General features: G+C 65.1%; 45 protein-coding genes and 1 pseudogene (2 of these 46 only partly in view). 24 read left to right on the top strand and 22 right to left on the bottom strand.

The window, feature by feature from the left end; all coding sequences use genetic code 11:
• From ACFFDA_RS02495 to ACFFDA_RS02475, 5 genes are all read right to left on the bottom strand, one after another.
• A protein-coding gene (locus ACFFDA_RS02495; protein WP_404478015.1) for a Zn-ribbon domain-containing OB-fold protein crosses the window boundary here: on the bottom strand, positions 1 to 282 show its 5' portion. The gene continues 150 nt to the left of window position 1, outside the view; only the first 282 of its 432 coding nucleotides appear in the window; its start codon is at positions 280 to 282; its stop codon lies off the left edge, out of view.
• 5 nt (positions 283 to 287) lie between these two features.
• Positions 288 to 1,478 (bottom strand): thiolase C-terminal domain-containing protein, encoded by a 1,191-nt coding sequence (locus ACFFDA_RS02490; RefSeq protein WP_404478014.1) that lies wholly within the window; start codon positions 1,476 to 1,478, stop codon positions 288 to 290.
• Between the two features lie 53 nt (positions 1,479 to 1,531).
• On the bottom strand, positions 1,532 to 2,881 hold the full coding sequence (locus ACFFDA_RS02485; protein ID WP_404478013.1) for a phenylacetate--CoA ligase family protein: 1,350 nt from the start codon (positions 2,879 to 2,881) through the stop codon (positions 1,532 to 1,534).
• A 109-nt stretch (positions 2,882 to 2,990) separates the two neighbouring features.
• Positions 2,991 to 3,902, bottom strand: a complete 912-nt coding sequence (locus ACFFDA_RS02480; RefSeq protein WP_404478012.1) for an alpha/beta fold hydrolase — start codon at positions 3,900 to 3,902, stop codon at positions 2,991 to 2,993.
• On the bottom strand, positions 3,887 to 4,681 hold the full coding sequence (locus tag ACFFDA_RS02475; protein WP_404478011.1) for an enoyl-CoA hydratase-related protein: 795 nt from the start codon (positions 4,679 to 4,681) through the stop codon (positions 3,887 to 3,889). Before ACFFDA_RS02475 ends, ACFFDA_RS02480 begins: the two co-directional genes overlap by 16 nt.
• 113 nt (positions 4,682 to 4,794) lie before the next feature.
• Between ACFFDA_RS02475 and ACFFDA_RS02470 the strand changes: the two genes are divergently transcribed.
• Together ACFFDA_RS02470 and ACFFDA_RS02465 are read left to right on the top strand one after the other, a co-directional pair.
• Positions 4,795 to 5,967, top strand: coding sequence for a CaiB/BaiF CoA transferase family protein (locus ACFFDA_RS02470; RefSeq protein ID WP_404478288.1), 1,173 nt, complete (start codon positions 4,795 to 4,797; stop codon positions 5,965 to 5,967).
• The gene (locus ACFFDA_RS02465) at positions 5,964 to 6,509 is read left to right on the top strand and encodes a 2,4'-dihydroxyacetophenone dioxygenase family protein (RefSeq protein ID WP_404478010.1); all 546 of its coding nucleotides are present in this window, start codon (positions 5,964 to 5,966) and stop codon (positions 6,507 to 6,509) included. Before ACFFDA_RS02470 ends, ACFFDA_RS02465 begins: the two co-directional genes overlap by 4 nt.
• A 114-nt stretch (positions 6,510 to 6,623) precedes the next feature.
• Here ACFFDA_RS02465 and ACFFDA_RS02460 read toward each other — a convergent pair whose 3' ends face one another.
• Positions 6,624 to 7,445 carry a hypothetical protein gene (locus ACFFDA_RS02460; protein WP_404478009.1) on the bottom strand — a complete coding sequence of 274 codons (822 nt, stop codon included), beginning with the start codon at positions 7,443 to 7,445 and terminating at the stop codon, positions 6,624 to 6,626.
• Between the two features lie 135 nt (positions 7,446 to 7,580).
• On the opposite strand from ACFFDA_RS02460, the gene ACFFDA_RS02455 reads away from it, so the two are divergent.
• Together ACFFDA_RS02455 and ACFFDA_RS02450 are read left to right on the top strand one after the other, a co-directional pair.
• Positions 7,581 to 8,903, top strand: a complete 1,323-nt coding sequence (locus ACFFDA_RS02455) for an MFS transporter (RefSeq protein WP_404478008.1) — start codon at positions 7,581 to 7,583, stop codon at positions 8,901 to 8,903.
• A gap of 91 nt (positions 8,904 to 8,994) precedes the next feature.
• Positions 8,995 to 9,774: an SDR family oxidoreductase gene (locus tag ACFFDA_RS02450; RefSeq protein WP_404478007.1), complete on the top strand. Its 780-nt coding sequence runs from the start codon at positions 8,995 to 8,997 to the stop codon at positions 9,772 to 9,774.
• A gap of 105 nt (positions 9,775 to 9,879) precedes the next feature.
• Here ACFFDA_RS02450 and ACFFDA_RS02445 read toward each other — a convergent pair whose 3' ends face one another.
• Positions 9,880 to 11,055, bottom strand: a complete 1,176-nt coding sequence (locus tag ACFFDA_RS02445) for an acetyl-CoA C-acetyltransferase (RefSeq protein ID WP_404478006.1) — start codon at positions 11,053 to 11,055, stop codon at positions 9,880 to 9,882.
• Positions 11,056 to 11,110: 55 nt separating this feature from the next.
• Complete coding sequence (locus ACFFDA_RS02440; protein WP_404478005.1) at positions 11,111 to 11,929, bottom strand: SDR family NAD(P)-dependent oxidoreductase; 819 nt, start codon at positions 11,927 to 11,929, stop codon at positions 11,111 to 11,113.
• A 130-nt stretch (positions 11,930 to 12,059) separates the two neighbouring features.
• On the opposite strand from ACFFDA_RS02440, the gene ACFFDA_RS02435 reads away from it, so the two are divergent.
• The 5 genes from ACFFDA_RS02435 (at position 12,060) to ACFFDA_RS02415 (ending at position 17,476) form a co-directional block, all read left to right on the top strand.
• Positions 12,060 to 13,175: an amidohydrolase family protein gene (locus ACFFDA_RS02435; RefSeq protein WP_404478004.1), complete on the top strand. Its 1,116-nt coding sequence runs from the start codon at positions 12,060 to 12,062 to the stop codon at positions 13,173 to 13,175.
• Between the two features lie 108 nt (positions 13,176 to 13,283).
• On the top strand, positions 13,284 to 14,045 hold the full coding sequence (locus tag ACFFDA_RS02430; RefSeq protein WP_404478003.1) for an SDR family NAD(P)-dependent oxidoreductase: 762 nt from the start codon (positions 13,284 to 13,286) through the stop codon (positions 14,043 to 14,045).
• A complete protein-coding gene (locus tag ACFFDA_RS02425) occupies positions 14,042 to 15,229 on the top strand; it encodes an acyl-CoA dehydrogenase family protein (protein WP_404478002.1) in 1,188 nt (395 codons plus the stop codon). Before ACFFDA_RS02430 ends, ACFFDA_RS02425 begins: the two co-directional genes overlap by 4 nt.
• Positions 15,226 to 16,299 carry a phosphotransferase gene (locus ACFFDA_RS02420; protein WP_404478001.1) on the top strand — a complete coding sequence of 358 codons (1,074 nt, stop codon included), beginning with the start codon at positions 15,226 to 15,228 and terminating at the stop codon, positions 16,297 to 16,299. The genes ACFFDA_RS02425 and ACFFDA_RS02420 overlap by 4 nt, the downstream gene beginning before the upstream one ends.
• A 139-nt stretch (positions 16,300 to 16,438) precedes the next feature.
• Positions 16,439 to 17,476, top strand: a complete 1,038-nt coding sequence (locus ACFFDA_RS02415; RefSeq protein ID WP_404478000.1) for an NAD(P)H-dependent flavin oxidoreductase — start codon at positions 16,439 to 16,441, stop codon at positions 17,474 to 17,476.
• Between the two features lie 196 nt (positions 17,477 to 17,672).
• Here the strand turns inward: ACFFDA_RS02415 and ACFFDA_RS02410 are convergent, their stop codons facing one another.
• Positions 17,673 to 18,317 carry a helix-turn-helix domain-containing protein gene (locus tag ACFFDA_RS02410; RefSeq protein ID WP_404477999.1) on the bottom strand — a complete coding sequence of 215 codons (645 nt, stop codon included), beginning with the start codon at positions 18,315 to 18,317 and terminating at the stop codon, positions 17,673 to 17,675.
• Between the two features lie 86 nt (positions 18,318 to 18,403).
• Here ACFFDA_RS02410 and ACFFDA_RS02405 point away from each other — a divergent pair, with 86 nt between their 5' ends.
• From ACFFDA_RS02405 to ACFFDA_RS02395, 3 genes are all read left to right on the top strand, one after another.
• Positions 18,404 to 20,824 carry a TonB-dependent receptor gene (locus tag ACFFDA_RS02405; RefSeq protein ID WP_404477998.1) on the top strand — a complete coding sequence of 807 codons (2,421 nt, stop codon included), beginning with the start codon at positions 18,404 to 18,406 and terminating at the stop codon, positions 20,822 to 20,824.
• Positions 20,825 to 20,838: 14 nt separating this feature from the next.
• Positions 20,839 to 22,521 carry an arylsulfatase gene (locus tag ACFFDA_RS02400; protein WP_404477997.1) on the top strand — a complete coding sequence of 561 codons (1,683 nt, stop codon included), beginning with the start codon at positions 20,839 to 20,841 and terminating at the stop codon, positions 22,519 to 22,521.
• Positions 22,522 to 22,840: 319 nt separating this feature from the next.
• Positions 22,841 to 23,884, top strand: coding sequence for an LLM class flavin-dependent oxidoreductase (locus tag ACFFDA_RS02395; protein WP_404477996.1), 1,044 nt, complete (start codon positions 22,841 to 22,843; stop codon positions 23,882 to 23,884).
• A gap of 559 nt (positions 23,885 to 24,443) precedes the next feature.
• Here ACFFDA_RS02395 and ACFFDA_RS02390 read toward each other — a convergent pair.
• The 6 genes from ACFFDA_RS02390 to ACFFDA_RS02365 form a co-directional block, all read right to left on the bottom strand.
• Positions 24,444 to 26,414 carry a glycoside hydrolase family 97 catalytic domain-containing protein gene (locus tag ACFFDA_RS02390; protein ID WP_404477995.1) on the bottom strand — a complete coding sequence of 657 codons (1,971 nt, stop codon included), beginning with the start codon at positions 26,412 to 26,414 and terminating at the stop codon, positions 24,444 to 24,446.
• An 85-nt stretch (positions 26,415 to 26,499) separates the two neighbouring features.
• The gene (locus ACFFDA_RS02385) at positions 26,500 to 27,522 is read right to left on the bottom strand and encodes a sugar kinase (RefSeq protein WP_404477994.1); all 1,023 of its coding nucleotides are present in this window, start codon (positions 27,520 to 27,522) and stop codon (positions 26,500 to 26,502) included.
• Between the two features lie 7 nt (positions 27,523 to 27,529).
• Entirely contained in the window at positions 27,530 to 28,288 is a 759-nt protein-coding gene (kduD, locus tag ACFFDA_RS02380; protein ID WP_404477993.1) for a 2-dehydro-3-deoxy-D-gluconate 5-dehydrogenase KduD, read from the bottom strand.
• Positions 28,289 to 28,419: 131 nt separating this feature from the next.
• Positions 28,420 to 29,256 carry a 5-dehydro-4-deoxy-D-glucuronate isomerase gene (gene kduI, locus ACFFDA_RS02375; RefSeq protein ID WP_404477913.1) on the bottom strand — a complete coding sequence of 279 codons (837 nt, stop codon included), beginning with the start codon at positions 29,254 to 29,256 and terminating at the stop codon, positions 28,420 to 28,422.
• Between the two features lie 47 nt (positions 29,257 to 29,303).
• A complete protein-coding gene (locus ACFFDA_RS02370) occupies positions 29,304 to 30,479 on the bottom strand; it encodes a glycoside hydrolase family 88 protein (protein ID WP_404477992.1) in 1,176 nt (391 codons plus the stop codon).
• Positions 30,479 to 31,780, bottom strand: coding sequence for an oligosaccharide MFS transporter (locus tag ACFFDA_RS02365; protein ID WP_404477991.1), 1,302 nt, complete (start codon positions 31,778 to 31,780; stop codon positions 30,479 to 30,481). Before ACFFDA_RS02365 ends, ACFFDA_RS02370 begins: the two co-directional genes overlap by 1 nt.
• Positions 31,781 to 31,975: 195 nt before the next feature.
• Here ACFFDA_RS02365 and ACFFDA_RS02360 point away from each other — a divergent pair, with 195 nt between their 5' ends.
• The 6 genes from ACFFDA_RS02360 (at position 31,976) to ACFFDA_RS02335 (ending at position 42,185) form a co-directional block, all read left to right on the top strand.
• Positions 31,976 to 33,043, top strand: a complete 1,068-nt coding sequence (locus ACFFDA_RS02360; protein WP_404477989.1) for a LacI family DNA-binding transcriptional regulator — start codon at positions 31,976 to 31,978, stop codon at positions 33,041 to 33,043.
• Between the two features lie 37 nt (positions 33,044 to 33,080).
• Entirely contained in the window at positions 33,081 to 33,968 is an 888-nt protein-coding gene (locus ACFFDA_RS02355; RefSeq protein ID WP_404477988.1) for an ROK family protein, read from the top strand.
• 97 nt (positions 33,969 to 34,065) lie between these two features.
• Positions 34,066 to 35,688, top strand: coding sequence for a glycoside hydrolase 43 family protein (locus tag ACFFDA_RS02350; protein WP_404477987.1), 1,623 nt, complete (start codon positions 34,066 to 34,068; stop codon positions 35,686 to 35,688).
• The gene (locus ACFFDA_RS02345) at positions 35,685 to 37,106 is read left to right on the top strand and encodes a glycosyl hydrolase family 28 protein (protein WP_404477986.1); all 1,422 of its coding nucleotides are present in this window, start codon (positions 35,685 to 35,687) and stop codon (positions 37,104 to 37,106) included. Before ACFFDA_RS02350 ends, ACFFDA_RS02345 begins: the two co-directional genes overlap by 4 nt.
• A gap of 374 nt (positions 37,107 to 37,480) precedes the next feature.
• Positions 37,481 to 40,105 (top strand): TonB-dependent receptor, encoded by a 2,625-nt coding sequence (locus ACFFDA_RS02340; protein ID WP_404477985.1) that lies wholly within the window; start codon positions 37,481 to 37,483, stop codon positions 40,103 to 40,105.
• Between the two features lie 52 nt (positions 40,106 to 40,157).
• Complete coding sequence (locus ACFFDA_RS02335; protein ID WP_404477984.1) at positions 40,158 to 42,185, top strand: alpha/beta fold hydrolase; 2,028 nt, start codon at positions 40,158 to 40,160, stop codon at positions 42,183 to 42,185.
• Positions 42,186 to 42,221: 36 nt separating this feature from the next.
• Here ACFFDA_RS02335 and ACFFDA_RS02330 read toward each other — a convergent pair whose 3' ends face one another.
• The 3 genes from ACFFDA_RS02330 to ACFFDA_RS02320 form a co-directional block, all read right to left on the bottom strand.
• Entirely contained in the window at positions 42,222 to 43,700 is a 1,479-nt protein-coding gene (locus tag ACFFDA_RS02330; protein ID WP_404477983.1) for a glycosyl hydrolase family 28 protein, read from the bottom strand.
• Between the two features lie 20 nt (positions 43,701 to 43,720).
• Entirely contained in the window at positions 43,721 to 46,087 is a 2,367-nt protein-coding gene (locus ACFFDA_RS02325) for a hypothetical protein (RefSeq protein WP_404477982.1), read from the bottom strand.
• Between the two features lie 104 nt (positions 46,088 to 46,191).
• Positions 46,192 to 48,114 (bottom strand): heparinase II/III family protein, encoded by a 1,923-nt coding sequence (locus ACFFDA_RS02320; protein ID WP_404477981.1) that lies wholly within the window; start codon positions 48,112 to 48,114, stop codon positions 46,192 to 46,194.
• A 211-nt stretch (positions 48,115 to 48,325) separates the two neighbouring features.
• On the opposite strand from ACFFDA_RS02320, the gene ACFFDA_RS02315 reads away from it, so the two are divergent.
• Positions 48,326 to 51,184 carry a TonB-dependent receptor gene (locus ACFFDA_RS02315; RefSeq protein ID WP_404477980.1) on the top strand — a complete coding sequence of 953 codons (2,859 nt, stop codon included), beginning with the start codon at positions 48,326 to 48,328 and terminating at the stop codon, positions 51,182 to 51,184.
• Positions 51,185 to 51,445: 261 nt separating this feature from the next.
• Here ACFFDA_RS02315 and ACFFDA_RS02310 read toward each other — a convergent pair whose 3' ends face one another.
• From ACFFDA_RS02310 to ACFFDA_RS02295, 4 genes and pseudogenes are all read right to left on the bottom strand, one after another.
• Positions 51,446 to 51,598 carry a hypothetical protein gene (locus tag ACFFDA_RS02310; protein ID WP_404478327.1) on the bottom strand — a complete coding sequence of 51 codons (153 nt, stop codon included), beginning with the start codon at positions 51,596 to 51,598 and terminating at the stop codon, positions 51,446 to 51,448.
• Positions 51,599 to 51,720: 122 nt separating this feature from the next.
• Positions 51,721 to 51,945, bottom strand: a pseudogene (locus ACFFDA_RS02305) (transposase); the annotation flags it as partial.
• A 113-nt stretch (positions 51,946 to 52,058) separates the two neighbouring features.
• Positions 52,059 to 53,111: a Rieske 2Fe-2S domain-containing protein gene (locus ACFFDA_RS02300; protein WP_404477979.1), complete on the bottom strand. Its 1,053-nt coding sequence runs from the start codon at positions 53,109 to 53,111 to the stop codon at positions 52,059 to 52,061.
• Between the two features lie 85 nt (positions 53,112 to 53,196).
• The gene (locus ACFFDA_RS02295; RefSeq protein ID WP_404477978.1) at positions 53,197 to 53,856 is read right to left on the bottom strand and encodes a TetR/AcrR family transcriptional regulator C-terminal domain-containing protein; all 660 of its coding nucleotides are present in this window, start codon (positions 53,854 to 53,856) and stop codon (positions 53,197 to 53,199) included.
• Positions 53,857 to 54,043: 187 nt separating this feature from the next.
• Here ACFFDA_RS02295 and ACFFDA_RS02290 point away from each other — a divergent pair, with 187 nt between their 5' ends.
• The 5 genes in view from ACFFDA_RS02290 to ACFFDA_RS02270 are tightly spaced (at most 42 nt apart) and all read left to right on the top strand, a layout consistent with a single transcriptional unit that may run on beyond the window.
• Entirely contained in the window at positions 54,044 to 55,264 is a 1,221-nt protein-coding gene (locus ACFFDA_RS02290; RefSeq protein WP_404477977.1) for an MFS transporter, read from the top strand.
• Positions 55,257 to 55,970, top strand: a complete 714-nt coding sequence (locus ACFFDA_RS02285) for an SDR family NAD(P)-dependent oxidoreductase (RefSeq protein ID WP_404477976.1) — start codon at positions 55,257 to 55,259, stop codon at positions 55,968 to 55,970. Before ACFFDA_RS02290 ends, ACFFDA_RS02285 begins: the two co-directional genes overlap by 8 nt.
• Before the next feature lie 22 nt (positions 55,971 to 55,992).
• On the top strand, positions 55,993 to 56,292 hold the full coding sequence (locus ACFFDA_RS02280) for an antibiotic biosynthesis monooxygenase family protein (protein ID WP_404477975.1): 300 nt from the start codon (positions 55,993 to 55,995) through the stop codon (positions 56,290 to 56,292).
• 42 nt (positions 56,293 to 56,334) lie between these two features.
• Positions 56,335 to 57,666, top strand: coding sequence for a histidinol dehydrogenase (gene hisD / locus ACFFDA_RS02275; RefSeq protein ID WP_404477974.1), 1,332 nt, complete (start codon positions 56,335 to 56,337; stop codon positions 57,664 to 57,666).
• Between the two features lie 2 nt (positions 57,667 to 57,668).
• Positions 57,669 to 57,671, top strand: partial view of an SDR family NAD(P)-dependent oxidoreductase gene (locus tag ACFFDA_RS02270; protein ID WP_404477973.1) — the beginning only. Its footprint extends 765 nt past the window's final position; the window shows 3 of its 768 coding nt (coding positions 1-3); it begins with the start codon at positions 57,669 to 57,671; the stop codon falls past the right edge of the window.

Below are 57,671 nucleotides of genomic sequence, written 5' to 3'. Positions count from 1 at the left end.
GATCGCGGGGGCGAGCATGGTCGGATCGTCCGCCGACTCCCGCTGCGGGTGAGGGTAGAAGGTAAAGCTGTAGAGCGTGCCGGGTCCGGTCAGTTCCACCCATTCCACCTCTTGCTCATTGCACTTCGGGCAGAATGGCAGGAACGGCACGCGAAAGTGCGCGCAGTGGGTGCACTTGGCCGCCACCAGCCGGCGTTCGCGCGTGGCCTGCCAGTAGGGTTCGGTCATCGGGCTGACGGTGACGGCGATGCCGTCGCCGGTCAGGGCCTTGGTCTGTGCCATATCCGTTATCTCCGAAGGATCATGCCGCTGACGGGCAGGTTGGCGGGGCCGCCGGTGACGAGCGCGATCTCGGCGTCTGCGACCTGGTTGGTCGCCTCGCCCCGCAACTGTTCGACCGCCTCGCGGATGTGGGTCATGCCGATGATGTAGGCTTCCGAAAGCTGGCCGCCGTGGGTGTTCACCGGCAGCGAGCCGCCGTCGAAGCGGATCGCCCCGCTTTCGACGAAAGCGCCGCCTTCGCCCTTCGCGCAGAACCCGTAGTCCTCGAGCTGCATCAGCACCATTGGCGAGAAGTGATCGTAGATCAGCGCTACGTCGATGTCGCCCGGGCCGACGCCGGCCTTGTCGTACAAGCGCCGGGCGATCGGGCTGTGGCCCGAGGATGCGAAGTATTCGTCGCTCATCTGCATGCCCATGAAGGCACGGCCCCAGTCCTTCGAGCCGCCGTGAGTCGAGCCCATGACGTAGACGGGCTTGCTCCTGCCGTCCTTGGCGCGGTCGGCGGTGGTGGTGATGACGGCGATGCAGCCGTCGGTCTCGAGGCAGAAGTCGAACAGGCACAGGGGGTCCGACACCATGCGCGCGTTGAAATAGTCATCGAGCGTCATCGGCTCGCGCATGATCGCACCGGGGCGGTTCATCGCGTTGATGCGACTGGATATCGCGATCTCTGCGAAAGCCTCGCGCCGGGTGCCGAATTCGTGCATGTGGCGCCGCGCGAGGATCGACATCAGGTGTCCCGGCCCGACGAGGCCCGAGGGCTGGACGAACGAGGTCTCGGGCGTGGGCGCCAGCGCCGCGAACGATGAGCCGAGGCGCTGCTTGCGCTGTTGCAGTGCCATCAGCGTGACGCAGTAGGTCGTCTCGCCCGCCAGCAACGCCGCCGCCGCCAGACCCACGGCGCCCGCCGAGCCGCCGCCGCCGCCGGTCAGGGTGCCGGTGAATGTGACTTCGGGGATGCCCAGCATCTCGACGATAGTGGCCGTGTCCATCGCCTCGGCATAGCCGGAGGAGGCATTGGAATAATACGCGAAGCCGTCGATGTCCTTCACCGAGATGCCGGCATCCGCCGCCGCCGCGATGATGGCCTCGCCGATCATCGTGTAGATCGTCTTGGGCCAGCTCTGCCCGCGCCTGTAGTAAGGCGTGGCGCCGACGCCGACGATGGCGACCTTGTCCCTGATATTGCCGTCCACCCGATCCTCCTCTTGTCCCGGCCTGTCGCCGGCTGTCGTCCCCGTCTTGCCGTTCAGGCTTTCGCGACGCGCGGTATCTTGTGCGGCGGGCCCAGCTTGAGCAGTTCCGCATCGGGCGTCAGCAGCACTTCCACCGGCACGCCCACCGCCGCTTCGAGCGCATCGCGCAAGGCATCGCCATGCGCCTTGACCGTGTTCGCCAGCGCGGCGGGATCGTAGCCGATGCGGATGCGCAAGATGTCCATTTCCTCGGCGAAGCGAATGATCTGAAACAGCCCGGCGCGGCTGGCGCGCTGGCCCTCGATCGCCAGTTGCAGGTCGCGCGGCATGACTGGCTTGCCAGCCACGAAGGTCTGGTCGCTCTTGCGCCCGACGATGCGAATGCGCGCATGGGTACGCCCGCAGGCGCAGGGGCCGCGGCTGACGGTGACGAGATCATCAGTTCGATAGCGGACCATGGGCTGGAACGGATCGTTGAGGACGGTCACCACCAGTTCGCCCACTTCGCCGTCGGCCACCGGGCTGTCGTCGCGCACGTCGAGGCATTCGATAAGCGCCTGGTCCTCCCAGGCGTGCATGCCGTCGTGCGCGGGGCACTCCACCAGCGTCAGCGATTCGCCCAGGCCGCTGACTTCGAACAGGTCGAGCCCCCAGCTTCGCACCACCTCCAGCCGCCGGGGGCTGAGCGGTTCTCCGCCGACGGTGGCGCCGTGGCAGCCCTCGAAGATGACGCGCGGATCGGTGCCGGTCTTCTCGAAATACTCCTCCATCGCGATCAGCAGCGGGGTGGAGAGGAAGTAGTGCAGGCTGGGCCGATAGAGCCGTGCAGCCCGGAAGAAGTCGGGCAGGATCGCGGGAGCGTGCTTGAACAGGATCGGGATCAGCCCCGCCTCCTGGTAGTGGCGGTTGACGTGGCCGACGCGGAAGGTCGGGCGCACGACGGTTACGTAGTCGCCCGGACGCGCGCCCAGCATCCAGCTGTCGCGCATCGTGCAGATTTCCGAGATCGAACGCCCCCCGCGCAGCACCGGGGTGGGATCGCCGGTGGTGCCCGAGGTGAACGTCACACCCTTGAGGAAGTGCGGATCGGCGCTGTTCATGCCCCCGAACGGATCGCCGCCCTGGTCGCGGAAGGCGCGGACGTGGTCTTTCGAGGTGAACGGCGCCTTGGCGGCGAAGTCGTCCAGCGAGCGGATGTCCGACGGAGAGACCCCGGCCGCCTGCCACACCTGCCGGATCAGCGGCGCATGCTCGTAGGCGTGGCCCAGCAGCAGGTGCAGGCGCGCTTCCTGCAGGGCGGCTATGTCGGCGCGGGGCATCGTCTCGACCCGTTCGTCGAAGTAGGCCGGAAACCGTCCGCCACCCGCCGCGACCGCTGCGCTGCCAACGCTGTCTGAACGCACTTGCAAGCCCTTGCCCTCTTCCTGGTCCCATGCGGTCGGGGGAGCGGGCCCGTCGCCAAGCCGGCCGATCCATCATCCCCGCCAACAAATGAATACTATTAATCTATCACTAGCTGCGCATTTCGCCCTGCGCAAGCCCTTCGCTGCGAACGATCCTGTCCGCGATGGCGCCGATCGCCTCGGCGAGCGCCAGCGGCTGGTCGATGGGGACGTGGTGCGCCGCCCCGGATATCTCGATCACCTGCGTGCCGGCGGGCGCCTGCGATAGGATCAGCGCCATCCGCTCGGGCGTGGTGACGCTCGATCGCGCGCCGTTGACGACGTGGAGCGGGCACTGGATGCGCGGCAGCAGGTCCCACGCCGCCCGGGCGCTGAAGGTGCCGCGCAGCGCCGGGTCGAACGACCATGTCCACCCGCCCGGCACCGGGCGCAGCGATTTCGCTGCAACCCACTCGACGAGGAACGGATGGACGATCGCCTGCGCCGGCACCAGCCGGTAGCGCGCCACCGCATCCTCCACCGTCGCATAGACGCGGGCCGGCTTGCCCGGTGGCTCGCCGAACTCGACGCCGCCCGGCAGGATCGCGCTATCGACGATGATCGCCGCGCCGAACCGCTCGGGCCCCGCGCGCGTCGCCAGTTGGACGGCCACGCCGCCGCCTGCCGAATGGCCGACCACCGCCGGCGCCATGCCGCTTGCGAACAGCCCGGCGGCGCGCGCGGCGCCGATCGCCTCGTCGGCATAACCGGCGACGGTGTAGGGCGGGTGGTGCGCCGAGGCGCCCATCCCCGAGAACGAAAGCGCGGCGACGCGGAAGCGTTCGGCTAGCAGCGGCGCGATGACTGCCCACCACCAGGCATTCGCCATGCTGCCGTGCAGCAGCAGCAGCCCGGGCCGCCCCGCATCGCCCCACACGAGAAGTTCGATCTGCTTGTCGCCCAGCGCCAGTGTCGAGGCCTCGGGCGCCTGCGCGACGGCGCGGTCGAACCAGGCGGGCGCGGTGCTCAGCGACCCTGCCACTGCGGCACCCGCTTTTCGAGGAACGCGCGCGGGCCTTCCTGCGCATCCTCCGAGGCGAAGACCCGGTCGGCCACGGTAACCGACAAGGCGCGCAAATCCGCGTCGCCCTGCTCCGACGCCTGCCGCGCGACCACGAGGCTCTCGGTCACCGAGAGCGGCGCGTTCGCGGCGATCGTGCGCGCCAGTGCCAGCGCCGTGTCCAGCACTTTGCCGCTCGGGACCACGCGGTTGACAAGGCCGAAGGCGCGTGCATCGGCGGCGCTCATCGGCTCGCCGGTGGCGATCAGTTCGAGCGCGACGTTACGCGGCAGTGCGCGCGGGAGGCGGTGTACCCCGCCGGCGCCGGCGAACAGGCCGCGCTTTACTTCGGGCAGGCCGAAGCTCGCATCGTCCGAGGCGACGATCATGTCGCAGGCGAGCGCCAGTTCGCACCCGCCGCCCAGCGCCGCGCCCCGCACCGCCGCGATCAGCGGCTTGCGCCGCCGTGCGTCGATCAGCCCGGCAAAGCCACCGTCGGGCGTCGCCAGTTCGTGCCCGCGCCCTTCGGCCATCTCCTTGATATCAGCGCCGGCGCAGAACACCGCTTCGAGCGACGAGGCGAGTATCGCCACCCGAATCGCGACGTTGCTTTCGATCTCCTTGAGATAGCCGTCGACCAGCCGGGCGATCTCGCCGTTGATGGCGTTGCGCTTTTCCGGGCGGTTCAGCGTGATCACCGCGATGTGGTCGTCGACCAGTTCGAACGTGGCCGGCTTGGCCGCCTCGGTATTCGTGCTCATCCCTAGCTCCAGTCTTGCCTGCGACTTTTCCCGCCGCGTTGAAGCGCAGGCTTTACATTCCGGCGCGGCAAAGCCAAGAAAAAATAAAAGATGTTCAGTTATTAGGGAGCGACCTGATGGGCCCTTTGCACGGGATACGGATCATCGAAATGGGCGGCATCGGGCCGGCTCCTTTCGCCTGCATGCTGCTGGCGGACTTGGGCGCCGAGGTCATCCGCGTCGATCGGCCCGGCGGCGCCAACCAGGGCGGGCTGCTGCAGGATTACGACGTGCTGGCGCGCTCGCGCTCTTCGATCGTGCTGGACATCAAGGCGTCCGGCGCGATTGAGGTGCTGCACGATCTGGTGCGCGGGGCGGACGCCTTCGTCGAGGGTTTCCGACCGGGGGTTGCCGAACGACTCGGGCTGGGGCCGGAGGCGTTGCTCGCGGTCAATCCGGCGCTTGTCTACGGGCGGATAACCGGGTGGGGGCAGGACGGCCCGCTGGCGGCCACCGCCGGCCACGATCTCACCTACATCGCGATCTCGGGGAACCTCCACGGCTATGGCCGGGCCGGAGGCAAGCCGACGCCCGCGACAAACGCGGTGGGCGACTTCGGCGGCGGCGGCATGCTGCTGGTAGCGGGGCTGCTCTCGGCCCTTTTCGCCGCTCGTGCGAGCGGGAGCGGGCAGGTGGTCGACGTGGCGATGGCGGACGGGGCTGCGCTGCTCTCCAGCATGTTCTGGGGCATGCTGGCACAGGGCACCTGGCGCGACGACCGCGGCGTGAACCTGCTCGATACCGGCGCGCCGTTCTACGATACCTACGAAACCGCCGACGGCCGGTTCGTCGCCATCGCTCCGATCGAGCCGCAGTTCTACGCGCAGCTGCGCGGTCTGGCCGGGATCGCCGACGATCCCGATTTCGACGACCAGTTCGACGAGCGCCGCTGGCCCATCATGCGCGACAAGCTCGCCGCGATCTTCGCTACTCGTACCCGCGACGAATGGGAAGCGCGGTTTGCAGGCAGCGATGCCTGCCTCGCGCCCGTGCTGTCGATGGACGAGGCGCCCCGCTATCCGCACAACCTTGCGCGCGGCGCTTTCGTGGACGTCGCCGGCATCGTCCAGCCCGCACCAGCGCCGCGCTTCAGCGCAACCCCGCTGGCGCCCCCGCGCCCGCCCAGGCCGCTCGGCGCCGACGGCGAGAGCGTGCTTCTTGGCCTCGGATACACACACGACGCGATCGCAAGCCTCGCCGCCGAGGGCGTATTTGGCTCGGATCAAAGCGAAAGGACCGGACCATGACCAAAAGTAGTACCCTGAACCGGGATACCGAGGCAATCGCCTACCAGCTGCCGCAGCCGGCCGGGATGATCGCCGACTTGCTGGTGCCCGGCGGCGCGCAGATCGACTGCGACGAGCGTCTCTGGGTGCCGCAGGGCGAGAATGTATGGTTCCGCCCCGTCTCCTTCGCGCCCGGGCAGGGGTTCTACATCAACTACCTGCGCGTGCGCGGCGCCGGGGTGCTGTCGCGCCATCGCCACAATGGCGCGGTGCACGCCTTCACCCATCGGGGGACGTGGCGCTATCTGGAGCACGACTGGGTGGCGACGCCGGGCGACTATGCCTTCGAGCCGCCGGGGGAGACGCACACCCTCGTCATCCCCGACGGCGTCAGCGAGATGATAACGCTGTTCTTCGTGACCGGCGGCTACGTCTACGTCGACCCCCATGGCAAGGCGATGGGGTACGAGGACTGCTTCACCAAGATGGCCGCCGCGCGTGAACACTATGCCGCTTGCGGGCTGGGCGCCGACTATGTCGACCGGCTGGTGGTAGGGGGGTAGTCGTATAGAGGTTTCCAATTCCACCCGCGTCACCGTGAACTCGTTTCAGGAAAACGCGGGGATCGGGTCGATCCATAAGCTATTGCCCAGGTGCCAGTAGGGGCTGGGCGGTGCTCAGGGCGTGACCGCGCGGTGGGCCAGCATCGCCTCGCGCGCGGTCTCGTAGTTGCGGTCGGAACCGGAGAGTCGGAACGCCACGTGGCGCTGACCGGGCTGGAAGCTGTGGCAGGCCGCGGGCATGTTCTGCGCGGCCGAGGTGGGGAAGACGTCGAGGTCCTGGTAGCGCCCGCCCGCGACCAGCAGCGCACGCCGGATGATCGTCGCGTATTCGGCTTCTTCCTCGGGCATCGTCTCGGTCCACTGGCGGAAGCCTTGGCCCAGCGAATGGCCGCCATAAGGCGCAGGGCCGGTGATCGCCTGCCCATCTAGGCTCCAGTGCATCACCCGCGCCCCGTCGCGTAGCAGCGAGACTTCGCCGGGGCCGAACAGGTTGATCTCGGCGGCATTGGCGGCATCCGGATTGACGGTCACGGCGCGGTCGGGAACCTGCACCTCGTATGTCCGGTCCGCACGCCCGGTCGCCGCCTGCACCAGTGCCAGCGCCACGAGGTCGAAGACGTGGGTGCATTGCAGCCGCATGTCGATAAGCCGGCCGAGGTCCGAGGCTCGCGTGATGAGCGGCTTACCCACCAGCGCGCGCAGCGGCACGGCGGCGCCGGCGCACGTCGACCAGGGAAAGCGCGGCGCGGCCATGCCCACGTCGCGCACATGGCCATCGGCATGCTCGATGGTGACGCCGAAGTGATGGTAGTGGTCCTCCAACCACCCGACGACGCGGCCGGGGCCGCGGTGGTCCAGCGCAATCGCCCGGCGGAACAGGCCGCCTGGGTGCGCCTGAACGCCGAAAACGGGTTGGCTGCCGATCCTCGATGTCATCTGAGTGCCCTCTCTCCTGCCATTGCCGACGCTTTTCGACGAGGTGCGATTTGGCGGTTTTAAAAATGAATGGTGTAAGTTAATGGAGGTCGGGTCAAGCGGTTCTCGTCAGAAGAGCTGCCGGGAGAGTGTGTCATGGATGAGCAGCCGAAATTTGCGCAGCGGGAGCGGCCGCTTCGACTAAGTCGAGGGCAATGGTATGTGCTCGCGCTGTTCATGGTGGTCCACGTCATGCTGGGCGTCGACAGGGCCATTCTCTCGGTGCTCGCGGAGCCCATCAAGCGCGAGTTCGGCTTGAGCGACACGCAACTGGGCATCCTTGTCGGTATCGGCTTTTCAGCTTTCTATTCGGTTGCCGGACTGATCCTCGGCTGGGCGGTCGACAACCTCGATCGCAGCCGCATCCTCGCGGCCTGCGTGGTGGTTTTCGGCGCTGCAACGGCGAGCGCAGGCTGGGCCGGGAGCTTCGTCCACCTGCTGGCCTCGCGCCTTCTGGTGGGGGCGGGCGAGGCGGGCGGTGGGCCGGCGATGGTCTCCATCCTATCCGAGCGCTTCCCCCCAGCCCGGCGCGGCCTGGCGATGAGCGTCTTCTATGCCGGCGCACCTTTGGGCCTGCTGTGCACTTTCCTGCTCGGCGGCCTCATCGCATCGACCTACGGGTGGCGCACCACGTTTCTCGTCGCGGGCCTGCCGGCGATCGTGCTCGGCCTGCTCGCCGGCTTCACCGTCGACGATTCGGGCCGCCGCAAAAACGCCGACCCGAACGTCCTGCCGTTCCGTGCGGCGCTGCGCCATATCGCCGGGCAGCGCAGCGCCCGGCTGATCCTGACGGGGGTGATCTTCTACACCGGCTCGCTGACGGCGATGGTGGCGTTCCTCACCTCGTTCCTGATGCGCGCCCACGGGCTCAGCCTCGCGTCGGCCTCGGCCTTTTTGGCGCTGGCATTCGGGGGCGCCGGAGCGATTGGAGCGCCGCTATCCGGCTATATCGTGGACCGCTTGGCCGCGCGCGACATGCGCTGGCGCTCGTGGTGGTGTGCGGCGACGCTGCTGGCCTCGTTCGCGCTCTCGGTGTCGGCGTTGATGGTAGACGGGACGGCCGGCGCGCTGGCGCTGTTCTGCGTCTGGGGCCTGTTTTCCAACGCGGTGAGCGGGCCCGGGGTCGCCACCTACCAATCGGTGCTGGCGGTGCGCGCGCGGGGGGTGGGCATGGCTATCTATTACCTTGTGGCGCACTTGCTCGGAAGCACCTGCGGGGCGCTGCTTACGGGGGTGTTGAGTGACCACTTCGAAGCCCGCTGGTCGCACCTGTCGCTGCGCTACGCGCTCGTGGCGGTCGCGTTCGCCAATCTCGTCGGCGCGTGGTTGTGGTTCCGCTCGGCGACAACCGTGGAAGAGGACACGCTGCGCGCCCACCGGATGGAAGCGGCCAGAGACGTGATGGTCTCAAGGCGATAGAAATTTAAGATATTCATTTTATGTTGCTCCGGGGCTAGACCGGGCAAGTTATGTCGGTCCGGCCGGGCCGCGTTCGAGAGGAGTTGCGTGAATGGAGATTGCAAACATCGCCGCCGTGGTGACCGGCGGCGCATCGGGGCTGGGCGCCGCGACGGCGCGGGCGCTGGCGGCGCAAGGCGCCAAGGTGGCGCTGTTCGACCTGAACGTGGAGAAGGGTGAGGCACTGGCCGCTGAACTGGGAGGCACCTTCTGCAAGGTCGACATCCGCAGCGACGAGGACGTCGATGCCGCATTCGCCAAGGCCCGCGCGGTTCACGGCCAGGAACGCGTGCTGGTCAACTGCGCAGGCACCGGCAAGGCCGTAAAGTCGGTCCGCCGCGACCGCAAGACGGGCGAGATCGTCGTTTTGCCGGCAGCGGATTTCGACCGCGAAATCCAGATCAACCTGGTGGGCACCTATCGCTGCATCGTCAAGTCGGCTGCGGGCATGTTGACCATCGATCCGCTGGACAACGGCGAGCGCGGGGCGATCGTCAATACCGCCAGCATCGCGGCGGAGGACGGCCAGGCGGGACAGGTCCCCTATTCGGCGTCCAAGGCCGGCATTGTCGGCATGACACTGCCGCTCGCCCGCGACCTGTCGAGCGAGGCGATACGGATCAACACCATCCTGCCCGGCATTTTCGACACCCCCCTGATGCACGGTGCGCCGGATGCGGTAAAGGAAGCGCTTTACGCCTCGATCCCCTTTCCCAAGCGCTTCGGCGGTGCCGAGGAGTTTGCAAGCTTTGCGGTGGAACTGGTGCGCAACGGCTATGTCAATGGCGAGGACATCCGGCTCGACGGTGGCATCCGCATGGGCTTGCGCTGACCTGCCGCGGGGCGGACGCCGATCCAGGCCGTTCGACCCGACCCATTTGCCGCGAACCAAGGAAGGACCGGCGGAAGCAACCGCCCCGCCGGTCCTCGAGGTTCGTCAGAGCGCCTCGACGATCGTGACGTTGGCGATGCCACCACCTTCGCACATCGTCTGCAGCCCGTAGCGCAGGCCGCGCGCTTTCAGCGCATGGATGAGCGTGGTCATCAGCTTGGTCCCCGAACTGCCCAGCGGATGGCCGAGCGCGATGGCGCCGCCGTTGACGTTGAGCTTCGCCGGATCAGCCTCCAGTTCCTTGAGCCAGGCGAGCGGAACGGGGGCGAAGGCCTCGTTCACTTCGTAGAGGTCGATCTCCCCGATCGTCATGCCGGCTTTGCCCAGGACGTGCCGGGTCGCCGGGATCGGTTCTTCCAACATGATGACCGGGTCGCCCGCCGTTACCCCGAAGGCGTGGATGCGGGCGATGGGGGTCAGTCCGTGGGCCTTGAGCGCTTCGCCGGAGACGATCATCACCGCCGAGGCGCCGTCGCAGATCTGGCTGGAAGTGGCAGCGGTGATGATGCCGCCCGGCGTCACCAGCTTCACGCCCTGGATCGCCTCCAGCGTGGCGTCGAAGCGGATGCCCTCGTCGACCACGTGGAGTTCGATCGCGCCTTCTGTCGTCACGACCTCCAGTGGAAGAATTTCGGCCTCGAAGGCACCGGCGCGGGTGGCGGCGATGGCGCGCTGCTGGCTTTCGAAGCCGAAGGCGTCGAGATCGTCGCGGGTCAGGCCGTGCTTGGCGGCGATCATCTCGGCACCGGCGAACTGGGTGATCTCGGTAACGCCGTAGCGGTCGAATATGGCCTGGGTGTAGGGGCCTGTGCCGACGCCCTGCTGCAGCGGCGCGCTCAGCGCCAGGCCCATCGGCACGCGCGACATGTTTTCAACGCCCGCGGCGATGACGACGTCCTGTGTGCCCGACAGCACCGCCTGCGCTGCGAACTGGATCGCCTGCTGCGACGATCCGCACTGGCGGTCGATCGTCACCGCGGGGATGCGGTCGGGCAGCGAGGAGGCCAGGACGGCGTTGCGTCCGACGTGGAACGCCTGCTCGCCGGCCTGGGTGACGCAGCCCATGATGACGTCGTCGACGACATTGGGGTCTATGCCGCTGCGTGCGACCACCGCTTCGAGCACGCGCGCAGCCATGTCGACGGGGTGCCAGTCGCGCAGGCGGCCGTTGCGGCGCCCTCCCGCGGTTCGTACGGCGCTTACGATATAGGCTTCAGGCATTTCGGTTCTCTCCGTTGGATCGTGGGAATATGGGGCGCAGCATTTCGGGCGAGGTTCACTTGTCGGAGCCCGACTGTCGCGCCGCGGTGTTCCAGCCGCCGCTATACGAGAAATATTGCGCGGTCTGGTATCGGCTTGTGCCGTCGAGCAGCGGCATGCAGAATGCCGCGAGCTCGGCCATCGTGCCCATGCGGCCAGCAGGGCTCTCGCTTTCGAGGCGGTGACTCCAGGGGCCGGACGGGACGTGGCGATCGTCGAGCCCCTCGGTCGGTGCACCCGGGAAGCCGGGGCCGACGACGTTCTTCGAGCCCACCGCGTTGATGCTTATACCCTCGCCCGCATGTTCGAGAGCAGCGGCCTGGACGAGAAAATTCTGGCCTGCGCGCACGGCGCCGTAAATCGACCAGCCGGGTTCGGGGCGGGCGCCGGCGTCGCTGGTGAAGACGACGATCTGGCCGCCGCCCGTCGCCCGCAGGGGCGGGATCAGGACCTGCAGCGCATGGAGCGTGCTCGTCGCATAGCCGGCGAGGTCGGTGAGATCGGAAGGCGCGGCGGCCAGCAGCGGCCCGCTGCAAAAGACCGCAGCAGTGCCGCTCGGCGGATAGATCGCCGCGCAATCGATGCGGCCGAAGCGGGCGATCGCGCCATCGACCAGCCGCTTCCAGCCTGCCGCTTCGGCAAGCGAGTCGGGCCCTGTGACCGGCACTTCGGCAAGGTCGATCGCATATACATGGGTACGCTGGGCCAACTCCTCCACCAACGCTTTGTGAGCACCATGGAGGACGAGCGAATGGCCACGCGCGGCGAGAGCGCGGGCCAGGGCGGGCCCGACGTATTCACTTGCCCGAGTCACCAGCGCAACGCGTTTGTCCATGCGAAATTTTCTCCTCTCTCCGTCATAATCCGCGCTGTCGCGGCGGTTTCCCGGCAGTGCCGCGCTCTTGCGTTGCTATCAGGATCGGCCTATAAATGAATACAAGTAATTTCACAATCTCGTGGAGTGGATGATGAAAAACCGCATTTTCAGCGCGGACGCGCATATCGTCGAGCCGCGTACGCTGTTCCTCGACGGCCTGCCGGCCAGCCTCCAGAAGCATGCCGTCAGCGCCGCGATGGAAGACGGCTACATGAAGATGAAAGTCGGAGCCGACGTCGTCCACCGCCAGCGTCTCTCGGCGGCGGCCCCCGACGGCGGCGATATTGGCCGCTCCAAACGGAAGGGCGCCTCCAACCTCGTCGGCCGGCTGGAAGACATGGAGATGGAGGGGATCGACTGCGAACTGGTGTTCCCGACGCTCGGCCTGGTGCTCTACTTCGTGCGCGATCGCGAGGCGGCGGTGGCCTCCAGCCAGCTCTACAACAACTGGGCCCTGCAGTTTTTCGGCGAGCACCGGCACATGTTCGTGCCCGCCGCGATGCTGCCCGCGCTGGCGATCGAGGATATCCTCGCCGAACTGCGCCGGGTGGGCTCGCTGGGCTACACCGCCGCGATGCTGCCAACGATCACCGGCGCGGCGCTGCCCGCCTACAACGACGAGGCCTGGGACCCGGTGTTCCGTCTTGCCGGCGAGCTTGGCATCGTTTTCACCTTCCACACTGGCACCGGCGACCGCCCGTGGATTTCCGAGCGTGGACCGGGCGCTGCGGTCATCAACTATGCGACGCAGATGAACGAGGGGATCGACGCGACGATGCGGCTGGTTTCGGGCGGGGTGCTCGATCGCAATCCCGATACGAAGATCTGCTTCGTGGAAAGCGGCGCCAGCTGGCTCGCTGCGCTCGCCGAGCGGATGGACGAGGTCTACGAGGCGCACAACTACTACGTGCGCCCGGTGCTGAGCCTTAGGCCCAGCGAGATCATTCAGCGCCAGGTCAGTTGCGCGTTCCAGCATGACCGCGCCTGCATCATGTCGCGCGAGGTCACTGGCCTTAAGTCGCTGCTCTGGGCGACCGACTACCCGCACGCTGAAGGCACTTTCCCGAAATCGCGCGAAGTCGCCGCGCACCTGTTCGATGGGATCGAGATCGGCGAGGCCGAGAAAGCGGCGATCCTGGGCGGCAACGCCTTCGACCTGTTCCGCCCCGCCCCGCCGCCGCAGGGAATCAAGGTCGCCGCCTGAGCGGAAAGGCATTTTGGTCCACTCGCGGTGCGGCCGGGTCGGCGGCACCGTTGGCGCGGGCGTTTCAGGCGCGCGGGGCCGATCCAATAATTCGAGAAGGATGAAGGCATGGAATTGCAAGGGGTGGGGGCGATCGTGACCGGCGGTGCTTCGGGGCTGGGCGGCGCGACCGCACGAATGCTTGCGGGTCACGGCGCCAAGGTCGCGATCTTTGATCTCAACGAGGAAGTGGGCAGCCAGACCGCGGAAGCGATCGGCGGCATCTTCTGCAAGGTGGACGTCGCCAACGAGGCCAGCGTCGTCGCAGGGATCGACAAGGCGCAGGCCGCCCACGGTGTCGCGCGTGTGCTGGTGAACTGCGCGGGCGTGGCGCCGGCGATCAAGACGGTGGGCAAGGAGAACGTGCCCCATCCGCTCGACGCCTATCGCCGCGCGATCGAGATCAACCTGATCGGGACCTTCACCGTCATCAGCCGATTCGCAGCCAGGCTGGCCGATGCCGATGCGCTCGGCGAGGAACGTGGGGTGATCGTCAACACCGCCTCGGTCGCCGCCTACGACGGGCAGGTGGGGCAGGCAGCCTATGCCTCGTCGAAAGGCGGGGTGGTGGGCCTGACGCTGCCGGTCGCGCGCGATCTGGCGCAGCACCGGGTCAGGGTCATGACCATTGCGCCCGGCATCTTCCTCACCCCCATGCTGATGGGCCTGCCGCAGGCAGCGCAGGACAGCCTGGGCACGCAGGTTCCCCACCCAAGCCGGCTCGGCCGGCCCGAGGAGTATGCCCAGCTGGTCGAGAGCATCATCGCCAATCCGATGCTCAACGGCGAAGTCATCCGCCTCGACGGCGCCATCCGCATGGCGCCGCGATGAGCGCCGCGTCCGTGCTCTCAACCGATGCCGAAGCGATCGCCGACCGGGTCGAGGCGTTCGTGCGCGAGGTCGTGGTGCCTTACGAGAAGGACCCGCGCATCGCCATCCACGGCCACGGCCCGCCCGAGGACCTCGTCGTCGAACTGCGCGCGAAGGCGCGGGCGGCGGGCGTGCTCACTCCGCATATCCTGCCGGGCGGCGCGCACCTGACGCAGCGTGACACGGCGAAAGTGCTGATCCGGTCGGGCTTGTCGCCGCTGGGACCTGTCGCGGTCAACACCATGGCGCCCGACGAGGGCAACATGTACCTGCTCGGCAAGGTCGGCTCGGCCGAGCAGAAGGCGCGGTTTCTCGATCCGCTGGTGCGCGGCGAGGCGCGCTCGGCCTTCTTCATGACCGAACCGGCGGCCGAAGGGGGCGCCGGTTCCGACCCTTCGATGATGCGCACGACCTGCGAGATGGAAGGCAACCATTGGGTCATCAATGGACGCAAGGCCTTCATCACCGGCGCGCAAGGAGCCAAAGTCGGCATCGTGATGGCGAAATCGCAGGACGGGGCCTGCATGTTTCTTGTCGACCTTCCCGATCCGGCGATCCGCATCGAGCGGGTGCTCGACACCATCGACAGTTCGATGCCGGGGGGCCACGCGATCATCGCCATCGAAAACCTGCGGGTTCCCGCCGACCAGATGCTGGGAGCCAGCGGCGAGGGTTTCCAGTATGCGCAGGTCCGCCTATCGCCGGCGCGTCTGTCGCACTGCATGCGCTGGCTGGGGGCGTGCATCCGCGCGAACGAGATCGCCACCGCTTATGCCTGCACCCGACAGGCGTTCGGCAAGCTGCTGGTCGATCACGAAGGCGTGGGCTTCATGCTGGCTGACAATCTCATTGACCTGCGCCAGGCCGAGCAGATGATCGACTGGTGCGCCGGTATACTCGACGGTGGGTCGCTGGGGACGGCGGAAAGCTCGATGGCGAAGGTCGCGGTGTCCGAAGCGCTGATGCGGGTGGCCGATCGCTGCGTGCAGGTGATGGGCGGCACGGGGGTTTCGGGCGACACCATCGTCGAGCAGGTCTTCCGCGAAATTCGGGCCTTCCGCATCTATGATGGACCCACCGAAGTCCATAAATGGTCGCTGGCGAAGAAAGTGAAGCGCGATTTCCTGAAGGCCAACGCTGCATGAGCGGATCGTCGGACGAGAACGTTGGAACAACGGCCGTGCGGGAAGGCTATGGCTTTGACGAAAGGGCGCTGGCGGACTGGATGCGCGGCCATGTGCCCGGCTATGTCGGGCCGCTCCAGGTCGAACAGTTTCGTGGGGGGCAATCCAACCCGACCTACAAGCTGGTTACGCCGGGCAGGGCCTACGTCCTTCGTCGCAAGCCGCCGGGCCTGCTGCTCAAAGGCGCGCATGCCGTGGAGCGCGAGGCCAAGGTGCTGACGGGGCTGGAAAGGGCCGGGTTTCCGGTCGCCCACGTCCATGCCCTGTGTACCGACGACGCGGTGATCGGGACCTGGTTCTATGTCATGGACATGGTCGAGGGGCGCATTTTCTGGGATGCTACGGTGCCCGGCGTCCCGGCCGGGGAGCGAGAGGCAATCTTCGACGCGATGAACGCGGCGATGGCGAGCCTGCACATGGTTGACTATGCCGCCGTAGGCCTTGCCGACTATGGCAAGCCCGGCAATTACTTCGCCAGGCAGATCGCCCGGTGGTCCCGGCAGTACCTCGACGATACCGAGGCGGGGCGGGATCCACACATGGACCTCCTGCTGGAGTGGCTGCCGGCCAACATTCCCGCCGGCGACGATGCCACCGCCATCACGCATGGCGACTTCCGCATCGACAACATGATCTTCCATCCCACCGAGCCGCGCGTGCTCGCGGTGCTCGACTGGGAACTCTCGACACTGGGGCATCCCGGTGCCGACTTCGCGTACAATGCGATGATGTACCGGATGCCACCGCACATCGTGGCGGGGCTCGGCGGCGCGGACATCGCCGCGCTGGGGATTCCCGGCGAGGAGGAATACGTCGCTGCCTATTGCCGCCGCACGGGACGCAAGTCGCTGCCCGGCTACGACTTCTACGTCGCGTTCAATTTCTTCCGCCTTGCAGCGATCTTCCACGGCATCAAGGGACGGGTCCTGCGCGGCACCGCCTCTTCGGCGCAGGCGCACGAACGGGTGCGGGTCCTGCCCGAACTGATGGAACTGGCCTGGCATCAGGCGCGGCAAGCGGGGGCGCGGTGATGAGCGATCCGTTTCTGTTCGAACGGTCGGGCAAAGTGGCTGCCGTCTGCGCCGTTCGTGCGCCGTTGCCCGCACGACACGGCGCGGGGCTTGAGATCGCGGCCCGCACGCGCCGTCCGACAGACTTCAGGGGAGTGCAATGACAATGACGACGATCAACACACGGATCACCCGGATGCTCGGCATCGAGGCGCCGATCGTCCAGGGCGGGATGATGTGGGTCGGGCGCGCCGAACTTGCCGCTGCGGTGTCCAACGCAGGCGGGCTGGGCATCCTGACCGCGTTGACTCAACCCACGCCCGACGACCTGCGCAGGGAAATTGCGCGGTGCCGGGAGATGACCGACAAGCCCTTCGGCGTGAACCTGACGATCCTGCCGTCGGTCAACCCGCCACCTTATGCCGAATACCGCAAGGCGATCATCGACAGCGGGGTTACCATCGTCGAGACAGCGGGCCACAAACCCCAGGAGCATGTGGAGGATTTCAAGGCGCATGGCGTGACCGTCCTCCATAAGTGCACCGCGGTGCGCCATGCCCTTTCCGCCGAACGGATGGGCGTGGACGCGATCTCCATCGACGGCTTCGAGTGCGCGGGCCATCCCGGGGAGGACGATATTCCGGGCCTCGTCCTGATCCCGGCGGCGGCGGATCGCGTGACTGTGCCGATGATCGCCAGCGGAGGGTTCGCCGATGGCAGAGGCCTGGTCGCCGCGCTTGCGCTGGGGGCCGAAGGCATCAACATGGGGACACGCTTCTGCGCGACAGTGGAGGCTCCGATCCACGAGCGGGTGAAGCAGTTCATCGTCGACAACGACGAGCGCGGGACCAACCTGATCTTCCGCAAGTTCCACAATACCGGCCGCGTCGCTCGCAACAGCGTATCGGACGACGTCGTGGCCATCTCGGCTCGGGCGGATTCCGTCTTCGAGGACATTCGGCCGTTGGTGTCGGGGGCGAGGGGCCGCCTCGCGCTGGAGACCGGCGACATCGATGCCGGGCTCGTCTGGGCGGGACAGGTCCAAGGCCTGATCCGCGATATCCCGACCTGTGCGGACCTCGTCGCGCGTATCGTGCGTGAAGCCCGCGAGATCATCGTATCGCGGCTGGCGGGGATGCCGGAGGTTGCTGAAAGGCCCGTTCGCCCCGGGACGCTCGCTGAACTTCCGGTACGCTAAGGAGAACCTTCCACGAATTGATCTGCCCCCCTGAGTTGCCCACAGACTATGATAGTCTGGACCACGAAAGGGACGGCGGACGACAACCAAGCGCTGACGGAGGACTTGGCGCTTCGCCTGGGCGTGGCGCTGCGTCGGGCTGCGGCGCTACTGAAACGCGTCGGAAACTAGCGCGCCCGATGATTAGGCAGCGGCATCACGACGAAAGCCCGGCTGCCGCCACGGCGACCATTGTTTCGAGTATCATGGACGAGTCCGAAGCGGAATGCTCCGAGGAAGGTGGGAGAATTTCCGGACTGTCCACGAGACGAAGCCCGGAATCGAAAATGTCGATGACGAACATCATCCGCACATCGAATTCCGCGCGGGACAGGTGTGACGTGGCGGCCCGCAGCATGTCGATGACGTCGTTGACGGCCGCAAGATGCCGCGAGCCGAACCAGCCGGCACGATACCGCGGGTCGATCCGCACCTGCGCGGAAAAGCGTGAATAGCGATGCTTTCCCTCCGCATCGACCTGGTCGATTACGGGACCGATCATCGCCCAAAGCAAATCGACGATCGTCGGATGCTCCATGGCGCGAAGTCGTTCGACATATTCCTGACGCCGGCGATTGATTGCGGGGAGCCGTGCCTCGAACACGGCATCGATAAGCCCCTCGCGCGTCTTGAAATGATACTGAACGGCAAATTTGTTGGCTTGCCCTGCCGTCTCGGCGACTTCCTGCAAGGGCACATTGTCGATGCCTCGCTCGCCGAAGAGTTTTTCGGCCGCATCTATCAAACGTAAAGCGGATGGTTTGAACCTGCGGACCTGGGGCTCTTCGTCCGAAACCTTCATACGGGAAACCTATCGTGGATGCGCGTGCATATTGCCGGCATCGGCAATGGTCCAGCGCGCAAATTCGATGAAGCCACTCAAATTAAGTGTCGACACTTAAATTGAGTGGCTGTAGTCAGTCATCGTCGATGCGGCCATCCATACGAGCCGCACGCAGGGGGTGGGTATTTATGAAGGCATGGATGACGGCTCTGGGCGGAGGTGTTTCTCTCGCTGCGCTGGGCTTCCCGGCACTGGCACAAACTGTTGGCAATCCGCCTGTCGCTGCAAGTGCGGGAATTGAGGATATCATCGTGACGGCGCGCCGCGAGCAGGAGAGCCTGCAGACCACGCCGGTCGCGGTAACGGCGGTCGGTGCTGAATTTATGAAGCAATCGCAGGTTGGCGACATAGCCGATCTGCAACGCAGCGCGCCCAGCCTGACGATCGCCACGGGCGCTCCATCCGCGTCCGGCTTCGCGTTCGTCGCCATTCGCGGCCAAGGCAGCCTTTCCGCCGGCGTCGCGGTCGATCCTGCCGTCGCCATGTACATCGACGGGGTCTATATCGCGCGACCTTCCCAGGCGCTCGTCGATCTCCAGGACATAGCCCGCGTCGAAGTCCTGCGCGGGCCACAAGGCACGCTCTTCGGCCGCAACACGACGGGCGGAGCCGTCAACATCATCAGCGAGGATCCTGTAGGCCACGTCGAGGGCAGCGTGCGCGTCGAGCTTGGGAATTACGACTACCGCAGCGCCGGCGCCACGCTCAACCTCCCGATCCAGGGAGACGATCTGGCCTTGCGGATGACCTATAATTATCGCGAACGGGGTGGCTACGGACAGAACATCGCGATCGATCGCGATGCCAACGACCTGAAAAGTCATTTCCTGCGCGGCAAGCTGCGCTGGAACCCCGCCGGTGGACCTTGGTCGGTGACCCTGGCGGGCGATTATAGCCATCAGAAGGACGCCGGGCAGCTCGTCGCCCTCGGGGGGCTCAACATGACGACGAGCGCCATCCCGGCGGCATTGCGAACGGCGATGGCCGGATATCTGCATACCAAAGACAATTGGTACGATACGGCGGGCACCGGCTATGCCGACGCCTCCCAGAAGCCGTTCAATGCTACGGAGGCCTATGGCGGATCGGTTACCGTCGATGGCGAAGTAGGTTCGGCGAAGCTCAAGGCCATCACGGCATACCGCTATAGCAACGCCACCGGGTTCATCGATCTCGACGCCACCCCGATACCGATCCTGGCAACCGAAAGCGGCTATCTGTCTCGCGCATGGTCGCAGGAATTTCAGCTATCCGGCGACCTCGGATCCCGGCTGGACTGGATCGCGGGCGCCTACTATTCGCGCGAGACAGGCGTCGAATATTCGGTCAGCCAGACTTTCGGTTTCGCCGGCGGCCCGTCCAGCGTCAACGATGCTGACGTGAAGAACGTCACGGCGGGAATTTTCGCCCAGGCGAACTACCAGATCGCCGACGGCCTTCATGCGACCGCGGGCCTGCGCTGGACATGGGACAAACGGCAGGTCGTGCTGCACAATCTGCGTAACGCGGCGGCGGGGCCAGATGCAACCTTGCCCAGCGGCTTGCCCAATTGCGCGGTTAGCGTGGATAGCGCCGGAGGCCCTTGCAACCAGACGCAGGTCGCCCGGTTCGACTACCCCGCCTGGACGCTGGGGGTAGATTATCAGGTGGCGCCCGAGCTGTTCGTTTACGGCAAGACGAGCCGCGCCTCGAAATCGGGCGGCTGGAACCTGCGCCTCGGTTCCATTCCCGCGTTCGCGCCGGAGACCGTCCGCGATGTGGAAGTGGGGCTGAAATCCGGACTGTTCGACAATCGCGTCCGCTTCAACGTCGCCCTGTTCCACACTTGGCTCAAAAACACGCAACGCGTGGCCGCCGCCTTCGTCGGGGGCACGCAAACGACATATTTGGTGAACGCCGGCAATGCTAAGATCTACGGTGCCGAATTCGAACTGACCGCGCGGCCGTGGACCGGAATGGAAGTGCGCGGCAATCTCGCGCTGCTTCACGGCGCCTACGACAAAGGCACGTTCACCGAGAACCAAATGGCAGGCGGCGTGCCCGTCGTCGTCGATCGCAGCGACGAGCCCTTCCTGCAAATCCCCAAGCGGCAGGTCTCGATCGGCGCGACGCAAAGCCTGGGAACCGCCGCAGGCGAACTGTCGCTTCATGCCGATTATTCGTACATTTCGAGCCAGTATTTCTTCACGTCGACGCTCGCTGCCGGCGCCTCGCCCGCTGCCATCTCGCAAACCGCCATCGGGAACAGGCTTGGTCGGATACCCGGTTACGGACTGCTGAATGCACGGGTGGGGCTGGCAATCGAGGGTACCGGCCTGGAAGCCGCCGTATTCGCGCGTAACCTGGCGGGCAAGAAATACCTGACCCGCAGCTTTGCGAATCTTTACGCCACGCCGATCGGCGTTTCGACGGACTATGTCGGCGATCCCATGACCTGGGGCGGCAGTCTGACCTATCGCTTTTGACGGAGCCACAAACGATGGCCGACGCTGCTCATATCCCCGGTTCGCGGATCGCCCTGACCGTGATCGCCTGCCTCGCCTCCGCCTGCTCACCGAAACCGGCGCCTCAAGCCGCAATCGCCCTGCCGCGACCAAACGTGGTGGTCATTCTGGCGGACGATCTTGGCTATTCCGACATCGGCGCATTCGGCGGGGAAATCGCCACGCCCAATCTGGACGCCCTTGCATCGGCGGGTCTGCGACTGACGGACTTTCACGCTGCGCCGTCGTGTTCGCCGACGCGGTCGATGCTCCTGTCCGGAACCGACAATCATACCGCCGGCGTCGGTGCCATGGCGGAAGTCCCGATGGACCGCACCCGCTGGGGCTATGAGGGTGTGCTCACTCCACGGGTCGCGACGCTGGCAGAGCGCCTGCGGGAAGGCGGGTACGAGACGTTGATGGCGGGCAAATGGCATCTTGGCATGACACCCGAAGAAAACCCCAAGGCCCGCGGTTTCGATCACAGCTTCGCCCTGCTGCAAGGCGCGCACAACCACTTCGGCAAGGGCGGCTTCGGCCCGGACAGCAACCCGAGCGTGGCAGCCTATTACACCCAGGATGGAACCCGGACCTCCATTCCGGCCAATTTCTATTCGTCGGATTATTTCACGACCAAGCTGATAGACCAGATCGACGGCACTGCCCCAGACAAGCCCCTGTTCGCCTACCTTGCATTCACCGCGCCACATTCGCCGTTGCAGGCGCCCGCTGCGGACATCGCCAGATATCGCGGCCGCTACGACACGGGCTGGGCGGTTCTTCGCGAGCAACGCCTGGCGCGCATGAAAGCGCTGGGCCTGCTGCCGAGGGACGTCGCACCCGCGCCCCTGCGGCCCGATGCGGCCTCGTGGGACAAACTGTCGCCCGAAGAGAAGCGTGCCCAGTCACGCCAAATGGAGATATATGCGGCCATGGTCGACCGGCTTGACCAGAACGTCGGTCGCCTGGTCGCCGCGCTGCGTCGCACGGGTCGTTACGACAACACGATTTTCATATTCAGTTCGGACAACGGCCCGGCAGGCGAGCGCATGGAGACTTATGCCGGCATCCCGGGCCAAACCGAATATCTCAAGCGCTTCGACAAGGGCTACGAAAACATGGGATCGGCGACCTCGTTCGTCCTCAGAAACCCCTATTGGGCCCAGGCCAGTTCGGCCCCTTCCGCCATGTTCAAGGGTTGGATGACCGAAGGGGGCACTCATGTCGCCGCCTTCATCACCTACGCCGGGTTCAAACGGCAGGGCTCCATCGGGCGCGCATTCGGCGACGTCATGGACATCGTGCCGACCGTGCTGTCCGCGACCAGCGTCCCGCTTACCCCCACGGTTGCGGGGAGGCCCGTTGCGGCGGTCCGCGGGCGTTCCATGGTGCCCTACCTTCTCGAGCGCACGGAAACGGTGCACGCAACCGGGGACAAGCCCGTCGTAATGGAACTGCACGGGCAACGCAGCGTGCGGCAGGGGCGATGGAAGCTTTTGTCGATGCCGGCGCCGATGGGCACGGGGCAGTGGCAACTCTACGACCTCGATGCGGACCGTGCAGAACAGCACGACGTCGCGGCGCAAAATCCCGCCGTTGTCGAGAGCTTGCGGGGCGCCTGGAACCGGTATGCCACGGAAGCGCGCATTCAGGATGGTAAAGGCATGGCGGTGCCGTGAAGTCGGCGCGGAGCCTCGATCGGGACCAGATCGCCGCAGATGGGCCGGTGCGCTTCCATCCCGCCGTCGGCGGCGTCCTGCATTGATCGTGGCCAGCACGCGGCCTTCGTGGTGCCCCGGCGTCGGATGATATTGCGCGCGCGTAGCCGATCTGACGAATATCAGTCCGCGTTCCCGATCGATGGGCACGGTCAGCGCCTCGGGTGGTCGCCGGTCGGGATGTGACGGGGCGATCGAAGATGCGGTCGATCTTTCGCTCGCATGGATCGGGTTGCACGATTAGGTCAACGCCGACGATCGCGAGGAAAGTGTTGTCAAAATGGGTCCCGCCAAGCAATTCGAACTGGGTGTCTATTCGTTTGGCAACACGCCGCGCGGTGCAGACGGTCGCTATGGTCCCAGTGCGCAGGCGATACGCGATGTGCTGGAAGCAGTGCATGTCGCCGAAGCGGTCGGGCTGGATTTTTTCGGCTTTGGCGAACATCATACGCGGTCGATGCCTTTGTCCTCGCCCACTTCCCTGGTGAACGCGGCGGCGGCCTCGACCAGCAGGATCGGCCTTGGAACGACCGTATCCGTGTTGTCGACCGACGATCCCGTGCGTGTCTTTCAGCAAATGGCGACGGCCGCAGCGATCGCGCCGGGCCGGATCGACCTCGTCGCGGGTCGTGGATCGTCCGCGATAACCTTCCCGCTCTTCGATCTCGACGAGGGCGATTATGACATGCTTTTCAGTTCCAAGCTGGCCTTGCTCTGCACGATGAACGGGCAGGACGGAGGAAGCTGGACCGGGCCGCATCGGCGGCGTCCGCTGGACGAGACACTGGTCGAACCTCGCCCGGAGCAACCGCTGAAGCTCTGGCTCGGCACCGGAGGCACGCCGGATTCCGTAAGGAGAGCAGTCGAGCAGCGTTTGCCGCTGTTTCTGGGCATCCTGGGCGGAACGCCGCAGCACTGGGCGCGGTACGGGCACGCCTACCGCGATGCTTGGGCCCGGGTCGGGCATCCGTTGAACGAAGCCGGCATCGCCGTCGCCGTCCATGGCTTCGTGGCTCGCGACGATCAAACCGCCAAAACCACCTATCTGCGCCATGAACTGGAAATGTTCAGGACCGGAGCATCCGAACTGGGGCGTCCTGCGGTGGCTCCGCGAGGCCGCGAAAGGGATCTGGAGCGCGGCGGCATGGTATTTGCCGGCGGGCCAAACGAAGTTGCCGAGCGCATTCTGGAGTTACACGAACACCTGGGCCATTCCAGGCACATCCTGCAGATGGACGTCGGGGGAATGCCACAAGGCACGTTCCTTGAAAGCATCGAGTTGCTAGGAACCAAAGTTCTCCCGCAGCTGCGCCGAGCGCTTTAGCGTACCTTCCACGCTATGGCCTTGGGATGGCGATGGCGATCAGCGCCGCGCGTCTGCAACCCAACCAATCTTAGCCGAAGATTTGCGCCTTTTTGGTTTCCAGCGGTTTTTATGGTAATCGAACCCCTGGTTCTTCGCGCAGAAGCATGCGCCATCTTGCTCGACACGCGATTTGCGGTCGTTCCAGCAGGTTTGCCCGGCGTTGAGGCCGCGCCGCTTGCGATAGCGCTCTGGAGCTAGGAAGGCCGCGCCCACGGCAAGTACCGCATCGCACTGGCGCCGCTGACTTACGGTTTCTCGATCACGCCCTCGGATTTCCAAGAGGACCGCGCCGGGGCCGATGGCTTCGCCGATCTGCTCGGACCGGAGGCGGAAAAGCCGAGGCGCTGAGGGAAGCAGAGATATTGTATAGGACGCTCCTCTTCCCAAACCATCTGAACTTTTTTCATCGGGTGGTTGGAATCGAAAGGCAGTGTCGCAATCGGCGCGCTCGCTTTGCGGCCGCACCGTACTAGGCGCGATGCGCTGGCGGATTGAGGTCTAAGTCCCCCGCGATGCCTCAGATCAGCTTCTCGAACAGGATTGCCTGACCGCCGCTCGGCTGCATCGACACTTCGATTTGGTCGTTGGCAGTCACTTCGCGTGTCGAGATCGCAACTCTGGTCAGGCGCGCTTCCTGTGCTTGGTCGCCGTCGGCGAAGATGGTGGCGTGCCACCGGCCTTCGCCCAGGAAACCTAGCGAGACCGGGATCTTGCGCGCTTCCTCGTTGGTCATCGCGCCCAGGAACCATCGTGGCCCATGTCGCCGGGCTACGGCGACATATTCTCCTGGTGCCCCGGCGAGGGGGCAGGTCTCGTCCCAGGTGGTGGGGCATTCGTCGAACCAGCGCAGTGCAGGCCAGGCCCCAATGCGGTACTTCGCCGGGGTGTCGTACCAGTACAGGAACGTAAGCGGGTTGTAGTACACCGCCGCCATCGCCAGTTGGTGGGCGTTGGTGGTCTGGTTCTTGTAGTGATCGTAGCAGATCGTGTAGTCGATCGGCCCAGCCAAAGCACGGGTGAAAGGCAGCGTCACGTTGTGGCGGGCGGTCGGGAACTGTTCGTTGCCACGCACGCCTTCAAGCGCGACATAGTTCGGCAAAGTACGCTCCAGGCCGGCGGGGCGCAGGTTGTCGTGCAGGTTGACCAGCAATTGGTTGTCGCCGCAGGTCTTCACAAGATTGTAGATCCAGTCGACGTCCTCCTGCCGGCCTTCCCAGATGAACCCGAACTTGATGCCGGCGATACCCCATTTGCGATAAGTCGCGACGATCGCGTCGAGCTGCCGCATCGCCGGCACGCGGTCGACATAGACGATCGTGCCCAGTCCCTTTGCGCGGGCGGCGGCCACGATGGCTTCCATGTCGAGACCATCGATCGGACGAGTAGCATCGCTTGGATCGGTACCGTCGCCATACCATTGGGCGTCGAATTCGATGTAGTCGAGCTTGCGGTCGTGCGCGAAGGCAATGCCGTCCATTGCACCGGCATTGGAATAGGGCTTGCGGATGCGGAATGCGCGGCCGGGCTTGATCCAGTTGTCCGAGTCCAGCCGGTCCGGCGTGGCGAGGGTGGGCACGAGACTGGCCTTGCCGATCAGCGCCGCCGGCGTATCTGCGACCATGACGACGCGCCACGGCGTGGTGAACGGTGTATCGACCGAGAACAGCGGCGCCGCATGCGTATCGCCCGGTCCGGAATAGCCCGTGGCGCGTCCGGGAAAATGCATAAGGCGGCTGACCATCGTCTGCTCGTCCGGGCCGGGGGCGAACATCATGCGCGGATAGTGCAGGCGGTCGGATTCGCACAGCAGCATGGCAAGCCCGGAACTCGTCTGGGCCAGGGCCGGAGTATCGGCGAGTGCACCCTTGTCGGTGCTCGCGGTCAGCTCGGGATGGGGAACCGGTGCGATCTTCCCGGGGGCCGTGATCGCGTATTCGCCTTCGTCGCGGCTGGTCCATACGCGGGTGCCGGCGGGCAGGCGGAACTCGATCACCTCGCCGCCGAGTCGCACCCGCTTCCGGGGCGCGGAGAGGAGGACGAAGCGGCATGCTATGCCGTCGTTGTGTGCCAGAAGCCGAACGGCAAACCGAATGCGTGAGCGGCGATCCTCGAATTGCGCTTCCAGCTGGTTGGCCTTGCCGTCGTAGCGCGCGGCGATGCCGTAAGGCGGGGTCCAGCTACCATCGATCGACTCGGTGCGGGAACCGAGGAACTTGGCACCGGGGCCGAGGCGCCGTCCGTCGGCGAGCACCAGAGCGAGGTCCGACGGCTCGAGCATTACCTCGCCGGCGCGGCGTGCCGACCAGCGCGGATGATAGCCCTTTTCCGCAGGGATCAGCAGTTCCACAGTAATGCGCCCATCGGGCGATGTGACGGAAACGCGCTGCGGTTCAGTCGCCGCGGCATGCGCTGGCCGGGGCGAGGCGGCGAGGCTGCCGGCTGCGGTCGCTCCAAGGCCCAGAAGGAGGGTGCGGCGGTTCGAATTCATGCTCTGTCTCCCGGTATTTCATGATGCCAACTGTCGTATTCCACGTCGGCTTTGGAGGGGCGGATGTCTCTCCGCTTGCGTTGTTTTACCGCCTGACGTCACCACCGCTTGCGGAGAAGGCGTCGAGTTCTTCGCGCGTGACCAGGCCCATGTCGCCGGGCTGGGTGTGCTTGAGGACGGTGTAGGCAAGGCCGGCATGGGCCATGGCGGCGATGTCGGCGCCTTCCAGCCACTTGTGGAGCACTCCGGCGGCGAAGGCGTCGCCGGTGCCGATGCGGTCGACGATGCCGGTGACGTCGACTTCGGCGGTCTGGTGGGCGTCCTCGCGCGCGTCGATGCGGGCGGCGATGCGGTGGTGGCCGGCGTTGACGACGTGGCGCGCGGTCGAGGCGATCAGTTGCAGGTTCGGGAAGGCGTCGAAGGCGGCGAGCGCGGCTTCGCGGCGACGGTCGGAGCCGTCGCCGGAAAACGGCTTGCCGAGCAGCAGCGAGATGTCGCGGTGGTTGCCGATCATCACCGTCGCCGCTTGCATCAGCTCGGTGAGCACGCGGCGCGGGTCGCTGTCCCAGGCGTCCCACAGCAGGGCGCGGTAATTGCCGTCGAAACAGATGGGCACGCCGGCGCTGGTGGCGGCGGTGACGGCGGCTTGCGCAAGCGCGACGCCCCCACGCCCCAGCGCCGGCGTGATGCCCGACAGGTGGAACAGTCGGGCTCCCTCGAGCGCGGAGGCGAAGTCGAAATCGCCCCCGGAGGAAAGGGCGAAGACACTGCCCGCGCGATCGTAGACGATCGACGAGGGCCGCAGCCCCGCTCCGCTCTCGAGGAAATAGAGACCCATGCGGCCGCCACGGTCCTTGGACGCGCGGCTGACGTGGGTGGTATCGACGCCCGCCGCGCCGAGCGCGGCGCGGGCCTTGTCGCCGAGCGGGCCGGACGGCAGGCGGGTGACCATCTTCACCCGGTGGCCCAGCGAGGCGAGGCCCGCCGCGACGTTCGCCTCGGCGCCGCCCACGACCATGTCGAGCGCGTCGCACTGCACCGTCAGGCGATGGCCGGGGGTGGCGAAGCGCAGCAGCACTTCGCCGAAGCAGGTGACGTGTCCGCTCATCGCCGCATCACCGCGCGAGCCAGCCGCCGTCGACGGCGAGGACCTGCCCGGTGACGTAGTCCGAAGCCGGCGAGGCGAGGAACACGGCGGCGCCGGCGATGTCCTCCGGGTTGCCCCAGCGGCCGGTCGGGATGCGTTCGAGGATCTGGCGGTTGCGCGTCTCGTCGGCGACGAGCGCGGCGGTGTTGTTGGTGGTGATGTAGCCCGGCGCGATGGCGTTGACCTGCACGCCCCTGGGCGCGAGTTCGTTGGCCATGGCCTTGGTCACGCCGGCGACGCCCGACTTGGCGGCCGCATAGCTGGGCACGCGGATGCCGCCCTGGAAGGTCAGCAGCGAGGCGATGTTGACGATCTTGCCGCCGGCTCCCCGCTCGACCATGCCGCGCGCCGCCGCCTGGCTGAGGAAGAACAGCGTCTTGAGGTTGGTGTCGACCACCGCGTCCCAGTCGGCTTCGGAAAACTGCAGCAGATCGTCGCGGCGGATGATGCCGGCGTTGTTGACGAGGATGTCGATCTTGCCCAGGCCTGCGATGGCCTCGTCGATGACGCGGCCGACGGGTTCGATGCTCGCCAGGTCGGCCTTGATGTTGACCGCCTTGCGCCCGGTCGCGGCGATCAGGGCGAGAGTCTCGGTGGGCTGCGAGCGACCCGCCACGGCGACGTCGGCGCCGGCTTGCGCCAACGCGACGGCGATGGCCTGGCCGATGCCGGTGTTGGCGCCGGTGACGAGCGCGGCCTTGCCCGCGAGGTCGAAGGAAATTGCCATGAATCCAATCTCGTCATTGCGAGCGCAGCGCGGCAGTCCGGGCGGTCGCGCGCTGGGCTCTGGATTGCTTCGTCGCTGCGCTCCTCGCAACGACGAAGGGGGCGGGGAGGAAGCGGGAGGGGTGGACCGCGCTACTGGAGCTGGCAGATGTCCAGCACGTTCATGTCGGTGTAGTCGAGGTTCTCGCCGCCCATGGCCCAGATGAACGCGTACTTCTTGGTGCCCGAGCCCATGTGGATCGACCACGGCGGGCTGATGACGGCCTCCTCGTTGGCGATGACGATGTGGCGCATCTGGTCGGGCTCGCCCATGTAGTGGAAGATGCGGTCGTTCTCTTCGGGCAGCTCGAAGTAGAGGTAGATCTCGGAGCGGCGGTCGTGGAGGTGGGGGGGCATGGTGTTCCACACCGAGCCTTCCTCGAGCACGGTGAGGCCCAGCAGCAGCTGCGCGCTCTCGCACACGCCGGGGATGACGAGCTGGTAGATCGTGCGCTGGTTCGAGTTGGCGAGGTCGCCGCGCGCCAGCGGATTGGCCTGGTCGAGGGTGATGTGCCTGATCGGCAGCGCCTTGTGCGCCGGGACCGAGGCGATGTAGAACCGCGCGCCCTGGCCTTCGAAGATCACCTCCTGGCTGCCCATCGGCACGTAGAGGCATTCCTTGTTGCCCATCTCGAAGCGCTGGCCGTCGACGGTGATCGCGCCGGGTCCGCCGATGTTGGTGATGCCGGCCTCGCGCCGCTCGAAGAACGACTTGCCCTCGGCGCTCTTGGGCACCGTCTGCAACGGCAGCGCCAGCGGCTCCGCGCCCGGCACCGCGCCGCCGATGATGAAGCGCTCGTTGTGCGAGTAGTTGAGGTTGACCTCGCCCTCCCTGAACATCCCCGTCACCAGGTAGCGATCGCGCAGTTCCTCGTTCGAAACGCAATCCATCATGTCCGGATGCGTGGCGTGGTAGGTCTTGCAGTACATGGGTCTTATCCTGTGATGCGATGGGAGAGGGGAGGAAATGGCATGTGTCAGGCCCAGTAGGGCTGCCAGGGATGGCGAAGGCGCATGAGGGTTTCGAGGTAGAAGTAGTCACCCCAGATGCATGCCTCGTCGACCCCGGCCTTGTTGGGCATGTGGTAGACGCCGTGCAACAGCACCGCGTTGGACCCATCAAGGGGGGCCAGATAAGCCTCGCCAAGCGTGGTGACGATTGCGATGGCCCAGGCTTCGTAAGTCTCGCGAAGCTCGTCCGAAAGCGGCAACGCCTGTGCCAGCTCGAGCAGACCGCTAGCGGCAATGGCGGCGGCGGAGCTGTCGCGCGGGGTCTGGTCGTCGTCCGTGAAGATCAGGTCCCAGCAGCAGATGCCGTCCGCCGGCAGCCGGTTGAGAAAGTGATTGGCGAGCCGCGATGCGAGATCGAGGTAGCGCGCATCGCGCGTATGCCGCCAGCCAAGCGCGAAACCGTAGATACCCCAGGCCTGCCCACGCGCCCAGCTGCTGTCGTCCGAGAATCCCTGATGCGTGCTGCCATGCCGCGGCGCGCCGGTCTTCGTATCGATGTAGTAGGTGTGGAATGTGGAGGCGTCCGGCCGCACCAGCAGGTCGGCGGCGCGGGCCAGATGCTGGTCCGCCGCCGCGGCGAAGTCCTTGTTGCCGGTCTCGCGCGTGGCCCAGTACAGCAGCGGCAGGTTGAGATTGCAGTCGATAATCATCCGACCGCGTTCCTTCGGGTTCTTCATGTCGCCCCACGCCTGGATGACGCGGGCGATCGGATCGAAACGCTTCAGCAGCAGCCGCGCCGCCTCCAACCCCGAAGAACGGGCTTGTGTGCTGCCGGTAAGGCGATGCCCGGCGCATGCCGAAAGCGTGTAGAGGAAGCCCAGGTCGTGGTGGTCGACGTTGACGTGCCGCTCGATCCGGGTGGCGAAAGAGGCGACATTGGTTTCCGCCACGCGACGGTAGCGCTCTTCGCCGGTCAGTTCCCAAGCCAGCCACAGAAGTCCCGTCCAGAAGCCGTTGGTCCATTCCACGTTGTCGATGGCCGCATAAACTCCCTGCTGGCTGGATGGAGCGGGGAAATACTCGCCGAATTGCGGCAGCATTCGGTCGATCCGGGCGAGAACGTCGCCGAGAAGCGAGTCGAGCCGGGTGGTGTCCAGTGGCGCACGCTCGCGCAGGGCAAGGGGTTCGAGGGCAATCGTCATCAGCTCTTTGTCTCTAGAGGGCGCAGATCGGCGGGAGCGGTCGGTGCGGCGCTCGTCGGATCGGCGGGCTTGTGCCGGGGAACATATTCGCGGGGCGTGGGCGACAGGGCGAAGAGCGACCAGACCCAGAACACCAGTGCGAAGGCGGCGATCAGAAAATAGGTGTGCTGGAACCCGAACAGGTCGTAGCCGATCCCGGCCAGCGGCGAGAGCACGGCAAGGCCGAGCGAATGGCCGAAGCTGACCCCGACCATGTAGACCGTCGAGGCGAAACGCGCTTCGAAATGATAGGCGATGTAGCGGAAGATGGAGACGGCCAGGATCGGCAGCTCGATCGCATGGGCCATCTTGCACATCGAGATCGTGATCGGTCCGATGGCGAAGCCCGATCCCGCGATGCGCAGAATCATTATCATCGCGGCCAGCAGCAGCCCCCGTGTGGCGCCGAGGCGGCGCACGATCCACGGGGCCACGAACATGCCGCCCGCCTCGACGAAGATCTGGGCCGAATTGAGGTACCCGAACATCGCGTTGCCTTCTTCAGGCGTGGCGAAGAGCGAGGAGAAATAGAACGGGAACTGCTGGTCGTAGACGAGGTAGAGATTGGTCACGCCCAGGATCAGCACCATGAAGCGCCAGAAGTGCGGTTGCGCGAACAGGGCCATCGTGTCGCGCAGGGTGAGTTTGTCGGCCGCGCGTTGCGCCTCGGGGTCGGGCTCGATGCGGGTGAGGCGGATCAGCGGAAGCAGCGCGAGCCCGGCCAAGCTGGCGAGGCCGAAGTTGATGGCCGGGTCGATGTTGTAGAGCCGCCCGGAGAATGCCGCCGCGGTCGCGAAGCCGATCGATCCCCAGAGGCGGGTCCGGCTGTATTCGAAGCCGTAGCGTCGGCCGACACGATCGACGTAGCTTTCCAATGCATAGCTGCCGGCCATGAAGGTCAGGCCAAGATAGAGGCCGCCAGCCACCGCGCCCACCGGTAGGTTCCAGTAGAGCAAAGGGGCATAGACGTAGAGGAAGAACGGTCCGGCCAGGATGACCAGCAGTGCGATGAATACCGGCACCACTTTGCGAAATCCCATGCGGTCGGAGAAGTAACCGTATGCCGGCTGCGCGAGCATCGCGCCGATCGAGTTGACGGCGAACACGGTGCCAGCCTGCGTCCCGTTGAGGTGCAGTGAGCGTGTCAGCCATATCGAGAGCAGCGACATCGCCATGGCCTGCGCGAAAAAGAACGCGAACAGGAAGGCGCTTAGAGCCGCATAGTTTCGATTACGGAATGAAAGCAAGGCATCCTCGTTCACGTTGTCATCTGCCGACTGGAGTGACGAACCGTCATGCCATCGATCTGTTATCGATATCACTTATGCAGTTCGAAAATCAGTTTGGCAAGAGGGTTTGCTTGACATGCCGGGTTAATCGGATATCGATACCAGGGAAGAGGAAGCGTCCCTGCGAATGGTGCCGCTCATCCAGGCTACCCGCAATGGAGGGGCATTTTGGCGACAAGCGACAAGAAGCGCAAGGCGGGCGAAGCGAAGAGCGCGCACCGCCCCGTCGTGACCATTCACGATGTCGCGCGTCATGCAGGTGTGTCGTCGATGACCGTTTCGCGCGTGATGACCGGCAAGCGCCACGTCAGCGAGGCCATGCGCGAAAAGGTCAACGCCGCGATTGCGGAGCTGGAATATTCTCCCAACCTGACCGCGCGCAGTTTTTCCAGCGCGGTGCGCGTCGGCGCAATCTATTCCAACCCGGCGTCCTCCAACCTGGGCGCGTTCCTGATGGGTGCGTTCCGCCAGAGCGGGGAGAGCGGCTGCCAGTTCCTCATCGAGCCGGGGGCAAGCGAAAGGGAGGCTATCGCCAGTCTCCACAAGCTCGTCGAGGCACGGATAGGTGGCGTGATTCTTCCGCCTCCCTTGTGCGATTCAGAAGCGCTGCTGGAACTGGCCGCAAATTGCGGAGTGATCCCTTTCGCCTTCGCCACCGCAATCCCCCGGGCGCAGGTCTCGGCGATCATCGTCGATGACTACAAGGGCGCATTCGACATGACCCGGTTCCTGATAGGCAAGGGCCACCGGGCGATCGCCTTCGTTCAGGGCGACCCTTCGCATTCGCCTTCGCAACGGCGCGAGCAGGGCTATCGTGCGGCCATGGCCGGCGCATCTCTAACGATCCGCGACGAATGGATCGCGCCGGGCCTGTTCACTTATCGCTCGGGCCTCGATGCGGCGCGACAGCTGTTGAATCGTCCCGAACGGCCGACTGCGATCTTCGCCAGCAACGACGACATGGCTGCGGCTGTGACGGCTGTCGCTCACGGTATGAACCTGCGTATTCCCGAGGACCTGAGCGTGGCCGGCTTCGACGATGCGCAGATCGCCGGCACCATCTGGCCCGAACTCACCACGATCCGTCAGCCGATATCTGACATGGCGTCCCGTGCCGTCGCGCTTCTAAGCGAGCAAGTGCGCGAAGCCCGAACCGGCTTACATCCTGACGTCCAACATGTGCGGGAGATGCTGACGCTCGTCGAGCGCGCCTCGACCGGGCCAGCTCCTGGCTGAGGCCGGTTCCGCACCTCCACTTTCGAGAGGAATCTGTATGACCATCTTCGGCGCGATCGAAGCCGGGGGCACGAAATTCGTGTGCGCTGTAGGAAGTGCGCGAGCGGGATCGTTGTGTACTACGACCATTCCCACGCGCGATCCGGAAAGTACGTTCGCGGACGTCGCGAACTTCTTTCGCGACGCGGAAGGCCTCGGCGATCTCGCTGGCATCGGGATAGCCAGCTTTGGACCCGTCGTTCTCGATCCCCGCTCGCAGGACTTTGGGCGAATTCTCGCTACGCCCAAGCCCGCTTGGGAAGGGACCGACATGATCGCGCGCGTCAGGGCTTTTTCCGGCGTGCCGCTTGGCCTCGATACCGACGTCAACGCTGCCGCCCTTGCCGAAGCGTGGGTCGCGGGGGGTGGCGTGCGCCAGCTTGCTTACGTGACGGTCGGCACGGGAATAGGTGTCGGGCTGGTCTGCGATGGGAAAACGGTGCATGGCATCGGGCATCCAGAGGCAGGGCATATCCTCGTTCGCAGACACCCGGCCCACGCCGATTTCGGCGGAATTTGCCCGTTCCATGGGGATTGCCTGGAGGGTCTCGCATCGGGGCCTGCGGTCGCTGCGTCGTGGGGTATCTCGCCATCGCAATTTCCTGCGGAGCACCCATTCTGGGAGGTGGAAGCGGACTATCTGGCGCAGCTGTGCATGTCGCTGTTCCTGACCGTGGCTCCCGAGCGCATCGTTCTGGGCGGCGGCGTAATGAAGCTGGAGCGCCTCTTGCCCATGATCCAGTTGAGGACGCTGGAACTGCTTGGCAATTACGTAGCCGGCGCGTGCGATATCGAGACGATGAAGCAGCGTATCGTTGCACCGGCCTGCACCGAGCCGTCGGGCCTGACAGGCGCCTACCTCCTGGCCGAGAGCGGCCAGGCCTGACGCGAAGGGAGCGGAGATCATGAGGCGGAGGCCATGGGCTGCGCTGTCTGTCGCTCTTGCGAGCGTGTCCGTCAGCGCCCAAGATGCTGGTCGCTGGATGGCGGATAACGGTGACGGGACGTATCGCAACCCGGTCCTCGCCGGCGACTACTCAGACCCGGACGCCGTTCGCGTCGGCGACGATTATTACCTCGTGTCCTCCTCGTTCACGGACGTTCCGGGCCTGCCAATCCTGCACTCGCGCGATCTCGTGAACTGGACGGTGATCGGCCATGCGCTTGCCCGGGTGCTTCCGGACGATCACTATCGCACGGCGCGCCGGGGCGGAGGGGTGTGGGCACCGGCCATACGCCATCACGGTGGCCGCTTCCTGGTCTACTACCCCGATCCCGATCGCGGCATCTTCGTCGTTTCCGCGCTCGACCCGCGCGGGCCGTGGAGCGATCCGGTACTGGTCGACGCCACGCCCGGCGCGATCGACCCGGCACCGTTCTGGGACGACGACGGCACCGGCTGGCTGGGCTATGCATTCGCCAAAAGCCGCGCCGGGAAAGCCAACCTGATCGCGCTGAAACGGCTGAATTCCGCGGGTACGGCAACGGTCGGGCCCGAACGGATCATCATCGACGGCGACCGCCAGCCTCCGGTCGAAACCAGCCTAGGCCCGCGGCCATGGCAGACCACCGAGGGCCCCAAGATCTACAAGAGAGCGGGATGGTACTACGTTTTCGTCCCCAGCGGGAGCGTGAAAGGCGGCTGGCAGGGCGTGTTCCGCAGCCGTTCGCTTACCGGCACCTACGAGGGGCGCAACGTCCTCGACCAGGGGCGCACCGCAATCAACGGCCCTCACCAGGGGGCCTGGGTGGATACACCCGGCGGGGAGGACTGGTTCCTCCATTTCCAGGACCGCGACACCTACGGACGCGTCGTGCTGCTCGAGCCGATGCGCTGGCAGGATGGCTGGCCGATCATCGGCCGGGCGTCCAAGGGCGATCGACGCGGCGAGCCGGTCACCACGTACCGCAAACCTGCCTTGCCACGGCAGCCGCGCGGGGCACCGGTGGCGGACGACGAGTTTGATGACGCGGTTTCGCTCGCCTGGCAGTTCGGCAGCAATCCGGGCGACGACTGGATGTCGGTCGAGGACGGGCGATTGCGGCTCAAATCGGTCACCGGGTCCACCGACCTCTACGAAAACGGCGCTTTGCTGTCGCAGAAGTTGCCTGGGCCGAGGTTCTGCGCCCGGACCCGGATGCGCTTTGCCCCGCTGCGCGTCGGCGAGCGCGCCGGCCTGGCGGTCCACGGCACCAACTTCGCATGGGTCGGGCTCGAAAACCGGGACGACGGCGTTCGCCTCGTCCAGGCATACCGGGCCGACGGCGCGCCCGGCGACGCCATCACCCAGGTTGCAGGTCCGTCCGTGAAGCAGGACGCCGTGTGGCTGGAATTGTGCGCCGAGCCGGTCACGGTCGGCGTGCCGCCGCCCGATTTCACGCCCTACTGGCCCTCCATGCTGCGAGAGACGCGCATGGCGGTGCGGTTTGCCTACAGCTTCGACGGGCACTCCTACACCGGCCTCGGCGAACCCTTCGAGGCGCGGGCCGGACGCTGGGTCGGCGCGCAGATCGGACTTTTCGCGCAAGCCGCCCTTGGAACCCCGGCGGCGTTGGGCACGAGCGTCGGCCACGCCGACTTCGACTGGTTCAGGATAGACAAATGAAACGCCGACTCGCAATCGCTGCCTGCACGTCCATCGTGGCAGGTGTTCTCCTGTGCGCCGATCCCGCGCTGGCGCAGGGGGCCGGAAAGCTCGAAATCTACCCGTCGCCGCCGGGCCCCGATTACTACTCCGCGCACGAGGATACGTTCACGGTCCGGGTGCGCGAGCCGGGCGGACCATGGCGCGATCTCTACGAGTATCGGGTGATGGTCGATGCCGACAACCCGCAGTCGGCATCAATGGCCACCTTTGGCATGGACGGCCCGGTAGAAGTGGCCGTCCAGAAGAACAACGCGGACGTGCGCCGGGTCGAGGTACGGCCCGGCTCGCGCGGGGTGGCGGTCAGGCTGGAGGGCGGCGTCGCTTATTTCACGCTCGATCGCCCGGCGAACCTCTCGGTCGAGTTCGATGGCGACCGGCTGCACAACCTCCATCTCTTCGCCAATCCGCTCTACGTTGCGGGCGCGCCGACCAAGGGGCGCCGGCTGGTGACCTTCGCGCCCGGCATCCACACGCCGCCGGACGGGCAGGACAGCTTCCGCTTCGAATCCGACACCGATGTCCGGCTTGCCGGAGGCGCGATCCTCAAGGGGCAGGTCGACGTGAGCCGCGCCCATGACGTGCGGATAACCGGCCCGGGGATCCTGCAGGGAGGGAAGGAGGGCATCTCCGTCCTCTTTTCGCAAAATGTGGAGATCGACGGCCCCATCGTCGTCAATCCCAAGCACTATACGCTGTTCTGCGGGCAGTCGAGCGGGCTGACCTTGCGCAACCTGCGTACCTTCAGCGCCGGGGGGTGGACCGACGGGATCGATTCCATGAGTTGTTCGGACGTGCATGTCGATGGTGCGTTCCTGCGCACTTCGGATGACAGCATCGCGATATACGCCGATCGCTGGGACTATCACGGCGACGCCCGGAACCACGTCGTCGAAAATTCGACGCTATGGGCGGACGTTGCGCATCCGATAAACATCGGCCTGCACGGCAACAAGGAAACCCCCCGCACCATCGAGCACCTGGTCTTCCGGAACATCGACATTCTGGGTCATGACGAGGACGATCGCGACTATCAAGGCGCCATGGCGATCACCGACGGTGACAACAACCTCGTGCGCGACGTCGTCTTCGACGACATCCGGGTAGACCGTATCGAGGAAGGGATGCTCTTCAATTTCAAGGTGGTGTTCAACCAGAAGTACAGCCTGGCTCCGGGACGCGGCATCCGCGACGTCACGGTCCGCAATGTCCGGTTGCGTGAAGGACTGGTCAATCGCCCGGTGATCGCGGGCTTCGATGCCGGGCGGACGGTGCGCGGGGTCGTGCTGGAAGGCGTGGAAGGCCCCGATGGAGCGATCGGCCGCGAGGGCATCGATCTGGGCGCTTTCGTCGAGAACCTGACGGTCTCGACCCGGTAGGCACCGGCTCCTCCTCGTTCGTCGCAAAAGAAAGAGGCCGCCAGCGGGAAAGCTGGCGGCCTTTAGTTTGACAGGGGGCCTTTGGGAGGAACGCCCCTCTCGTATGAATTGATCGACTATCCGCCTACTTACCGAATTAGGATATCGATATCAGCATGGATGGGCAAGCCGTAATTTGCGGACCGACCAACAAGCCATCCTCTTCATCACGTCGTGGTGGAGCCGATGACAGCAACAAAATCGCACGAGCGACTGCAAAGTCGCTTGCATCACGGATATCGATATCATAATTGCGAGATATCGATAACACTTTGTTGACGGCCGGGCGGTGCATTGCGCTGAACAATCTGGTCGGAGCAGTGGGGAGAGGGACTATGAGGAAAAGCCATCGGTTTACGGTCGCGTTGCTTGCAAGCGCGTCCATGTTTGCGCTGCCCGCCCGGGCACAGGACGTTGCCCAGGCCGGGGACGAGGCATCGGCGCCGGAGATCATCGTGACCGGACTGCGCGCCAGCGTGGCCTCGGCCCAGGCCATCAAGCGTAACGCCGATACCATCGTCGATTCGATCGTCGCGGAAGACGTCGGCAAGTTTCCCGACCAGAACGTCGTCGAATCGCTGGCGCGTGTTCCCGGCGTGCAGATCGTCCGTAGTGAAGGGGAAGGGTCCAGCGTCACTATCCGCGGCTTGTCCAACGTGAAGACCGTGCTCAACGGTCGCGAACTGTTCGGTGGCAACAGCGAAGGCAACTACAGCGCCCGCAACTTCAGCCTGGGCGATCTTCCCTCCGAAGTGCTCGCCGGGGTCGATGTGTACAAGACTTCCAACGCCGACCAGATCGAAGGCGGGCTGGGTGGTTACATCGATGTGCGTACGCGCCGGCCCTTCGATTTTTCCGGATTCACCGCCTCGCTATCGGCCAAGGGCACGTACTTCGACCGGGTGCGCGGCTACGACGGCAAGGTGGAGCCGACGATCTCCGGGCTGGTCAGCGATCGATGGGAAACCGGGCTCGGCGAGTTCGGTGCCCTGCTCAACGTATCCTATGGCAAGACCGCGCTGACCCAGGACAGGCAGGCGGTTTCCGAAGTTGCGGTGCGCCCCGACTTCGCCGGCTCGGGCCAGACGGTGACGACGCCGTCCGTCTCGTTCCTGAACGGGACGCAGAACGGTTCGCACGAGCGCTTTGCGATGGTGGGATCGCTGCAGTGGAAGCCCAGCGATTCGCTCACCCTTTATGCCGACGGGTATTACGTGAAATACACCCGCAAGATCGACTTCGCCGACTTGCGCATCAGCATGGGCGAGGAGACATCGGACTATACCCTGTTCCCGGGCAGCTCCGATCTCGCGTCCGGCACGTTCGTGAACAGCACGATCAACTCCGCCACCGCTTTCGGAGACGAGTTCCGCACAACCCAGCAATATGCGCTTGGCGGCGAGTGGGCTGACGGCAGCGGCCTGAGCATCAAGTTCGATGCCTCGCATACCTCGTCGGACAACAAGGCGACCTTGCAGGAATGGGATTTGTCGACAAGCGCACCCGGCATGGACTTTGCGGTCGACGGGCGCGGGCGACAGTCCGTTTCGATAAGCGGTGTCGATCTTGGCAATGCCGCCAGTTACACGCCGGTCTACGATCTCAGCATCCTGCTGGGAGGCAAGCAGCATGCCAATACCGGGCGGGTCGATATCGCCTATGACGTCGGCGGCCTCGTCAAGTCGCTCCAGGCCGGCGTGCGCTACAACGAATACGTGGCGCAGAACCAAGGTTACGTGAACTTCCTGTGCATCAACGGGTGCGGCGGCGGTGGACTTTCCGGCGCGGACCTTCCCTCCGACTTCCTCGCCAGCTATCCCTCGATCGCGGGTTCCTTCGTAGGCTGGAACACCTCGGCGATGCGCCAGCAGGACGAGCTGCGCGCCTATTTCGGCCTGCCCGTCGACGAAGCATACAACAACGACCAGTACTTGCGCAGCGTGGAGAAGACCACGACGCTTTACGGCAAGCTCAGCTACGATATCCCGCTGGGCGGGCTCTCCTTCGACGGCAACGTGGGTGTTCGCTACATCCATACCTCGCTCAGGAACCGCTCCTTCGGCACCAGCCCCGATACGCCGGGCGTCTACGACGTGGCACAAGTCGACTCGTCGAGCCGCAACGACGTGCTGCCCAGTTTCAACGGCCGACTGAAGTTCTCCGACAAGACCTGGCTGCGTCTGGCAGCCAACAAGAGCCTCGAGCGTATCCCGTTCAGCGACCTCAACGGCGCCATCATCATCACTAACGCGGCCCAGCTCGAGGCGCGTCGCGGCAACCCCGATCTCCAGCCGTTCACCTCGTGGAACTTCGACGCTTCGCTGGAGCACTATTTCTCGCGCACCGGCCTGGTCTACCTGGCGGGGTTCTACAAGCGGGTGAGCGGCTATCTGCAGACCATCACGCTCGACGGGCAAACCATCCCTGGTGTCGCGGGTGCCTACCAGATCACCACCAAGGTCAACGGCGACAAGGGCACGCTCAAGGGCTTCGAGGTGGGGGCGCAGACCTTCTTCGAGTTCCTGCCTGAACCGTTCGACGGCCTCGGCATCCAGGCGAACTACACCTTCGTGGACAGCGCGGTTCCCTCGCCTGTCGACGGCGGCGGCAAGGTGGGGATCGAAGGCCTCGCGCGGCATTCCTACAACCTGATCGGACTTTACGAAAAGGGCCCGATTTCCGCCCGCGTCGCCTATAGCTGGCGAGGCAAGCTGGTCAGCGCCTCGGCACCGGCCGACGGGGCGGGCGCCACCAGCCTTTACCCCAACATCGGCGAGCCGGTGGGGGTTCTGGACTTCTCGCTGACCTATAACGTTTCCGACCGGTTCGCAGTCACCATCGATGGTGCCAACTTGCTGGGCTACAAGGATCGCGGCTATCGCTTCGAACGCCAGACGCTACCGACCGGCGAACTTCTGAGCGATCGCCGCTTCGGTATCCAGGCGCGCTACAAGCTGTGATCGCGGCGACTGGCAGGAGCGGCACGCCGCAAGAGACTGAGGACTGACCCGCATGGGCGCTGGACACCGGATAACCGCTTCGTCGATCATGTTCAGCGCGCTGTTGCTGGGTGCCCCGGGGGCGGGCGCGGCGAAGCCGGCAACCGACGCCGCCGGGCAACCGGCGGTGACTGCCGGGGCCGCCGCGCCCGATGCCACCAGGCCTGACTTTTCCGAACTCGATGCGCAGGTCGCCCAATGGGTTTCGGATGGGCTGTACCCCGGTGCGGGGCTCATCATCGGGAAGGGCCACGAACGGCTTTTCGAACGATACTACGGTACCTACGATGCGAAGAGCAAAGTCCACGTCGCTTCGGCCGGCAAGTGGCTCGCCGCGGCGACGATCGCCGCTCTGGTCGATCGCGGCAAGCTGCATTGGGACGATCGGGTATCGCGCTTCATCCCGCAGATGCCTGCGCCGATGGCCGATGCCACCTTGCGCCAGTTGCTGTCGCATACTTCGGGCTTCGCCGATTATCAGCCTGCGGATCGACCGCGCGATCACTACCAGACGCTCGAGGAATCGGTGAAGCATATCCTGCCGCTGCCCGCCGATGCGGAGCCGGGCGCCAAGTTTCGCTATGGCGGCCTTGCGATGCAGGTTGCCGGCAGGATGGCGGAAGTGGCTTCGGGCGAAAGCTGGGAAGCGCTGTTCCAGAGGCTGATCGCGCAGCCCCTGGGCATGCAGGACAGCGGGTTCACCCCTGTTCCCGACGAGGAAGGTTTCAGCCCGACTCTCGGCGGCAGCGCGTTCACCACGCTGCGCGATTATGCGCGGTTCCTCGAGATGGTGAGCGCGGATGGCCGCTATGACGGCCGGCGGGTCCTGTCGGTCGCCGCGATCGAGGAAATGCAGCGTGACCAGGTCGGGCGTGCCCGTCTCGCCGACGGAGAATACGTCGAGCAGGCGCGCGCGCTGACCCATCACGGCGTCTATGGCCTGGGTGAATGGCGCGAACGCCTCGATCAGGCCGGCCGAGCGGTCCAGCTATCGAGCCCGGGCTGGGCCGGCGCTTATCCCTGGATCGACAAGCAGAGCGGGACCTACGGTTTCCTGCTCGCGAAAGTCGACGTCGGGCGGGCCAAAGCGCTGGGCGTGTCATCGTTCCTCTCCAGCCCGGTCATGGCTTCGATGGCGCATCAGGCCATGAAGGATGCCTCCACGACCGGGGTGCGCCGCGGCTATGCTTCGGTGCGCGGTGGCCGCCTGTACTGGGAGGAACACGGCAAGGGGCCGCCGCTGATCCTCATCCATGGCCACAGCTTCGACCGGACGATGTGGGATCCCCAGATGGCGGCGCTGAGCAAGGATTTCACCGTCATCCGCTACGACATGCGGGGCTATGGCCGTTCGACCATGCCCAGGGACCGCGACGGCCAGATGCATGCCGCCGATCTGGTCGAACTGATGGATGCGCTGGGGATTCCCAAGGCGCACCTCGTCGGCCTGTCGCTGGGCGGCGCGGTCGGCCTCGACATGGCGATCCTGCACCCCGATCGCGTACTGTCGCTGACGGCGGCGAGCGGCGACATATTCGATTTCTATCCCGGTCCCGACGAGCCCTGGACGGCAGCGGCGATCGCCCAGCGGGAGAAGGAGATCGCGGCGTTGCGGCGGGGCGGTATCCAGGCGTTCAAGGAACACTGGCTCGACCAGTTGACCACGCGCGGCGGCGGCTGCGTCGATGCCATTCGACCGAAGGTGTGGGACATGCTGTCGCGCTGGACTGCGTGGCAGCCGCTGCATCTCGAGCCGCGCCTCCTATTGGGACGTGCTGCATCCGAGCGCCTGCGCCGGCGCCCGTTGACGATGCCGGTCCAGATACTGACGGGCGATGCGGACCTGGAACGTCCCGATCCATTGCTGGCGATCGCGCCCGGTACGTCGCGGGTCGTAGTGCCCAATGCCGGGCACGTCATGAACCTGGAGAATCCGGCCGCCTTCAATGCGGCGGTCATCGCCTTCGCCCAGTCCCGCAGGCCGATCGCCCAGGCGATGCTGGCACCCCTCGTTTCCGCCTGTCCGAGCCCGTCCGACTGACGCCGGACGGGCGGGGGCGAAGGCGCCATCGCCGGCTCAGCGCAAGGTCAGGCCACTTACGAACGGGCCGACTTCGATACCGGCCTGGCGAGGATCGGTGATCCGCTTGCCGTTCACCACCAGGTTGTCGATGGTGACGTTGCTGATTGCAGTGCCTGGCGAAAGCCCGCGGATGATTGACGCGCCCGGCATGCCTTCGCCGGTATAGGTGACGTTACGCAGGGTTACGCCGTCTATGCCACGGCCGGGGGCCTTGTTGTAGCGCGCATTGTTGCCCGCCACGATGTTGATGAGCTTGCCTTCCTCGATGCGGTCCACGCGGATGTTGCTGAACGTGACGTTCCTTATCAAGGTGCTGTCGCCCGAATAGATCGCTATCGCGCCTTCCCAATCAGGATCGTCCTCGTCGAGATTCGCTATGTCGATCGCGTCGAAAGTGACGTCGCGAATGGTCCGGGGCGTGTCATTGTCCCCGAAATGGCCGATATAGAGGGCATGGGCGACATCGTTCCAGATGCGCATGTTGCGCAAGGTAATATCGTAGGTGTCACCAGGAGGGTTGACGTCGGGCGTTCCGGTCCTGGCGGCGCGTTGCCGGCACAAGGGACAGTCGGCCACCGCATAGATGACGATGGCATCATCCGAAACCCGCAGGTATCCGCCATCGACGGTCACGTGCTGCGAGGTCGAGATATTGATGCCGTCGGACCATTTGCCCGACGTGAAGCCGGTGATCGCGTGTACGCGCACGTCGTGAGAGTTGCGCACGTTCATGACGCGCGCCGCATCCTTGCGGTCGCCGTTCACGAGGATGAGATCGCCGATGTCGATATTGCTCGAACCTTCGAGGTCGATCGCCCGTCCCGGCTCCCACAACAGGCCGCGGCCCATGATCTTCACGTCATGCAGGCCCGTCAGGTCGAAGGCGCCACGCAGCACTGCGCCGCCTTCCAGGTAAACGGTGTCGCCGGATTCGATCGGGAAATGGTCGATGCCCCCGGGCGGGGTGTGCAGCCCCGGTCCAAAATAGCGCACGCTGGCGCTTGCCGGGCGACGCGCGGGCGGCTTGCCGGCGATGACGTGCAGGTTGTGCAGCCGATCGTCGTCGAACTGGATCGAGAAACTCTCCGGTTTGGTGAGCTTCATGCGGACGATCGATCTCTCGCGGCGCGGCACAACGGCGCTGGAGCGCGGCGAGACCGACACATCGGCGAACTTGCCGTTGTTCTTCTGGACTTCGATCTCCACCGTCCCTTCGAAGTCGAAGTAGACCATCGAGGCATTCTGCTTGGTGTCGGTGTCTATGAGTACGCGGTATTCGTATAGATCGTGCCAGCTGCCGCCCGGCTGCCTGACGCGCACCGTGAAATCGTCGTTGTGGACGGAGTACATAAGCTCTGCCGGTACGGGATAGGTCTGCAGCCTGTCCTGCGCCAGCGCATGGCTCGACAGGCCGAGTGCAAGGCCCGTTGCCGTGTATCGTGCCGCGCGGCACGCTCTCGAAATCGTCCTCACTCGCTGACCTTTCCGCGCCGTCATTGCTTGAAGAGGATGCGCGTCGACTGAGGGGCGAGCGCGATCTTGCTGCCGGCGGCAAAAATCTCGCCGCTGGTCAGGTCCTTCGTCGGATATGCGGGGGTCACGAAAGCATGCGTGTCTTCGTCACTCATGTTCATGGCGATGGTGTAGCCGGCATAACTGGCCGCATAGAACCCCGCCCGCCCGGCGTAAGGACTATCGTCCCCGGCCTTGAGGATCACGCCGCGCGGTGGCCGCGCGATTGGCAGGGCTTCGCCCGCGTCGGCGGCCACGATCCCCGGGTACGCGATGTCGAGGCCGTTGTTGAAGCCCGGGTTCACGTTCGAGGGCTTGACGATGCGCAGGCCGCTGTCAGCGAACCTGACGTCATCCTCGTGGATCGTGGCGTTCCATTCGCCGTCGGGGCGAATCAGATGGACCTTCGCCAGGCTGTTTACCGCGTGGCTCGCGCGCCAGTACAACGAGATGAAGAAGCGTTCCTCGCCACGCTTCACCGCCACCACGCCGACGCGCGGATCGGAGAAGGTGAAGTCGGGCTGGCCCTGTGACATCGGGAGCTGGAACGGCTGGCGTGGCAGGCTGCGGATCGCCTCGTATTCGTCCGGGATGGCAAGCAGGCTGGCGGTGACGCGACTGCCCGCGGTTTCCATCTTCGCCGCGATTTGCGCGAAATACTGCCCGTCCTCCAGCATCTGCTGCGCATAGGCGACAATGGGAGGGTCACGGGTGATCGTGGCGGCCTGAAATGCCGTCCCGTCCCAGCCGGGCCTTTGCGCATAGGCGACGTCACCGGGATACTTGTTGTCGCGCCATCCCACCACGGCTTCGAGGCGGACCACCCGATGCCCGGCATCATCGACGACGGGATAGCGGAAATGGCCGCGGGCGCGGGCCATCTTGGTCAGTTGTGCAAGAATGAGTGCGTCGCCCGGCTGTCCCGGCGCCGGCCGCGTCGCATCGTACATGGCCGATATCCAGTCGAGCGTCTCGCCGTAATTGCCGACATAACCCAGTTCGCGCGTCAGGCCCGTGGGCGTTACCTGCCGATAGTCCGGGGCGACCGAGTAGGCACGGCGCATCGTTCCATCCGGGCCGCTCGCGACGTACGTCGAACCGCCGCCAAGCGCATCGTCGCCGCGCCAGGGTGCCAGCCCCACCGACTGGTACAAATAGTCCAGCGCCTGCTCTTCCGGCATCGCGCGAGCAGGGGCGATCGCCCGGACACCGCGATTGCACAGGTAGATCCCGTAGGTGTCCACGATCTGCGACTGGTTGGAATAGAAGCGGCGGTTGTGGCGGTGTTCCTCGCGGCTGGCGACGAGCATGTCGGACCAGGCTTCCCGCCGGCGGATTTCCGCGCCCGACAGGCCCGTGACGGGCTTGTCGAGATAGGCCGCGAACCAGTCCGGGTGACGCGACAGCACGTCGCCCATCGGGCCGAAGCCGAACCATTCAGGATTCCATGTCGAAGGTTCGAATGCCACGATACCGGGGTTGTCCCGGAATGCCCGATAAAACCCGTCGAAGCCGTCGACGAGGCGACCGATTACCCGCGGGTCGCTCGCCGCCTTCGTCCAGCTGACCTCGCGAGCGCGCGCGAGAAACTGCAGCTCGGGTTGGCGCAGCGCGCCTTTCCTTTCGAGCATCTCGACGATCGACGCATTCACCCTTTCCTTGAGCCGGTCGAGGACCTCGGGTCCGGGGGGCTGCTCCGCTGCCGTCTTGGCGACCACTGGTGCACCGGTGCCGACCGGGGCATGAAGGTCGATGAAGCCGCCCTTGTGGGTGTAGATCGCGTAGATGCCGCGCGTGGCGGTCTTCATCGGTAGCTGGAATTCCTTGAACGTCTGCCCATAGGGAAAGATCGGTCCGCTGGAGTCGAGCCGACACGACAGGGACTTGCGCCCTTGCGTCAGGGAAAGCGGCAGGGGGAAGCTGTTGTACACGAACTGCCCCGGATGCTGCGGCGCCTGCGTGCCCATGTCGGCAACGTCAACTTCGCCCCCGAGCCTCGCACCGATCTGCTTACCGTCGCAAAGCAGGATCAGGTGGTTGGGATTGGCGTCGTCTCCCGAAAGGGCAAGAGATACGTAGGTTCGCTCGTTGGCGGATACGGCAATGTCGAAGGACATCGAACCTCCCGCCCAGCCGTCCTGCTGGGGCGGCAGCAATTTCCGGAAGGATTCCCCGTTCAGCCCCGATCCGGCGGGATTGTTTCCAGCGACGACGTGGTGGGCGCTTTCCGAACCCCGGTTGCCGAAGCGTAGCTGGTCGATGATCTGCGCATGGGCAGGCGCCATGACCGCGAAAGCCGGCAGCACTGCGCAGGAAGCTAGGAACCGGCCGAGGGATGTCTTACGCAAGATCGTCTCCAAGTCTCTGGTCGCCGCATGACGGGATGCCGGCGTCGATTTTCATTGTGTGTGTCGCGTCGGAGTGCCGTCTGCGACGGTCTTTGTCGCGTGCTTCAGGTCCACGCGGACAATGGCGCGGTGGCGGAACTCGCCGCCTTCCTGCCACCCAGCGGGAAGAGCGAGACCTGCAGGTCAAGTTCGCCGCTTGCGTCGGCCTGCGTATGAAGGGTCAGGAGCCTGTATCCCGCATTGGGGTTCTGCGCCGTCGATGGCGGCCGGGCATCGATCACCTCGAAGCGGCTCGCGGAGCGGTCGGCGACGACGCGCATGGATCGGCCTTCGAGGCTCAGCACCGCAGACGAACCCTCGATCGCGATCTGAGCCTGCGTAAGCATCGCCCATCGCCATCGGCTTCCCGGCGAGCCGCCGCGAACCTCGTCGCGTATGGTCACGAGACCACCGCCGTCCGTGAAGTCGACCCCACGCTGGATACTGGCGGCGTGGCCGGGATAGGCGGCTGTCAGGTCGGTGATCGCGAAGCCGCCGCGCGGTCTGACGCCGAAGCGGGTGATGGCGGCGCGCGCGAAAGGATCCTGGTTCACGCCTTCGGGCATCATGGCGGAGTGGGAAGCGGTGTTGATGCGGAATATGCGATAGCGGGCACCCGACGGCGTCTTTCCGTCGAAATAGCCGGGGAGCTGGTAACTGTCCGTGCCCAGGTCCGATGCCCATCTCACGCCCTGTCCTTCGAGGACGAACGAGCCGAGGTCCTGATGGGTGTGGTTGGCCGCGTTGTTGCCCGCCTTGAAACCGAGATAGGCCGCATCCGGACTGCTCCAGTCGCTGCGGAAGCAGGCGATGTCCGCATCTCCGCGGAAGTGGACGGCGGCGGGAAGGGCGGCATTCGCGCGCTCCGGCGCTTCGGGATACCAGATGGCGTAAAGCGGGAAGAACCTGTCGAACTCGCCGTCGAGCTTCGGTGCCTCCATCCCGGCGACCATTTCCTCGCGCGCAAGGCTGCTGGTCGCAGGTTGCGCGTTGTTGCGGGCCAGCCACGCCAAGGCCACATTGCCCGCGAGCTTCTCCTTGCAGTCGCCATAATTGAAGGCTTTGCCGGTTGGGCCCTGAACCCATAATCGATACTGATCGGTCTGCCGGAAAGCATCCGTGCTCGTCAGTCCCATCGTACTGCCCAGTGCCCTTTCAAGCATGGCCACGCTTAGCACGTAGTAGAGAATTCCGTAGCTCCAGTAGACCGGGCCTTCGCCGCCCCCACCATCGGGTCCGAACGCGGCCAATGCTCTTGGCAGCGACGCGGTGGCGCCGGCGATGATGTCGCGCGCCAGCAATGGTTCATCCTCGGCAACCGCGAGCGCTGCCGCCAGCAGGCCGCCGTTGCAGACCGGATTCCAGTTCCAGCTATAGCGCGGAAAGCCGAGCCATTCGTCCTCGCTGCCACGGTAGGCCCGATCGCCCCACAACAGCGCCTTCTCGACCAGTGCCGTGCGGATGAGGGCCCGCTCGTCCCGACTGAGGAACGGGAAAATCCAGTCATAGCCGATGGCGACCCCGCAAGCCGTTTCCGCGACGTCGAGGAAATGGGTGTGGTTCCATTCCGGAAACCGTGCCGCGGCCATCATCTCTGCACGCGCGCGTTCCGCGAACCGGCGGTCGCCCGTCCAGCGCCAGGCGAAGGCTGTATACAGCACATGCCTGATGATAGCGCGCGAACCTCCCAGCATCGAAGGGCGTTCGCCATCGCTTAATGCATATTCGATGACCGGTTCGTCCAGAATGCTTTCAGCCTCGCGGATGATTCGCGCGATCAAGCGAGCGTAGACTCTGTCGTGCGCGGCCATGCTCCGCGCCCGATCCATTTCCTCGTCCGTAATGAGGATTCGGGGGTGCATCGGGAGCAGTTCCGGAAGGATGTCCTTGGAATCCGCGGACGGATGCCCGGGTTCGGCCGCTGCCGGAGAAGCTGTCATCAGCACGAACGCCCCGAGTGAGAAGCCGATCGCCTCGCGCCTCGCCATACGCTTTCTCATCATCTTCCCATCACGGTTTTCATTGGTCGATGCACGCGAATCCGGTCGAGGCCGAGTTTCGGCGCCACAAGTCGAGCGCGCGACGAGACACACGCCGCTGGTTAAGATATCGATATCAGCATGAAGCTGGCCGCGCAACGTCTGAAGTCGTGGTGATGTGCCCCAACGGGAGCACCATCGCGGGCGCCGAACTATAAACGTGCATGATATTCAGCATTTTGCCGCGCAGGTCGCCAAAATCGGCGAAAGACAGGAGCTTCGGGCGCTCCTGATATCGATCACTAAAACGGCTTGCAATGAATCGCGCCCGGCAATAATGCTGTTATCAATACCAATCGGGGAGCCTTGCCCGCAGGGGCGTGGCCGTCGCACTTTGGGGCTCGCAAAGCGAGCGCGTAGGATCGGGAGTAGATGCATGTCTGAAAAGGTTTTCCAAGGCTCTGGCGCGCGCGGCGCACGGCGCTCGCTCGCTGCGCTGCTGGTTTCGGTAGCCGTCTCCGGGCTGCTGGCCGTTCCAGCTGAGGCGCAGGATGCCGGCCAATCGGGAGATAGCGCTGCCGGGGCGGTATCCGGTGGTAATGCGGACGTGCCGGCCCAGGGAGCGGACATCGTCGTCACCGGCATCCGGGCCAGCCTGGACTCGGCGCTGAACATCAAGCGCAATTCCAATCAGATAGTCGATTCCATCGCTGCCGAGGACATCGGGAAGTTTCCCGACAGCAACGTCGCAGAAAGTCTTCAGCGCATCACCGGCATCCAGGTCTCGCGCACGAAAAGCGAGGGATCCGGCGTTGCGATCCGCGGGCTTTCCGATGTCCGCGTCGAACTCAATGGTCGCAGCTATTACGCATCGATCGCCGATATTCCGGCCGAACTGGTTGCCGGCCTCGATGTCTACAAGAGTTTCTCGGCCGAACAGCCGGAAGGTGGGCTTGGCGGCGTTATCAACATTCGCACGCGCCGCCCCTTCGATTTCAAGGGCTTCAAACTAGCCACCAGCGTTGGCGCGAACTACTTCGAAAATACCGACGACAAGTCGGTCAACAACGTGCACCCGCGCATGTCCGCCCTCATCAGCGATCGCTGGGACACCGGGCTGGGCGAGTTCGGCGCATTGCTCAACGTGGCATACCAGAAGGTAGACTTCACGCGCGCCGGCAACACCGTGCAGCCTTATGCCGCCTACGACAATATCGACGGCCAGCCGGCGATCGCTCCCGTGGGTCTTATGGATAACCCGTTCGACGGGTGGAAATCGCGCTTTGGCGTGCAGGGGGCGTTGCAATGGGCCCCCAGCGCCAACCTCGAATTGTACGTCGAGGGCAGCTATACGCGTTACAGGGATCGGCAGGACAGCCGGGCTATCGTGGTCGGCAGCCAGAACGTCAACAGCCGCCTCACGCCCGCGGCGGACGGCTCCTTCGCGTTCTACGAGGGTACCAGCGACCTGGTCAGTGGTGACTTCCAGAACGTCCCGGTCGAGTCCTTCTCGTACATCGGCGATCACGACACCAAGAGCTATCAGGTCGCCGCCGGCGGCAAGTACGAGGGCGAACGCTTTTCTGCCGAACTGGATGCCAGTTATTCGTGGCGCAGCAGTGGCGGATACAACTGGCAGGTCTCGACGCTGGGAACGATCCCCGCGTTCCATCTCGACCTTGATGGACTGCCGTCGGGGCAGATTTCCGGGGCAGACCTGTCCAATCCGGCGCTGTTCAAGTTCAACTATTTCTACAAGCTCGGCAATCCGCCCCGCAAGGACAAGGAAAAGGCCGTCCGCTTCGATGCGCATTACCGCGTCAGCGACACCGGGCTTCTGCGCAAGATCAATTTCGGCGGTCGCTACACGTCGTCGTCCTATGACGAGACCGGCTGGTACACGTTCTACTCGGGGCCATTGAAGGGCGTCTCGCTCGACCAGATCGACAGCAGCCTTTACTCGATCGCCAACTCACCGACGTTCGGCTCGTTCGTCAGCGTCAACCCGAGCCTCATTCGTGACAGCGAGCGCCTTTGCACGATTCTGCAGATAGGCAATTGCGAGCCGACCGCCAGCCCCGGCCGCGCCAAGGGAACCGATCAGCGCTTCATCGCAGGCTACGTGACGGCCGATCTCGGCCTCGATATCGGTTCGGTCGAAGTTGGCGCGACGGCGGGCCTCAGGGCCGTCAATACTAAGCAGGAAGTATACGCGTTCGAAACCGCGGCCGACGGCACGTTCAACAAGATCACCCTCGGCGGCAAGAACACGAAATATCTGCCCACGTTCAACATTCACGCGAACCTGGGATCCAACCTCGTGGTGCGCGCCGCGGCATCGAAGTCGCTGAGCCGGGTAGGGTTCGGGACACTCAACCCGATCGTCACGGTTAATCCGAACTACGGGACGGGCACTGCCGGCAATCCCGCGATCAAGCCGTTCACAGCCGTCAATTACGACGTTTCGGTAGAGCGCTACATCGGCAAGGGCGGGATCATCTATCTGGCCGGCTTCTACAAGGATGTTAAGGGTTTCCTCCAGAACGTCACCCAGCCCGAGACGATCGACGGCGTCGTCTACCAGATCACGCGTCCGCAGAACGGCCCCAAGGGAACGGTCAAGGGCTTCGAGGCCGGCGTCACGAAGTTCTTCGACTTTCTGCCCGCCCCGTTCGACGGTCTCGGAGTCCAGGCGAACTATACCTACGTAGACAGTTCCGCGCCGGGGCCGGTTTCGGGAGAATCGGTGCCGCTCACCGGGCTTTCGAAGAACAGCTACAACCTCGTCGGCCTGTTCGAGAAGGGGATCGTTTCGGCGCGGGTGGCCTATAACTGGCGCGATACCTATGTCGTGACCACGGCGGCGGCTGGTGCGGGGTCGGCCCCCATCTTCGCCAAGCCATACGGACAGCTCGATGCCTCGCTGACTTTCAATTTTACCGAGCAGACGAGCCTCACGATCGACGCAGTCAACATCAACGGAACGACGATGCCGACGTATTACGGCGAAGAGCATCGTCCCTACGAAATCTACTCGCAGGACCGGCGCATCGGCATCACCTTCCGCAATTCGTTCTGACACAATTGCTTGAGGCGACGGAGGAAATCGCGATTTCGGAGAGGAACGCCCGGTTCTGTTTCTCTCCGTTTCACCGAGCGGGCCAGTCGATCAAAACGCAGTGCGAAAATCGAACATGACTTGCCGCTCTACAAACAGTGCAATTGCATCGAGCGCATGTTTGGCCATCTCGAGATCAACGGCGCCATCGACACCCGATACGCCCGGCTGGTCAAGAATTTCTCGGCATGGTGCATTTTTGTACCCAATCGCTCCGTCGTCTCACGGTGTTGCTGGTTTTTCAGGCATGTCAGTCGCGCTGGTTGAACTGGCCCTTGAAAAGCTCAAGGGCGAGGCACGCTCATCTGCCGCGCGTGGAGCACCGATACGCTCCAGCAGATCGGTGGTGAGCAGGGTCGGCTTGGTCGCATGCATGTGGAATATCTTGCTCCGAAAATGCGACGAGCAAGCAACCGCGGGGACACGGTTGGTATCGTAGAACTGTCATAGCAGGCATGGCCATCGGCCTGCAGATAACCGGTGAAGTCGGCCGGTTGCCGCTGAGGATTTGTGCCGGGGCAATCGGTGGTGAACCCGTACCAGCCCAGAGCCGGCGGCGTGGCACCAGAGCCGCGATCGTCAACGGCGTAGACCCAGAGCCTGCCGGTCGCCGTCTTGCCACGGCCCGGGCCAAGCATGGGGACCGGCATATGGTCGGCATGGATCTTCGAGGCGGTCAGCCCGACCTCACGGATGTGGCTGATGATCGGTTCGAGCAGCACGCTGCCTGGCCGACCCAGCCTGCCAGCGTCGAGCGGTCACCTTCGGGCCAAGGGAAGGGAAAAGGCCGGTCCCCCATCAGAGTTGGTGCCAGCAACGATGTGATCGAGCGTCGTCAAGCAATTTCCGTCGCCTTTTCTCTTTCCGCGACTTCTGCATCTATGCGCGCATAAAGGAGATTGCGCGCCCGCGCGCCCGCCGCGTCGCCAGGAAGCCAGCCCAGTTTCATCTTGCGGAAATCGCGGTCGCCGATATTGGCCTGCTGATCTTCGAGCATGGGCAGGTCTTCCAGTTCGAATGGAACGCTCAGGAAGCGGACCTGCTCCTGTGCCATCTGGTCGCCGATCGGACCCATCGCCTTGGGAAAGGCGATCGAATACCAGTAGTGCGAACTGGTTGCCGTTTCCGGGGTGAACAGGTGCGCCGTCGGCGCTTCCCGGCCTTCCGCCTTTGGACGGCCGCTCGTCACTGCACCGGCGAAGATCGCCAAGTTGGCCGGCGCGTTCCAGCGGACGTTGATCCAACGGTCGGCCAGCGCGTTAGGATCGATCCCCATGGCTTCCGCCAGTTCGGGCGTCATCATTTCGCCATGGATGTCGCGGTTCGACCAGACTTCGTCACCTTCCTGCTTCCAGGTGTAGACGCCTTCGGACACCTTGTCGCTGCCGAGCGTGGTCGGATGCAGGAACTGGACATGGCTCAGGTCCAGAATATTCTCGATCTCCAGTTCGTAGCCCGCCTTGACGTTCAGATAGCCCTTGCCCACCCAGGCCGCCTCAGGATCATTGAAGGCGAAATCGGGGATGAGCGCCGGGTCGGCGCGGTCCGCTTCGCCCATCCAGATCCAGATCGCGCTGTGCAGCTCGATGACCGGATAGGCGCGCAGGCTCATGGTCTTGGGCGGTGCGCCGAAGGGATTGTGGACGCACGCGCCGTCGGCGCCAAAGCCCAAACCATGATAGCCGCACTGGACCATGTCGCCGACCAGCTTGCCCCGTGCGAGTGGGGCGTAGCGGTGCGGGCAAACGCCATGGAGCGCCTTTACCGCGCCCGCCTCGTCGCGAAAAAACAGGATCGGGTCGCCCAACAGACGGCGGGAGAGCAGGCCGCCTTCGGGCACCTCATGGTCCCAGGCGGCGACATACCAGGCGTTTTTAAGATAGGCCATGACATACTCCTCATCCCACCGGGCAGGCCCGGCCATATTATGTACCATTGGTACACTTTGTTTTCGGAGCAAGTCAAGAGGGGTCTCAGGCTGGCGCAGCGCCTTCCGTCACTCCGTTCAGGAAAAGGGCTGCCGTCGTGGCGGCTTGGCGTGCGATTGCCGCCTCATCTGGGGGCGGAATCAATCCCAGCAGTCGCCGCTCATAAAGATCGCTGCGGATCATGTGGGTCAGGCGTCCGGCGCTGTCATGCAGGTCGATTTCGGCGCGGATGCCTCGTCCGATCCATTTCGACAAGAAGGTCGCAACTTCGTCTACCACCAGCAGATGCGCCTCACGATAGAAGCTGTCACCCAATCCCTCGGCCGCATCGGCCGACGCGATCACGCCGCGATAGACTGTCAGTGAGTCCGGCCGCAGGTAAAAGGCGAGCAACCCGCGCAGCAGGCTCTGAAGCGCAGGCTCCAGCCGGTCCTCTGCCCCGGTGTCCAGTGTCAGGCCCGCCATTACCTCACGCGCCGTGAGGGCCATGGCCGCAGCGAACAGGCCTGCCTTGTTCCCGAAATATTTGACGACCGTGGCCTTCGATCCCCCGGCGAGTCGGATGATGTCGTTGAGGCTTGCGTTCTGAGTTCCATGCATGGCCATTTGTTCGCGTGCATGATGGATCAGCGCGGCCTTGCGCGCGTCGGCGGCGCGGTGCTTGCCGTTGGTGGCAGGTGGAGAGACGGAAGTGGGGGATGACATGGCGGGACATTCGCCGCGATGCCGACATGTTGCAAGCGCCCGGATCGCGACGCACTTCCATGAATAGGTCGATTTGATCCTTTCGGTTTGACCGGATGGCACCGCGGCATGATCCTAGGTCCAGAAAAACCGCGGAGGGGAACGACGATGCGCGCTTGCATCATATTGCGGCGGAGCGATTAGCAGTATGGCAGGCCTGACCGCTTCCGACCCTATGCCCGGCCCGTTGACCGGGATCGCGCTGCTGTTGCCGATCACCCTGTCGACCATGGCGATCGTGCTGCTTGCGCCGATCCTGCCGCAACTGCTGCACGAATATCGCGCGGTTCCGGGATTTGAATTCTGGGTGCCGATGATCCTGACGGTCCCGGCGCTCTGCGTGGCGTTCCTCTCGCCGATAGCCGGATTGCTGGGGGACCATTTCGGCCGCCGCCGCCTGCTGTTGGCCGCCTTCCTGCTCTATGCGCTGACCGGCGTTGCGCCGGTCTTCCTCACCAGCCTCCCTGTCATCCTGGTATCGCGCGTCGGCGTGGGCATCTCCGAGGCGCTGATCATGGTATTGTCCACGACGCTGATCGGCGACTATTTCACGGGCGCGGCGCGCGACAAATGGCTGGCGGGACAGACCGCCTTCGCGTCCTTGTCGGCCTTGCTCTTCTTCAACATCGGAGGGCAGCTTGGCGCGTTCGGTTGGCGTATGCCCTTCTGGGTCTATGCGTCCGCGCTGGTGATGTTCGCGCTGGTGCTGCGCTTCACCTGGGAGCCAACGGGGGAGCGTAGCGGTCCCGCGGCGGTGGCGGCGCCTGTCGCTGATGGGGGCTTCCCCTGGCGGCGCATGATGATGATCCTGGCGATCACGGTCTATGGATCGATCTTCTTCTACACGGTGCAGATCCAGGCATCGTCGGGGCTGGTGCACCTGGGCCTTACCGATCCCGCCCGCATCGGCCTCCTGACGTCGATCGCCAGCATCGGGGTGCCACTTGGCACCTTCGTCTATTCCCGCATCGGCCGCTGGCCCATTCGTCGCCTGCTCCTCATCGAATTTGCTCTGCTGGCGGCGGGCTTCGCGACCATGGCACTGGCAAAGGGCTCGACGCCTTTCCTTGTCGGCTGCTTCCTCAATCAGGTTGGCGCCGGCCTGCTGCTGCCCACGCTGCTGGTCTGGTCTATGAGCCTGCTGTCGTTCGAGATACGCGGACGGGGTGCAGGCATGTGGCAGAGCGCTTTCGCCTTCGGCCAATTTCTCAGCCCGGTCGTCGTCACGCTCTTGGGGCGTCAGGCCGGCGGCTTGATGGGGGCGTTCCTGCTGATGTCGATCGGTGCGCTGGTCGGCGCAGGCATCGCGCTTGTCGCGCCGCTCCGTCGCGGCGCGCAGCCGGTGGAAGGCATGATCGTCCATGGTTGATCGGCTGAAGGGCAAGGTGGCGGTCGTTACGGGCGCGGCCCATGGCATCGGGCATGGCTGCGCGCGCATCTTTGCAGCGGAAGGCGCTCGGGTCATCGGCGTCGATCGGGCAGGCGCAGACGAGAGTTGCGACCTGCTGGACGAAGCCGCGACCGATGTGCTGTTCAACCGGATCGGCGCCGATCATGGCCGCATCGACATCCTCGTCAACGCCGCCGCTTTCGCCATCTTCGATTGGATCGAGACCCTCTCCTATGCCGACTGGAGGGCGACGCTCGGCGGCGAACTCGACATCGTCTTCCTCGCGACCCGCGCCGCCTGGCCTTGGCTCAAGGCGAGCGGCCATGCCTCCATCATCAATTTCGCATCGGCCAATGCCCGCCACGCGCTCGACGGCTCTCCTGCGCTCGCCCATTGCGCCGGCAAGGGCGGGGTGTTGGCGATGACTCGCCAGCTCGCCATGGAGGGCGCGCCACATAACATCCGTGCCAACAGCATCGCGCCCGGCTTCATCCGCACCGCGGCGACGGGGCGCCATCTGGCCGAAAACCCTGCGTTCGAGGCGAAGGTGCTGGAGAAGAACATGCTCAAGCGGCTGGGCGAACCCGACGACATCGGCTGGTGCGCGCTGTGGCTGGCTTCGGACGAAGCCCGCTACGTGACCGGTGCCGACATGGCGGTCGATGCGGGCGCGACCGCCTGGTGATCCGACGAAGGAAGGAATGGACATGATCAAGGAGATTGCTCGGATCGACATCGATCCGGCCCAGGCCGCCGATTTCGAGGCGGCCGTCGCGCAGGCGCAGCCGCATTTCCGCGCAGCGCCCGGGTGCCGCAGCTTCGCGCTGGAGCGCGCGGTCGATCGGCCGGGCCACTACCTGTTGGTGGTGGGTTGGGACAGCGTCGACGCGCATATGGTCGATTTCCGCGCGTCCGACGGCTTCCAGGCCTGGCGCGCTCTTGCTGGCCTCTTCTTCAAGGCGACGCCTGAGGTCTTCCACATCGAAACCGCGATCGACGGATTCTGACTCAATTTCGGGCTTGGATGGCCCCACAAGAAGGACGAACATATGGCATTATATCTCAAGCGCGGCGCGACCGCACAGGCGAAGGCCGATGCCGACCGGAAGGTCCGCGATATCGTCGAAGCGACGCTGGCCGACATCGAACAGCGGGGCGACGCAGCGGTGCGCGACCTCTCGATCAAGTTCGATGGCTGGGAGCGGGACGATTATCGCCTGAGCCAGGCGGAAATCGACGCCTGCGTCGACAGCTTGTCGCCGCAGGAGCGCAAGGACATCGAATTTGCCCAGACCCAAGTTCGCAACTTCGCGCAGATCCAGCGCGACAGCCTGCATGACGTCGAGGTCGAGACGATGCCGGGCGTGATCCTGGGCCACAGAAATCTGCCGCTCAACTCCGCCGGCTGCTATGTGCCGGGGGGCAAATATCCGCTGCTCGCTTCGGCCCATATGTCGGTCATCACCGCGAAGGTTGCAGGCGTGAAGCGCGTCATCACCTGCGCGCCGCCCTTCCAGGGCCAGCCCGCCCGCGCGATCGTGGCGGCGCAGGCCATGGCGGGCGCGGACGCCATCTATGCGCTGGGCGGTATCCAGGCGGTAGGCGCGATGGCGCTCGGCACCCAGAGCATCGACCCGGTCGATATTCTCGTCGGGCCGGGCAACGCCTTCGTCGCCGAAGCCAAGCGCCAGCTTTACGGCCGGGTCGGTATCGACCTGTTCGCCGGGCCGACCGAGACGCTGGTGATTGCCGACGAGATCGGCTGCGACGCGGAACTGGCCGCCACCGACCTGCTCGGCCAGGCCGAACATGGGCCGGATAGCCCCGCCGTGCTGCTGACCACGTCGGAAAGGCTGGCGCGCGAGACGATGAAGGAGGTCGAGCGGCTGCTCCGGATCCTGCCCACCGCCGATTATGCGCGCAAGGCATGGGAGACCTTCGGCGAAGTGATCGTGGCCGAGGATAATGCGGAAATGGTCCGCATCGCCGATGATCTGGCGTCGGAACATGTCCAGGTGATGACCGCCGATCCCGACTATTTCCTCAAGAACATGACCAATTACGGCGCGCTGTTCCTGGGATCGCGCACCAATGTCAGCTTTGGCGACAAGGTCATCGGCACCAACCACACGCTGCCGACGAAGAAGGCGGCGCGCTACACCGGCGGGCTGTGGGTCGGCAAGTTCATCAAGACTTGCACCTATCAGAAGGTTATGACCGACGAAGCATCCGCGCTGGTCGGCGAATATTGCAGCCGTCTCTGCGCGCTCGAAGGCTTTGCCGGTCATGGTGAGCAGGCGAACATCCGTGTCCGCCGCTATGGCGGCCGCGACGTCCCCTATGCCGGGGCGGCCGAACCCACGCCGGCGACGGCCGCCTGACGATG

Source organism: Novosphingobium sp. BL-52-GroH (genome assembly GCF_044813085.1).
GTDB lineage: Bacteria > Pseudomonadota > Alphaproteobacteria > Sphingomonadales > Sphingomonadaceae > Novosphingobium.
Note: the sequence above shows the minus strand (reverse complement) of the source record. Positions and strands in the feature narration are given on the sequence as shown.

Bases quoted from the DNA above. Each gene is read 5' to 3' on its own strand.
- ACFFDA_RS02475 (WP_404478011.1), bottom strand. From the start codon at position 4,681: ATGAGCACGAATACCGAGGCGGCCAAGCCGGCCACGTTCGAACTGGTC.
- ACFFDA_RS02465 (WP_404478010.1), top strand. From the start codon at position 5,964: ATGACCAAAAGTAGTACCCTGAACCGGGATACCGAGGCAATCGCCTAC.
- ACFFDA_RS02460 (WP_404478009.1), bottom strand. From the start codon at position 7,445: ATGACATCGAGGATCGGCAGCCAACCCGTTTTCGGCGTTCAGGCGCAC.
- ACFFDA_RS02455 (WP_404478008.1), top strand. From the start codon at position 7,581: ATGGATGAGCAGCCGAAATTTGCGCAGCGGGAGCGGCCGCTTCGACTA.
- ACFFDA_RS02450 (WP_404478007.1), top strand. From the start codon at position 8,995: ATGGAGATTGCAAACATCGCCGCCGTGGTGACCGGCGGCGCATCGGGG.
- ACFFDA_RS02445 (WP_404478006.1), bottom strand. From the start codon at position 11,055: ATGCCTGAAGCCTATATCGTAAGCGCCGTACGAACCGCGGGAGGGCGC.
- ACFFDA_RS02440 (WP_404478005.1), bottom strand. From the start codon at position 11,929: ATGGACAAACGCGTTGCGCTGGTGACTCGGGCAAGTGAATACGTCGGG.
- ACFFDA_RS02435 (WP_404478004.1), top strand. From the start codon at position 12,060: ATGATGAAAAACCGCATTTTCAGCGCGGACGCGCATATCGTCGAGCCG.
- ACFFDA_RS02430 (WP_404478003.1), top strand. From the start codon at position 13,284: ATGGAATTGCAAGGGGTGGGGGCGATCGTGACCGGCGGTGCTTCGGGG.
- ACFFDA_RS02425 (WP_404478002.1), top strand. From the start codon at position 14,042: ATGAGCGCCGCGTCCGTGCTCTCAACCGATGCCGAAGCGATCGCCGAC.
- ACFFDA_RS02420 (WP_404478001.1), top strand. From the start codon at position 15,226: ATGAGCGGATCGTCGGACGAGAACGTTGGAACAACGGCCGTGCGGGAA.
- ACFFDA_RS02415 (WP_404478000.1), top strand. From the start codon at position 16,439: ATGACAATGACGACGATCAACACACGGATCACCCGGATGCTCGGCATC.
- ACFFDA_RS02410 (WP_404477999.1), bottom strand. From the start codon at position 18,317: ATGAAGGTTTCGGACGAAGAGCCCCAGGTCCGCAGGTTCAAACCATCC.
- ACFFDA_RS02400 (WP_404477997.1), top strand. From the start codon at position 20,839: ATGGCCGACGCTGCTCATATCCCCGGTTCGCGGATCGCCCTGACCGTG.
- ACFFDA_RS02395 (WP_404477996.1), top strand. From the start codon at position 22,841: ATGGGTCCCGCCAAGCAATTCGAACTGGGTGTCTATTCGTTTGGCAAC.
- ACFFDA_RS02390 (WP_404477995.1), bottom strand. From the start codon at position 26,414: ATGAATTCGAACCGCCGCACCCTCCTTCTGGGCCTTGGAGCGACCGCA.
- ACFFDA_RS02385 (WP_404477994.1), bottom strand. From the start codon at position 27,522: ATGAGCGGACACGTCACCTGCTTCGGCGAAGTGCTGCTGCGCTTCGCC.
- kduD (WP_404477993.1), bottom strand. From the start codon at position 28,288: ATGGCAATTTCCTTCGACCTCGCGGGCAAGGCCGCGCTCGTCACCGGC.
- kduI (WP_404477913.1), bottom strand. From the start codon at position 29,256: ATGTACTGCAAGACCTACCACGCCACGCATCCGGACATGATGGATTGC.
- ACFFDA_RS02370 (WP_404477992.1), bottom strand. From the start codon at position 30,479: ATGACGATTGCCCTCGAACCCCTTGCCCTGCGCGAGCGTGCGCCACTG.
- ACFFDA_RS02355 (WP_404477988.1), top strand. From the start codon at position 33,081: ATGACCATCTTCGGCGCGATCGAAGCCGGGGGCACGAAATTCGTGTGC.
- ACFFDA_RS02350 (WP_404477987.1), top strand. From the start codon at position 34,066: ATGGCGGATAACGGTGACGGGACGTATCGCAACCCGGTCCTCGCCGGC.
- ACFFDA_RS02345 (WP_404477986.1), top strand. From the start codon at position 35,685: ATGAAACGCCGACTCGCAATCGCTGCCTGCACGTCCATCGTGGCAGGT.
- ACFFDA_RS02340 (WP_404477985.1), top strand. From the start codon at position 37,481: ATGAGGAAAAGCCATCGGTTTACGGTCGCGTTGCTTGCAAGCGCGTCC.
- ACFFDA_RS02335 (WP_404477984.1), top strand. From the start codon at position 40,158: ATGGGCGCTGGACACCGGATAACCGCTTCGTCGATCATGTTCAGCGCG.
- ACFFDA_RS02320 (WP_404477981.1), bottom strand. From the start codon at position 48,114: ATGGCGAGGCGCGAGGCGATCGGCTTCTCACTCGGGGCGTTCGTGCTG.
- ACFFDA_RS02310 (WP_404478327.1), bottom strand. From the start codon at position 51,598: ATGCATGCGACCAAGCCGACCCTGCTCACCACCGATCTGCTGGAGCGT.
- ACFFDA_RS02300 (WP_404477979.1), bottom strand. From the start codon at position 53,111: ATGGCCTATCTTAAAAACGCCTGGTATGTCGCCGCCTGGGACCATGAG.
- ACFFDA_RS02295 (WP_404477978.1), bottom strand. From the start codon at position 53,856: ATGTCATCCCCCACTTCCGTCTCTCCACCTGCCACCAACGGCAAGCAC.
- ACFFDA_RS02290 (WP_404477977.1), top strand. From the start codon at position 54,044: ATGGCAGGCCTGACCGCTTCCGACCCTATGCCCGGCCCGTTGACCGGG.
- ACFFDA_RS02285 (WP_404477976.1), top strand. From the start codon at position 55,257: ATGGTTGATCGGCTGAAGGGCAAGGTGGCGGTCGTTACGGGCGCGGCC.
- ACFFDA_RS02280 (WP_404477975.1), top strand. From the start codon at position 55,993: ATGATCAAGGAGATTGCTCGGATCGACATCGATCCGGCCCAGGCCGCC.
- hisD (WP_404477974.1), top strand. From the start codon at position 56,335: ATGGCATTATATCTCAAGCGCGGCGCGACCGCACAGGCGAAGGCCGAT.